Here is a 57,671-nt window from a genome sequence, read left to right as displayed (position 1 = left end):
CAGCGCCTTTAGCATCGCTAAAACGTTACGCCAATGGATTTACGATCATCTGCATTTTCAATATGACGCAAAGCGCGTAGGCTGCAAGTATCTACTGCGACATGCATTATGTCATATGCAGCTAAGCTATTGCCGCCACGAGCGTGGCAAGCAAAGATCCTTCATCACACAAAACACTCAAAGCCTTCCGCGCTAGCGGTTGTAAAAGACATTCATCGTGCCACAGCAGAATGCTTGGGATCCTCATCTGGGCAGCCCTTGCAACATACCGCTAGAATAACTGCGTGCCATGATCCCATTTTCCCACTTCAATGACATCTAAGTTCCCGTCAGCCTTATCTGTTGCATCTCGTTTTGAGGTTTGGTTTGCGTCGCGGTTTCGCACTCAAATGAGGCGCACGCAAGAAAAAGGCAGACCCTAGGCTGTTCCGCGCCTAAGTAACTTTACCGAAACAGGAGTGGTGTTGGGCCTTTCGCCGTTCAACACAGCGATCAACGCCTCCACGAGCATTTCGCCGGCTTGGACGTAATCTTGCTCGATTGTCGTAAGCGGCGGTTGCGCATAGGCGCCCGTTGCGATGCCATCAAAGCCGATAACGCGGACATTCTTGCCAATGACAATGCTGTGCTCGTCAAGCGCCCGCATGGCGCCCAGCGCGATAAAGTCGTTTGCACAAAACAAACTATCGAACGCGATTTTGTCCTGGATCAGGCCCTTGACCGCGGCATAGCCTTGGTCCTCCCGCACGGCATTTTCGGGCAGGGGCGGACAAATGGGCTGCATAGCCTTATTGGCCATTTCGTCCATATATGTCGTCAGCCGATCCTGAAACTGCGGCTGTTCGCTGTTGGTCGGGCCGATATATGCAATATGCTTACAACCGTTTTGCAGCAAATGGTCAATCGCCAGCCGCGCGCCTTGGACATTGTCGCTTTTAACAGAAATAAGGTCTTCTTTGCTCGCGCCCCAGCAGATCATTGGGGTCTCGCGCCGCGCATATTCGCCAAAAAACTGCCAGCCTTCGACATTCTGCCCGCTGCCGATGACGATGAGGCCATCGGCCTGCCGGCTGCCCGTGTAGTTGGCAAAGAAGTTGGCGGGGGAATCCTGAAAAGAGATAATCAGATTATAACCGCGTTCGGATGCCGATGCCGCGATGCAACCGAGCAGCGACAGATAAAACGGGTTGATATTCGCTTTGTTCTCGCCGCGCCTACACAAAATGACGAGCGCGATGGAATTGGTTTGCTGTGTGCGCAGGCGAAGGGCATTGTGGTCAACGGAATAATTGAGCTCATTGGCCAGTGCGACAATTCGCGCGCGCGTGGTTTCGGCGACTTGCTTATCACCACGCAAGGCGCGCGATACTGTCGGCTGTGACACCCCAAGCATCGCCGCAATCTGATGCGCAGTAATGCGTCCTTCTTTACCCATGCGGTGCCGTTAGCACCGGCGCGCGGTCAAGTCACGCAGCGAGCGCGGTTGCGGGTGCGACAAATTCGAGATTGAGGCTTTCTGCAACGGCTTGGCTGGTCACCTTGCCATCATGAACGTTCAAACCGGCAAGCAACCTTGCGTATGAGCTTGGTTACAACCTGATCCCCGCGATTTAGGCCCTTAATGTCGAAGGCGTTCCAGAAGCGACAATCAACCGCTTCCTATAGTCGATCAAAAAGGGGGCAGCCCTTGAAAATCGGTAAATGGTCAAGGCAGGCCAACGAAGGCCGATAAGTTGCACATTTAGCCGGGTCAGGATAAGCTGTGTGCAGACAATTAACGGCTACAAAAGGGCAACTGCCTGCGCCTCGGAACAGCCTGAAGGCAGAATAATTCCGGAAAGGGTCGAACGCCAGAGAGCGTGTGGAAAGGCGTCCCAGCACTTCTGAATTGCGTGCTACCTTATTACTTTTCCACCACAGTACCAAAATAATGCACTATGCCGTGCTATTGCTAGCGTGTTCTGTGTTGCCTTACGGCAATGTTTCCGGTCCACACACGATCAATAAATGTGGATCTACTTATGAGCGTTTCAGATCCATGGAGGGTGAATGGTATGTTTTCTGAATTGTTAGCAGGCGCAATAGATACGCTTTCCAAAGTGCTGGATCCTAATGGCCCTGCCCAGGCCGCGACTACTAGTAGCTTCACGCCAACAGATTTTAGCGTCCACTTCTTTCTGCAGTTAGCCATCATCATACTAACCTGCCGGATCGTCGGCAAACTGGGCCAAAAGTTTCTGGGGCAACCTCAGGTTGTTGGTGAAATGATCGCGGGCGTGATCCTCGGGCCATCATTATTTGGCTATTTTTTGGCTGATGCACAGGCAACGGTTTTCCCCGGACCAACTAAAAACGTACTTTATGCGGGCGCACAACTTGGCGTCGGTCTGTACATGTTTTTGGTAGGCACAACCTTGCAACTTGACCATTTCAAATCGAAAGCAAAGAGCGCGATAAGCGTATCGTTAGCTGGCATTGCGGCTCCGTTTTTGATTGCAGTATTGATAACCCCATGGCTGCTAACTGTTCCGGGTCTATTTACACCAGGAATTTCGCAATCAAGCGCGACTTTGTTCATGGGAGCCTGCATCGCGCTTACCGCATTTCCGATGTTAGCGCGCATTATCAATGAACGCGGATTGGCAAAAACTTCGCTCGGTACATTGTCGCTTGCGGCTGGTGCATTTGACGACGCTGTATCCTGGTGTGTGCTGGCAGTGGTGCTGGCAACCTTTGGCGCGGGTCCCGGAGTTGCCGTTCTCGCAATCGGTGGTGGGCTGCTCTACGCGACATTTATCATCCTGTTTGGTCGCAAAATTTTCGCGCCGCTGGGCCGGATGGTCGAGCGCGAGGGCGAAATGAGCATGACTATGCTTGGCATAACCATCGCTGCATTCTGTCTTTCAGCGTTCATCATGGACGCAGTTGGGATCCATGCAATTTTCGGCGGCTTCATTCTGGGAGTGGTTATGCCCCGCGGCCTTTTTGTTGAAGAGTTAAAGAAAAAGGTTGAACCGCTTGCAGTCGTTCTATTGCTGCCGATGTTCTTCACCTATTCTGGGCTCAACACTCGCATGGATATGGTCAACACGGTTCCGTTGCTGCTGATCGCACTGGTAATTCTGGCGGGATCAATCGTCGCAAAATTTGGTGCTTGCTACGTCGCGGCGCGGGTTGCAGGCGAAGACAATCGCACCGCTTTGGGTATCGGTGCTCTGATGAACTCGCGTGGTTTAATGGAACTCATCATTATCAACATCGGCCTGCAAAAAGGCATAATAGGACCGACATTGTTCTCAATGCTGGTGCTTATGGCGATTGTCACCACGATGATGGCAAGCCCATTGTTCGAGTTAGTATACGGCCGAAAAGCTCGTGAATCAGGCGAACTAGGGGCACTGGGTAAAAAGGATGTGGTTCTCGCCGATTGAACCGCCGCCTTTCTATGAACTGAATATTGAAGTCGCGTCTATATGGGTTCTAACGCTAATAAGGAGTGCTGCGTCGGAGCGGGCTTTCGATATCACACCGTTGTCAGGCCATTACTCGGCGCATTGATCCGCTGTTCGATTTTTTTGAGGCGAGCCGAAGTGGCGCTGCCATCCTTTTCGAAGTTCAGACAATTCATGCTTACCAAAATGGCAACGCTAGCGTCTGAATTCTAGTTACTGACCCGCAGCAGCTCGCCTGACGTCTGTGGCTCTGAATTGGTATGCACAGCCATTGATTAACAGACGGAAAAGCTTACCAACGTTAGGTCGGAAAGCAGTGTTGGGAAGTAGTGGCAACATGGAATTGAGCACGATAAGTGACCTACGCGCCCGGCTCCAGTATCTGCATCAGCAGACCGCAGAGACGCCGCTCTTCAACCCCGTATTCCAATTGGGCCATGACATTTCTCGGGAGCTTGAGAATGGCGCGCTGACATTGGGGGATATTGGGTCGCTAGTCAGCGATTTCTATCACGAAGCGCTGAACAGCCGGTCACGTCGGCTGCAGCAGCTGTTGAGCCCTGTGGAGGATGCAGATAATCTCCTCAGATGGCGAGCGATATGGAACCAGGCAGAGGGTGATTTTGATCGTTTTGCCGATCGTGTCGAGCGCCCACTGCTTCACATTGTCTTCACCGCGCATCCGACTTTTTTACTCTCTGGCGCACAGAGCGACGCCGTTGCTCAGGCGGCTAGCAACATGTCAGACGGCACAGTGGATATATGCGAGGAAACACCTCGGCGGGCCGTCACGCTCGACTGGGAGCATGAAGAAGCAATGGCCGCCATGCAACGCGCACAGGGCGCGCGCAACCGTCTCGTTAACACGACACTGGAGGCAGCGGCAAGTCGTTGGCCGGACTTGTGGAGGAACTTATTGCCTCAGCCGTATCGGCTCGCGACTTGGGTCGGCTATGATATGGATGGCCGCACCGATATTGGTTGGGCAACAAGTTTAAGATATCGGCTCGCTGAAAAAGCCCAGCGCTTAGGCCTCTATGCACATATGCTGGAGGCAGCCGCCCCGAAGCACCCCCTGATCGGTCAGCTCCGGGCGGCAGAAGAGCACAGCCAGCAGATGGCCTCGTTGTTCGCAGGAGATGTGTCAGAGCCTGAGGCTGTCTCTGCCGCGGCCAATCACTTGACAGCAGATCATCCCGCAAAGCTTTTGTCGCTTGCCCCTATTATTGATGCACTGAGAGCGGAGGCAAAAAACTGCGAGAGCCCGAATCAGGCAAAGGCTCTAATAACGCTCGCTTCTGCTATGCAGAGCGATGGGCTGGGTATGGGGTGGGTCCATTTTCGGGTCAACGCATCACAATTGCACAATGCCATTCGGCGCCGGATCGACCCGGACAACACCCTAGACCTTGGAAGTCGCACGGCACTCAAGCGGCTTCGAGAATTGCTTTCAGATGTGCGGCCATTGCGGTCCAACTTCGCCGCGCTGGCAAGCGAGAGCACAACGGCGGTTCGGCAGTTCATCGCGATGGCGCAAATTCTGCATCATGTGGATTCCGATACGCCCATCCGTATGCTCATTGCCGAATGTGAGCAGCCGCAGACGGTTCTTTCGGCACTGTATTTTGCAAAGCTCTTCGGCATTGACGGGAAAGTCGATGTCTCGCCCCTATTTGAAACAGAGACAGCGATGGAGCATGGGGCGCGGTTTCTTGAGGCCCTGCTTCGTGAGCCGATGTACCAAGCCTATGCTCGGGTGCGCGGACGCGTCTCAATACAGACTGGCTTTTCCGACGCGGGCCGGTTTGTGGGACAGCTTCCCGCCGCCCTTGCCATTGAGCGGCTGCACGGCAGCCTAGCGCGCATAATGGCGCGGCATGGCCTGACAGACGTCTCGGCGCTGATCTTTAATACGCATGGCGAGTCCATGGGCAGAGGGGCGCACCCGACCTCAATTGAAGATCGGTTGCATTATCCCATGAGCAGCTGGGCACGGGCCCAATTTTCCCAAAGCGGCATAAGGTTGGAACTCGAAGCTAGCTTTCAGGGCGGTGATGGCTATCTCTTCTTCCGCAACGACGCCCTGGCCTTGGCAACACTTGCCCGCATTGCCGAGGTTGAAATCGCCGCGCCCTGCTCCGAGAATGACCCGTTTTATACGCGCACTGACATTAGTCTCGATTTCTATCGCGGTATCCGACGTGTGCAGCGGGAGCATCTCGGTTCCAAAACCTATCCCAGAGCCGTTACGGCCTTTGGCCTTGGTCTGCTCAATGAAACGGGCTCTCGAAGGTCGCGTAGGCAGTCAGACCTAACGGCGGACTGGGATATGAACCTGCGGCAGATCCGCGCAATTCCCCACAACGCAATCCTTCAGCAGCTCGGCTATCCCGTGAATATCCTTGCAGGTGTCGGATCGGCGGCCAGTGAGGATTTGGAGAGCGTGGCAGAGGTCCTTACCGCCTCACGGCGCGGCCAGTCTCTTGTTCGTATGATCCGCGCGGCGGATCGGTTGGCCAGCATCAAATCGGTCGCCGCCTATGGAGAGTTGTTCAACTCTGCCTATTGGGCAAGCCGTCCCTATCGGGGAACGGAAAACCATCTCGCTAACGCCTGCCTTGCGCTGGCGGAGCACCTCACGAAGGATGACAGGGCGGGTGTGTTTCGAAGGCTCGCGTCCCGCCTTCGCGTGGATGGGCTACATCTCCATCGCCTGCTTGATCACATTCCGCAGGAAGCGACGCCGCCATCTGACAGGGAAGATCTGCGCCGCTCGCTTGGCGCACTCCACGCGTTGCGCCTGGCACTCCTCCAGCATATGTTTTTAAAGGCCGTGCAGCTTCCAGCCTTTGCACGCTCCAATGATATTAGTCGGGACGACGTGCTGGAAATGGTCTTCACGCTCAGAATTGAGGATGCCCTCACTCAACTGCGCCGAGCCTTTCCGGTTTCCTTGCCTGACGTTGCCGATTACCAAGTCTTAGCGCCCACTGATTATCCCGATGGCGAAACCCAAGCCTATGCGGAGATAGAAACGCTTTACATCGCTCCCATAGAACATGCCTATGCGCTAGTTTTGCGCATCGGGGCAGCTATCGCCAATCATTTTGGCGCACATGGGTAGCAGATCACGAATGAAGGCGTTGTCAGAGCAAAAACCGTTTGGGAGAATGAGCGCGCCGGGCTAGTTTGAGCAATGCGCCATTTCACAAAGACTTAAAACAGGTATCCCAGCTCACCGATCGACTAATCATCGAGATCCTACACTCAGTCGCGCCGAAAGAATGGCAATCGCTTGCTGCCCAAAGCAGCTCTAGTTTGTCAAAGCTCAGCCATTTGGAAGCAACTCAAGATTAGACTGATTGCATTTTAGCAAAGCGCAGAATGCGTCCGCTTTTGCTGAAACAGTCTCAGCGCTGCCCCCTGCTTTATATAACGCTGAAGAAATGCCGAAGCCTGCCGCTCCGGCGGACCGCCACTCACAAATGTTAGCGCCGGACATCTAACCCGCCTTTGTTGAAGGCGTCGATATCGACTTGCTGGAAAAGGCTCGCATCCCCCGGGAGCGAATGTTTGAGACAGGCGAGCGCGAGGCCCGTCTGCGCCATCGCCTTGGCATCGCCGCCTCCTAGATGCGCGTGAAGCACGCCCGCCGCAAAGGCATCGCCTGCGCCGATCCGGTCGACAATGCCGCTAACGTCGATCTCGTCAGTCTGATGCCCGCTATCACGCAGGTCAACTCGCGCCGCAATGCGGTGATAGTCTGCGCTCACAGTACGCCGCGCGGTGGAAGCGATGAGTTTCAAACCAGGGAAGGCCGCAAGGCCAGCCTCCGCCGCCTCGCGCCGCCGCTCTGCGCCTTCGCCCAAGAAATTCTTGCCCAGCACGAGCGACAAATCACTATGATTGCCGAAAAGTATGTCTGTCATGCCAATGAGTTTGGACAGCACCGCGCGTGGATCGCTATCCCATGCTTCCCACAGCATAGCACGGTAATTGCCATCAAAACTGATTGGCACGCCCAACCGCTTCGCCGCCTGCGCCGCCGCCAGAGCAGCCTCGGACGATTGCATCCCGAGTGCTGGCGTAATGCCCGACAAATGCAGCAACCCAGCACCGGCCAAATGTGTATCCCAATCAAAATCATCTGCACGTGCCTGCGCAAAGCTCGAGCCCGCGCGGTCATACACAATCTCAGACGCGCGCAACCCGGCACCAACTGCAAGGAAATAGAGCCCCATCCGCCCCGAAACCTTGGCAACGCCCGAACAGTCCACCCCATGCTTCAGCACCGCTGACACCGCTCCGCGACCCAGCGCATTGTCTGGAACGACACTCACCATCCGGCATTCATAGCCTAGATTGGCAAGCCCGATGGCGACATTGGCCTCCGCCCCACCGACATGCAGGTTCAGGCTGGACGACTGCATCAGCAATTCATTGCTGGGTGCAGACAGGCGGATCAGCAGTTCACCGAAAAAGACAATGGGCTTGGTCATCGGGCTAAGGCTAGCGCGCCAGCCAGCCGCCGTCGACTGCCAAGATTTGCCCTGTCACATAGTCTGATGCGGGCGCGGCAAGGAACACAGCCGCCCCAGCAATATCCTCTGGTTTGCCCCAGCGTCCGGACGGGATGCGTTCCAATATCTGCCGGTTGCGCGTTTCATCGCTTTGTAAAGCGGCGGTGTTGTTAGTGCTGATATAGCCCGGCGCAATCGCGTTGACCTGCACGCCTTTGGGCGCGAGTTCATTGGCCATCGCCTTGGTCACCCCACCCACGCCCGATTTCGCCGCCGCATAACTTGGCACGCGAATGCCGCCCTGAAACGTAAGCAAAGAGGCAATGTTGATGATCTTACCAGAGCCACGCTCTGCCATATGCCGCGCTGCTGCTTGGCTCAGGAAAAATAGCACCTTCAGATTGGTATCAATCACCGCATCCCAATCTGCCTCGCTGAAATCGAGCAAATCGTCGCGGCGGATGATCCCGGCATTATTGACGAGAATATCTATCCGCCGCAGTCCTGCGAGCGCCTCATCCACTAAACGTTGTACCGGCTCGGTCGAACCCAGATCAGCCTTGATGTTCAAAGCTTTACGCCCGGTCGCGGCGATGGCGGCAAGCGTCTCGCTTGGCTCGCTCCGTCCCGCAACCGCAACGTCCGCACCGGCTTCGGACAGCGCCAACGCTATCGCCTGCCCGATGCCGGTATTCGCGCCTGTAACGAGCGCCGCCTTACCTGTCAGATCAAAGGATATCGCCATATCAACCCGTGACGCCCCGCAGATAGGCTGCGATCTCATCGTCCTGACAATTTGCATAGAAATACTCGGCGAAATGTTCGCCCGCAACCGCGGCCTTCAGCAAATCCTGATCCACTGTCTTGATCACGGTCAGCATATCGCGGCACGACGCGGCCTTCACATCCTTCAGGATGCTGCGGTTGGCGGCCATAAAGTGCGCCCGTTCCTTGGGATAGCCCGCACCACCCTCATTTTCGAAAATTTTGCGGTAACAATCCTGCAGGTTGAGCTCTGCCGCCCAACCAAAGCCCTTGGCATAGGGCATCGACATTGCATTGCCGTCGTTGATTTGGTTAAAAAGAAATGCATCGATAGGGTCTACGACGAGGCCGCAAAATACGCCCGGCATCGCGTTGCAAGCGAGCATTGAACCCATACCGGTGCCACAACCCGTCACCACGAAATCCGCCGCCTTTGAATTGAGCAAGATGCCGGCCAGCAAACCGTTCATAACATAAGTAAGCGAAGCGACATCTTCCGTCGAATACATGCCATAGTTGGAAACTTGATGGCCGAGCGGCTCGGCAACCGCTTTCAATGCGTCATGGATGATGTCGTTTTTGGCAGCCTGGCTGTTTTCAATGATCAGTGCGACCTTCATAAATACCTCTCGATGAATGTTTGAAGCTCAAAAATCATTGATCTAGGTAACCGGTGTCATTACGCGATGCAAGGCTCATTGCTTGGGTGGGGCAACAGACCCGCGTCGAATGAGTGTGGAAAGGAATTCCGATGGCTCATTTTCGGTATCCACCTCTGCAATGGCACCGGCAATCAACTTGTGCGCGGCGGACCGGCCCATCGCGACGATCGGCCAGCGCACAGTGGTGAGCGGAGGCCAGACGCGCGAAGCAATCGGTGTATCGTCGAAGCCAATGATCGACAATTCTTCCGGCACCTTGAGGCCCCGCAGACGCGCAGCATAGAGCACCGCCGCCGCCATTTCATCGTTCGACGCAAAGATCGCGGTCGGGCGCGGCGACAGATCAAGCAGCTTCTCGGTTGCTGCCAGACCGGAATCGAACGTATATTCCCCCTGTGCGCGAAAGCTGCGTGGCAGTTTGATTTTAGCCTCAGCCAGCGCTTCCTCAAAACCCGCGAGCCTTTCCGCAGCTGAACGGAATCCTTGCGGCCCAGTTACAATCGCTATGCGACTATGCCCTTGCTCTATAAGATATTCCGTCGCGTCGCGCACGGCGTCTCGGTCGTTCGATGCCACCATATGCGCCCTATCATCAAGCACTGCCGATCCCATGCGGACATAGCGACATCCAGCCTCCTGGCACATTTTGGCAACCGCATCATTCTCAGAAATCGGCGGCAAAATGACTATGCCATAGAGCCGCTGCCGTACGATAAACTCCCGCATATCCTCGATCAGTGTCGGCGAGCTGCGGTTAACAGGTTGCACCACCATTGCGAATTCAGTGTCGCGCAATCCTTCCAATATGCCCTGCTGCATGTTGAGGATCATCTGCGCATTGGGGTTGTCGTGGAGCAACGCGATCAGGAAATTACGCCCCAGTGCCAACGCCCGTGCCTGCGGATTTGGGACATAGTCATGCTCAGCAATCACCAGCTTGACCTTATCCCGCGTCTCTTCAGTCAGCAGCGGCGAATCATTGATCACGCGGCTTACCGTCTTCTTCGAAACACCGGCCAAGCGGGCAATATCGTTGATTGTCGGCTTCATCGTGGCTCGCATTAACCCCCTATTTTCGGGGTGCATAGCGATAATTTTACGTCCAGCACCCTAGCATTCTTGCAAATGACACCGGTATCCCATACCAGAACCCCACCGCATGATGAAGGGGAGAATGTGTGTTAACGACTTTTGCCGATGCACAAAGTATTGCCGAGGTATTTGTTGCGGCTCGCCAAAAGGCGCGCGGATTTTCTTCCTATCCCGGTAAGCTGCCGAGCGATCTGGAACAGGCTTACGCCATTCAAGACGCCGCCATCGCATTGCGCGGTGGAGCGCCTGTTGGCTGGAAGGTCGGACGGATCAACACCCCTTGGCTCGAGCGGCTGAGCGTGAACCGCCTCGCAGGGCCGATCTTTGCCAGCCATGTGAAAAACGGCGTTGCTGACAGCCCGGTCACCGGCAATATCTTTCGCGATGGCTTTGGCGCGGTAGAGGCAGAGTTTCTATTCCGCATTGGCCGCACCCCAGAAGCCGGCAAAACCAGCTTCTCCTTGACCGAAGCGGCTGACCTGATCGATTCGGTGTTTATCGGCATTGAAGTCGCTAGCTCGCCATTTCCCGGGATCAACTCGCTCGGTCCACTCGTTACCATTTCAGATTTCGGCGACAATAATGGCCTGATCATTGGTGAAGAAATTCCCGATTGGCGCGAAAGTGGGTTAGAAAGCTGGTTGGTCGAAGCACAAATCGACGGGCAATCGGTCGGCCAGGGACAGGCCAGCGCCTTTCCCGATGGGCCGTTGGGCTCGGTGCAGTTTCTGCTCGAAAATTTGATCGCCCGGGGGATTACGATTACGCCGGGCATGCTGGTTTCAACGGGAGCGGTATCCGGCGTACATGAAATCACCGATGGCCAGCATTTTGAAGTGCACTTTGACAATTTTGGCCGGATAGAATGCACGATAAAATATGCGACGGCCTGAACGGTCGTGCTGAACGAGGAGGGCGAAAATGGCAGCGCGTGAAACGGCAAGCGCCGTCCCCAAAACAGGCCGCTATCGCTGGGCGATTGTCGCACTGCTGTTCGCAGCTACCACCGTCAACTATATTGATCGGACCATGCTCGGCCTGCTCGCGCCGGATTTGGGCAAGGAACTCAGCTGGAACGAAAATGACTATGGCAACATTGTCACCGCGTTTCAGGCGGCTTATGCGTGCGGTTTCCTTCTCATGGGCTGGCTGATTGACAAGTTTGGACCAAAAATCGGCTATACGATCGCGATCTGCATCTGGACCATCGGCCATGTCGCCCATGGTTTTGCAGGCTCGGTCGCCTCGTTCATGGCCGCACGGGTGATGCTTGGTGTAGGCGAAGCTGGGCATTTTCCTTCGGTCGTCCGCGCCAGCAGCGAATGGTTTCCGCAAAAGGAACGCGCCTATGCTATCGGCTGGGTCAACAGCGCCACAACAATCGGCGTGATCCTGACCGCACCGACGGTTGCGTTGTTCACGGTAACATTCGGCTTCAATTGGCGGGAGACATTTTTCGTCACCGGCCTGTTTGGCGCGCTGCTGCTCATACTGTGGCTTTGGCTCTACAGCAACCCGCGCGAAAGCGGCAAGGTCAGCGAAGCGGAACTGGCGTGGATCGAACATGATCCCCCCGAAGCAGTCGAAAAGATCGGATGGGTAAAAGTTGTTTCAACCCGCGAAGCCTGGGCATTTGCCACAGCCAAATTTTTGACTGATCCGGTCTGGTTCCTGATGCTATTCTGGCTGCCGAAGTATTTTGCATCGACCTATAATGTCGATCTGAAAGTCGTGCTACTGCCGATGATCATCATTTACCTTATTTCCGATGTCGGCAGCATTGCAGGAGGCTGGCTGTCCTCCAAGCTAATCCAGCGCGGTAAAAGCGTCAATTTCGCGCGCAAGACGACGGCGATCATCGCCGGACTGGGCGTACTGCCATTGCTGTTTGTGTCGGGGCTGGAGAATATGTGGCTGGCCGTTGCACTCATCGGCATTGCACTCGCCGGACATCAGGCCTTTTCATCCAACCTGCTTTCGATCCCACCCGATATGTTCCCAAAGCGGGCGGTTGCGTCTGTTATTGGCCTTGGTGGCTTTTGTGGTGGCGTTGGCGGGATGATCATGGCCAAGTCGACAGGGCTAGTGCTTGATGCGACCGGCGGCAATTATACGCTGATCTTTTCCGCCTGCACTGTGACCTATTTCATTGCTGTGCTCGCCATCCACCTGCTCTCGCCAAAGCTCGCGCGGGTCGAAACGATCTAATCCATGGCTGCGGCATCGCTCCTTGCCCATCCTAACGGCGCCGTTACCATCGCCTTGGTCGGCCTAGAGGCGGGGAGCAACATCGCTGAATGCGCTGCATATGAAGGCAGCGCATGAGCATAAAAATTCGTGACGTTTCTGAAGCAGCAGGCGTGTCGATCAAGACCGTTTCGCGAGTGCTTAACAAGGAAAAATATGTCGCGAAGGAGACACGCGCACGGGTTGAGGCGGCCGCAGCGAAGCTAGGCTATCATCCCAATTTCGCGGCGCGGGCACTGGCCGGGCGCCGTTCTTTTCAAATAGCGCTCATATATGATAATCCCAGTCCCTATAATGCACAAAACGTGCAGGCAGGCGTCAAGGGGCGATGCATAGAGGGGGGGTGCCGGATGATTTCCCAACCCTCGGATGCGGGGTCCGCGACGTTGCTCAAGGAGCTGTGCGGGCTGATTGATCAAACAATGCTGGATGGCATCATCCTGACACCACCCTTTACCGATAATCCGGCAATCCGTGCCGAACTCGCAAGGCGGGAAATTTCCTTTGTTACCTTGTCACCCGCAACGCTGGATGGTGCCGTGGCTGCGGCCTTTATCGATAATGTGCAAGCGGCGGAAGATATGACAACTTATCTGGTCAGCCTTGGCCATCGCCGGATCGGCTTTATCGAGGGAGATACTCGCTATGCCGCAAGCGGCCAGCGGAAGGCAGGATACCGCAAAGCGCTTTATAAAGCTGGGTTAGACTATGACGCAACTCTCGTTCGCCCGGGTCAATTCGATTTTGAATCGGGTTCTGCGGCCGCTACTGATTTGCTCGCCCTCGAAGATCCGCCGACTGCTATATTTGCCAGCAATGATGATATGGCCGCGGGCGTTTTGGCGGCGGCGCACCGGTTGAGTGTATCTATCCCTGCACAGCTTTCGGTTGCAGGCTTTGACGATACCGATCTTGCGCAGGTCGTCTGGCCACCGCTCACGACCATTCGCCAACCGGTGCAGGCATTAGGGTATGCCGCGGCGGACCTGTTATTCCAATTGCCCGACAAAATTGAACAAAGACTGTTGCCGCATGAGCTTATAGTGCGGGAGTCTACCGCCGCGCGCTGATCAGTCGGGCATCAATGGACCAGCATCTCGCGCGACACTGCCCGAGCTCTTGCCGTGCCGGATGACCCAGAGTTTTTCCAGCCAGTGATGGCTTATAATGGAGTTTGGTGTTGGTCAGAATGCACGCCAGGTAAAACGGGTATGGTGTTAGTTCCCATTGGGATTAGCGGCCATGAAGGCGTCCGCGCTTCGCCTCTACCCGAACCCGTGGGTTCTAAGTCTCACCGGCTTTGCCACAGGTCAGGGCACAAATCTAACGCGTCATCTCGATGAAGCCACGCTGTCTAGAAAGCCCGTTGCCGTCAGTTCCTAAATATCCCCGATTTCTGCCATGTCGGCGGAAAATTTCATGGACAGGTGACCATTCCCGCAGCCGACGTACCTAAGGCAATCCTAGAGATTGAAAGATCAAGATTGACGGATGTGTTTATGCTTACCGGCACCTGTGCCTTTGTCATGTCGAGACCAGCCTTGGCGAAACAGGACAGCGGAACCGACATCGTCTGCCAGCCTTTGCCTTTTGCAGCTTTAAACAGGGCCGTTACATCCAGCCCCGTGCCTGCAGGCTTCAGACCTTCGTTAAAAGCAAGCAGTTTTACAGCCCCCACCCCTAGCGCATCTAAGCGATAATCGATTTCGACCGCCACCGCGCCGTTGGTCTCGCGGCTCAAATCGAGCGGCACGTTTGCGGCCAAGGCGACGGTAGCATTGCCACCGCCGAGCCAAATGAATCGTCGCGCATCTTCCTGACGGTTACGATCGACTGAAAAGGCGCGCACCAAGTCACTGTTTGTGCCAATTCCAGTGCGGAGCTTTTCTAGACCGCCACTCGATGTCAGGTAGAAATCGAGCGACTGTCCGGTTTTGCCGCGGTCGAACCATGTTCCGACGGGGAGGTCGGATCCCGGTGGCAGTCCGCTTTCTTCGCTCAGCACGCCGACCTTGCCTGGTCGCGCATAACTCAGCCCATAGCCATAAGTGAAAAGCGGGTCGTAATCTGTATCGCCTATATTCAGCACATATTGCGTCGCTAGTTTCGGCCAACTGAAAGGCAACTTTCCTTTGAAATCAGCTTTACCGAACAAAAGATCGGCAACACCTCCGCCTTCGGAACCCGGCAGCCATGCCGCTACAAATGCGTCAGACGCATTTAGATGGCTATTGACCCACATCGGTCTGCCCGACAGAAATACCGACACGGTCTTTATCCCTTCTGCTTTATATTTTTTGAGTAAGGCGAGATTGTCAGATTTATCGCGGAAGATCAGGTCGGGGACATCACCCTGAAATTCGGCATAGGGATCTTCGCCAAACACTACCACCGCAACATCTGGCTTTTGGACGTATTTGCCGTCTCTGGTGATTACAGCATTCCCCCCAGCTGCTTCGAACAGCGCATTGCCAATCGTTGTCGCACCTGGAAATTCGGAATCAGCCAACCCCGTACCCTGCCACGACAGGGTCCAGCCGCCTGATTGTTTCATATAACTGGTTGCGCCATCGCCTGCGATTAGTAACCTTTGGCCAGCCTTCAAAGGCAGCACAGTTCCCTCGTTCTTCAATAATACAAGCGATTCTCTCACCGCCTGTCGGGCAATTGCTCGGTGCTCCGGCGACCCTATTTTACGAAAATCTCCAGCCAGCGGGCGTGAAGAGGGCCGACCGGATTCAAATAGACCGGCACGCAATTTTACCCGCAGGATACGCGCGACGGCTTCATCGAGACGGACTACCGAAATGGTGCCGTCCTTTACTTGCGCAAGGGTATTCTCATAGAGCCCTTTCCAGCTGTCGGGCGCCATGAAGAGGTCGAGCCCGGCATTGAAGGCAGCGGCACAGCTGGTGGCTTTGCAACCCGCAACTTGGCCGTGGCCGTTCCAGTCGCCGACAGTATAGCCGGTAAAGTTCATCCGTCCGCGCAATATATCTGTCAAGAGCGACTTGTTGCCGTGCATTTTCTCGCCATGCCAGCTGTTGTAGCTTGCCATGACCGATTGGATACCAGCCTCGATAGCGGGTCGATATCCCGCGGCCTGAATGTCGCGAAGATCCTCTTCGCTAGAAACATTGTCGCCCTGATCTTTGCCGCCGTCAGTTCCGCCGTCACCTACAAAATGCTTAGCGGTAGCGACAATATGCGTTCCTCTCAGCCAGTCTGTAGATCCAACTCTGCCTTGCAAACCTTCAACTAAGGGGCCTGCATATGCTGCAACGACTTCGGGATTCTCGGAATAGCTTTCGTAGGTCCGCCCCCACCGATCATCGCGCGCTACAGCTAGTGTAGGCGCGAAGGTCCAATCGAGGCCAGTCACCCGCATCTCGATTGCCGTTGCTGCACCGATTTTGCGCATCAATTCTGGATTACGCATCGCGCCAAGGCCAATGTTATGCGGAAACAGTGTGGCGCCGGTGACATTGTTGTGCCCGTGTACGGCATCGCTCCCCCACGTAATCGGGATGATCGGCAGATCGCCGTGCGGCCTGACAGAGGCATCGTAAAAGCGGTCGGCATCGGCAAGCCATTCAGCAGCGGGCGCCCATTGTTTACCACCCGGCGCACTATTGCCGCCATTCAATACCGAACCGAGATGGTATTTATAAACATCCTCCGGCGTAACGCTGCCAAGGTCGGCCTGAATCACTTGCCCTACTTTTTGCTCAAGCGACATTCGGCGCAAAAAGTCAGTGATTCGCGCTTCGATAACAGGGTCCACTGCAACCGGATTTTTTACCCCCGGCCAGATTGCGGGATTGGCCGCACCACTTCGTGAACGTTCACTTTTGCCGTTCGCAGCTACTGAAAATGCTGCCGTACACAGCAATGCTGCCACCACAAATTTACGCATTGAATCTCTCCTCGTTATTGTGGTAGCGCTATCATAATTGAGGGGCGCGTCAAGACGCTAGCGCATGTTGTAGGGTTCAAATTGATTCCGAAGGAGGGTTGGATGTCGCTGCTTGTCCGGACTGGCTTACATTTTTCCGCCTGCCTTTTGGTATCCGCCATTCCTTTGGGCGTAGTTCAGGCCAGCGATAAGAACACCGCTTTGGACTGCCGGACACCCGATGCCCCGCTGGGGAAGCCCTACGGCGCGCAACTCTATACTATCCGCGTTGCGATGGAGCAGGATTTCGAGGGCAGCTTATGCCGTATTGCGCAAATCGGATATCGCGAAGTTGAGTTTGCCGGACTTTATGGCCACGACCCGAGCGAGGTTCGCGCGTTGCTGGACCGATATCAATTGGACGCTGTCGCAACGCATGCTGATTGGCGACAGTTGCGTGATGACCCAGAAATGGCGATCCGAGATGCAAAGTCTTTGGGGGCAAAATATCTGGTGCTGGCATGGCTACCGCGCGAAGAACGTCAAACGATTGAGCAATGGCGCTGGTGGGTTGCGCAGCTAAACAAAGTTGGCGAGACTGCCGCGGCCGAAGACGTTGTATTACTCTTCCATGCACATGATTTCGAGTATCGAGCAATCGGCGGCGTACGACCAATCGATTTACTGCTTGAACAGCTCGACCCCAGATTCGTGAATTTCGAAATGGATATTTACTGGACAGTCAAAGGCGGCGGCGATCCTATCGCGTTGCTTCGCCAGCATCCCGGCCGCTTTCCTCTGGCGCATTTAAAAGACATGCAAAGAACGAGCACAGACATGGCGGATGTTGGCGATGGCCGGATCGATTTTCCTTCCATTTTTGCCTCGGCCGGAAAGCGAGATTTTCTCCACAAATTTGTCGAGCGCGACGAGGCGAGCGAGCCATTTGAGACGTTGCGCCTTGGTATAGAATACATTCAATCAATCGAAAGGAAGCCCTGACCATGAAGCCAAAATATATTCTCGCAGCCCTATTAATATCGGGCGTCGCGGCTCCAGCACTCGCCAAAACCGATAGCCTTCCCATTGGCCGCTGCGTAAATATGGGCAACAGCCTAGAAACACCGACCGAAGGAGCATGGGGCGGAAAGAAGATCGATGCAGCCGATTTCAAGCGGATAGCCGACGCCGGATTTAATACGATTAGGCTGCCAGTGCGCTGGTCAACACGGGCGAGCGATACTGCGCCGTATTCAATTGATCCAGCGTTCATGGCCCGGGTGAAGACAGTTGTCGATGACGCCCGTAAAGTTGGACTTAACGTCATTCTCAACAGCCATCATTTCGAAGAAATCCACAAAGACCCAAGCGACGCCAATATTGCAAAGCTTGCAGGCATGTGGACCCAAATAGCTACCGCGTTCGCCGACCAACCTGAGTCCAATTTGTGGTTCGAAATCGAAAACGAACCGCATGACAAGTTCAACGACAGCAACCTACTGAAAGTGCTCAACCCGGCGCTCGCCGAAATCCGCAAGAGCAATCCAACCCGGCCTGTTATCATCGGCGGCGAGTTCTGGAGCGGGGTCAATTCGCTCAAGACATTGAAGCTGCCCGATGATCCCAACATCGTGCCGACCTTCCATTACTATGACCCTTTCAATTTCACGCATCAGGGCGCAACCTGGGTCGACCCTTCGCCACCCCTGGGTCGCAAATATGGTGGGCCTGAAGACCAGAAACTGCTGCAAAATGATCTGCAGAAAGTCCGCGATTACGTAGCGCGCACTGGCAAGACGCCTTTCATGGGCGAATTCGGCGCCTACAGCACAGTGTCTATTGAAGATCGTGTGAATTATCAGAAAACGATACGCGTCGCGTTCGACCAGATAGGCATCGGAATGTGCGCATGGGCATATACCAACACCTTCCCGTTGTGGGATCAGGAAAAGAAGGCATGGGTGCCCGGAATGCGCGATGCGATGGGGTTGAAGGAGTAAAGGAAAGTGTTCGAGATGCATAAATTTGCACTTTGGGCCGTCGCGGCAGTCGTTTCGGTTTCTGCCCCGGTTTTGGCCGATCAACCAACGGCGGAATTGCAGGCACTAGATGACGCGCTTCCAGGAACACTCATCAACGACCCAACGCGGCTCGACTGGCAGATATTTGGCGCAGACCAAACCAGCAAGCCGGTAAAGGGTGAGAACATTCCGGGCGGCAAAGCCGCAACGCAGATCACGATTGCAAAGGCTGGAGCAACTTTGTTTGAAGCGGGCGCCAACGCACCAATAACTGCGGGAATAAAGTCCGGCACCGACGTCGTTGTCGCATTTTATGCTCGGACAGTTTCTGCCGAAACGAGCGACGGCAGAGGCCGGATAGGCGTGCGTTTCAATCAAAATGTCCCGCCTTATTCCGGCTTTGGCGACACCACGATATTGATCGAAAAAGACTGGAAGCTTTATCAGGTCGCAGCGAAGGCCAACATTAGCATTCCCAGGGGTCAGGCAGCTGTTGGTTTCCAATTGTCGGGAGCCAAACAGGTGATCGAAATTGGCCAGACGATTGTTGCATCCGGCACAACGTCCCTCACAACCAAGTCGGGCAAGACAGAACAATCGGCGACCACCGACATCTTGCCTCAACTGCAAGGCAAAGGTAAATTGATCAGCAACCCAGCGGACAAGGATTGGGCGGTCTACGGTCCGGGCGCAACGCATCAGACGGTTCCGTCACCTAACATTCCAGGAACCGGCGGCACTGCGTTGCTAGTTCGGACCGCCGCAGCTGCCGCAAATGCTTTTGAGATTGGCGCGATCGTTCCGATTACCGATTCAATTGCCGAAGGCGACGTCATACTGATCGGTATACTCGCCCGCACCGCGCCTGGTGGCTCACCCGATGGCACGAGCAAACTCGGCATCCGGGTGCAGGCGAATGATCCGCCCTACCCTGGTTTTGGCGAAAATGTCCTGACGCTGGGGCCTACTTGGCGACTGCTACAAGTCAAGACCCAGGCAAAAACGGCAATTGACGCGGGCAAGGGTGTACTAGCATTGTATTTCGGTGCAGCAGCGCAGGCGATCGAAGTCGGCCAAGTGTTTGTCATTAACACATCGAAGCTGACACCTAGCAGCAACCAATAATGGTTCTGCCTGAACTAGTCAGCATCGTCTGCGGCGACAATATCTCCGCCATTTGCCCTGCTCTCGGGGGGAGCATCATCGGCTGGTCAGTCGGTGAACAAGAAATGTTAAGGCGCGCAGATGCCGACGCCATCGCATCGGGCGATCCACTTGCAATGGCCTCGTTTCCGCTCGTGCCGTTCTCGAACCGGATCGGCAATGCGCAGTTTATTTGGAAAGGGCGCGAAATCCAAATAACCCCCAATTTCGCGCCTGAACCGCATGCGATCCATGGCACGGGGTGGAAACAAGCTTGGACGATAGCCGAGCGAAGCGATGCATATTGCGTGCTCGAGCTGCAACACGATGCGGACGCCCGCTGGCCTTGGCCTTTTGAAGCTACACAGAGATTCACGCTAAGTGCCGGTATGTTGGAATTGAAACTTATCGCAATCAATCTATCGGATGAACCTGCCCCGCTCGCATTTGGCCATCATCCCTATTTTGATATGGATGGCGCACACGTAACTTTCACCGCCGCACGCGTGCTTATGTCGGGCGAAGACGCCATGCCATACGAGGCCATAACACCCAATGGCGAGTTCGATTTCAGCACTGACAGCAAAGTTGCGGGGCGCAGTATCGACCATTGCTATGCCGGTTGGGATGGCAAAACCCGCATTCATTGGACGGGACGACAGCTCGCACTCGAGATCACAGCAGATATGGAAGCAGCAGTCGTCTATGTGCCAAAGGACGGTAGTGCCTTTTGTTTCGAGCCTGTGCCGCATGTCAACAACGCACTCAATCTACCCGGAGAACTACCCACAATGCCGATCGTGGCGCCTGGTGAATACTTCACAGCGACCATCCTCTTGAAGGCAGTCAACGCATGATTAAACGTTCGATAGTCGGCTTAGCGGCGCTGCTAGTTGCGTCCCGCGGACACGCGCAAGCCATGTTCGACTATGTGTCCTATCAGGGCCGAGATCCAGTCGAGGACGCCATTCCCGTCACATCCGGGGATTACCGCAATCCAATTATACCTGGATTCCATCCCGACCCCAGCCTCGTCCGCGTCGGCGAAGACTATTATCTGGTCAATTCAACGTTCGGCTGGTTTCCTGGTCTGCCAATCTACCATAGCCGCGATCTCGTCACTTGGCAGCAGATCGGCAATGCAATTAACCGGCCTGGCATGTTTGACATCGAAAGCGTTGGCATAAATCGGGGTTTGTTTGCGCCGACAATCCGCTGGCACATGGGGCTTTTCTATATCATCAACACCTGCATCGATTGCGGATCCAATTTCATCATCACCGCGCGAGATCCAAAAGGGCCCTGGTCCGACCCGGTCTGGCTCAAGGAGATTGATGGCATCGACCCGGACATCTTTTTTGACGGCGATGGCCGGGTATGGATTACTTACAACGGTCCGCCCGAGAGCGCCCCAGACTATGAAGGCCACCGGGCCTTATGGATCCAAGAATATGACCTCCTGGCGAAGCGGCTTATCGCGCCACGCCGCGTCATCGTCGATAAGGGTGTATCTCCCTGGGAAAAGCCGATTTGGACCGAAGGGCCCCACATCATCAAGAAAGGTGGCTGGTATTACCTGATCGCGGCGGAAGGCGGGACTTCGGGCGAACATTCACAGACGGTGTTCCGCAGCAAATCGGTAACCGGACCATATGTGGCGGGACCGAACAACCCAATCCTAACTCAGCGCGACCTTGACCCCAAACGACCATTCCCTGTTACAGCAACCGGCCACGCTGACTTTGTGCAACTGCCAAACGGTGAGTGGTGGTCTGTATTCCTCGGCAACCGGCCATATGAAGGTTGGCTTACCAATTTGGGGCGCGAAACCTTCCTGCTACCGGTCGATTGGAGCGGCGAGTGGCCGGTGATATTAGCCCAAGGCCAGGCGGTGCCCCACGTCACACGGCGACCTAAGTTAGGAGCGGCGCCCAAGAATTCAAATTGGTCGCAATGGCGCGACGAATTTACCGGTAAATCGCTTGGCCATGATTGGCTTATGCGGCGCGGTCCGACCGACGAATGGATCGACCTGAGTTCAACGCCAGGTGCCTTGACGATAGGCGCCGACGGCAAACCGTCTTTTGTCGGACGGCGCCAACGGCATGCTTATGCGACAATTGAAACGGGGTTACGTTCGAGATTGCTCAAGGATGGCGAGCGCGCAGGCTTGGCTGCCATTGCCGATGAACAGCACAAATATTTCTTTGGATTAGACGGCACGCGATTAATCATTGCAGTCCGCAGCGGCCATCACGATGCGGGAAAGGACCGCGTTCTTGCTGAGACATCGTTCGAGGGCGGGACAAGTCTTCGGCTGCGCATCACGGCCAAAGGCGCCGCTTATGACTTTACCTATTCCGTCAATGACGGCGAATGGCAGACTTTGCTTGCCGACGCCGATGGGCGTGTTCTTGCGACTGAGTTCAACGGATTGCTATTCACCGGAACAATTATCGGGCCTTATGCTGGCCCACCATCACTTTGAAGGTGGTGCACCATCCGATTCACGCCGAACGAACGTGAAATCGAGCAACCTCTGCTCGCGTTTTGGTGTCCGTCCTGACCGCTTTTCGCGAATACGTTCAACCAGTATTTCTACTGCTGCCCGCGACATCTCAGCAATCGGCTGATGTATCGTGGTGAGTTCCGGCCAAATCGACAATGCAAAGTCGGTGTCATCAAATCCACAAACCGTCAGGTCTCGTGGAACATCCAAATGCCGCCGATGAGCAACCGTTATGACGGCCGCTGCCATGTCGTCATTACTCGCAAAAATGGCTGACGGCGGATCAGGAAGATCTAGCAGTTGCTCAGCTGCTTGCAAACCGGACCGGTATGTAAACAGGCCATCGACCACCAATGCGGGGTCAACGGGCAATCCTGCCTCTGCCATCGCCACTTCGAAGCCTTTCAGGCGCTGCAGGCTGGCGTTATGTTCGGGGTTCCCTTTAACAAAGCCGATGCGTTTATGCCCCAGCGACGTAAGGTGCCGCGTCATCGTGGCAGCTGCTTCAACATCGTCGATATGGACCACCGACATTTTACCGAGCGGGGACCAGCTGTTGACCGCGACGCATGGAATGTCCGTTTTTTCCAGCAATTCCTGAACGGTCGCCGAGTCGGACAGCGGGGCGGACAAGATAATACCGTCAACGGCGCCTTCGACAAGGTCATTGAAAACGTCGCGGATGCCCTTCTCGCTATCGCATTGCTCAATGATCAACTGGACGTGGCTTTTTCTGGCTTGCTCCAAAGTGCCGACGAGCAAGCGGCTGAGATAGGCGACGCTTGGGTTTCCGTAGAGCATCACAATCCGGATGGGTTCAGCTCCAGCAAGCGATCTGGCTGCAAGGTTAGGAGAATATTGCAATTTTTTCAGGGCGGCAAGAACTGCTTCGCGGGTTGAATCCTTAACATTTTTCTCACCATTGATGACCCGCGATACAGTCATAGGCGAGAACCCGGATTCGCGAGCGACATCGGCTATCGTGGCACCCCCTTGATGCCCACGTTGTGATTTCTGATTTATGTCGTCGCCTATTTTCACTGTGAAAACTCTAACGCTATAAAGCCAAGCTCCGCAATACTTTTTAAGTGCGATGTGAACACAATGTCAGAGATTGACGACGCCTTCGACTTGTTTCATGGTAGCGTTATCATTTCAAGCGCCAGGGAAGACAGCGACGATGAAATCTGGTGCCGCCGCATTATTGCTATGTACCGCTGAGATCGCGGCAACCGCAATCTACCCCGAGCGTGCTTCTGCCACAGAGGCCGTTGAAGCGGAAGCGCTTTACAAAGACGCCAAAGCGCCGGTCGACGCGCGAGTAAATGACCTGCTGGCGAAAATGACATTGGAAGAAAAAGTCGCCCAAACCATGACTGTTTGGGATGCAAAGGCCGAAGTCTTCGATGCCAAAGGCGAGTTTGACGCTGTGAAAATGTCAGCCAAATTCCCCTATGGCATCGGCCAATTTGCTCGTCCGTCTGACGCATCAGGTCCAGTGTCACCCCGCAAGGTCAAGGGGCGTGATGTACGTGGCACCGTGCGCCTTGTGAATGCGCTGCAAAAGCATGCGATGACGCAAACCCGACTGGGCATTCCTATATTGATGCACGAAGAAGGCTTGCACGGATACGCAGCACTAGACGCTACGAGCTTCCCGCAGGCTATTGCCCTCGCTTCGTCGTGGGACCCCGGCTTGATACGAGAGATCAACGTCGTCATTGGCCGCGAAATCCGCGCTCGCGGCGTTAGCCTCGCATTGTCACCGGTGGTCGATATTGCCCGCGACCCACGCTGGGGCCGGATCGAGGAAACTTTTGGCGAAGACCCCTATCTCACAGCCGAATTGGGCGTAGCAGCCGTCGAAGGCTTGCAAGGCACTGGCAGGGTCACGACGCTTGCTCCAGGCAAAGTGTTTGCAACACTGAAGCACCTGACGGGCCACGGCCAGCCAGAAAGCGGAACCAATATCGGCCCTGCTTCCATCTCCGAACGCGTGCTGCGCGAGTATTTTTTCCCACCTTTTGAGCAGGTGGTCAAGCGTACTGGCATTCAAGCGGTTATGGCTTCCTATAACGAAATCGACGGCGTCCCAAGCCATGCCAGCAAATGGCTGCTGGGCGATGTACTGCGCGGGGAATGGGGTTTCAAAGGCGCCGTGGTCAGTGACTATTATGCGATTGATGAGTTGGCCGGTCGGCATAGCATTGCAAAGGACAAAACCGAGGCTGCGATACTCGCGCTTGCGGCCGGCGTGGATTCTGATTTGCCAACAGGAGCAGCCTACTCGACATTGATTACATCGGTGCGCGAAGGAAAGGTTTCCGAAGCGGCTATAAATCAGGCTGTAGGCCGGATACTGGCAATGAAGTTCCGCGCCGGGCTGTTTGAAAATCCCTATGCCGATGCCGATGCTGCGGTCAAGATTACCAACAACGCGGCGGCAAAGGTGCTGGCATTGAAAGCGGCGCAGCGTTCGATCACGCTCCTCAAGAATGATGGTATGCTGCCTTTGAGCCTAACATCAAAGGCTGCAACAATTGCAGTAATCGGCCCAAGTGCCGCCGTGGCGCGGCTTGGTGGCTATTACGGCCAGCCGGCGGTGACCGTCTCAATTCTAGACGGTATCAAGGCCAAGGCCGGCACACACGCCAATGTTGTTTTTGCGCAAGGCGTGAAGATCACCGAAGATGACGATTGGTGGGGTGATGAGGTCAAGCTTGCCGATCCGGCAGCTAACCGCAAGCTGATTGCCGAAGCAGTTAAGACCGCAAAGAATGCCGACCAGATCATTCTAACGCTGGGCGATACCGAACAGACCAGCCGCGAGGGGTGGGCAGAAAACCATTTAGGTGACCGCAGCAGCCTTGATCTAGTGGGCGAGCAACAGGAATTGTTCGATGCGCTGAAGGCGACTGGCAAACCAATTGCGGTAGTGCTTATAAATGGCCGGCCACCTTCGATCGTAAAGATTGCCACTGACGCCAATGCAATAATTGAAGGCTGGTATCTGGGCGAGCAGGGCGGCAATGCATTAGCCGATGTGCTGTTCGGCGACATCAATCCTGGGGGGAAACTGCCCGTCACGTTCCCGCGCAACGCTGGGCAATTGCCATTCTATTACAACCATAAACCAACCGCACGGCGCGGCTATCTGTTTGACGAAAAGGCTCCGCTTTACCCGTTCGGTTTTGGCATGAGCTATTCAACATTTGAGCTTAGCGCACCGACGCTTTCATCGGCGACAATTGCCACAAACGGCACCGTCGCCGTCACTGTTCCGGTTAAGAACACCAGCGACCGCGCAGGTGACGAAACCGTGCAAATCTATGTCCGCGACAAAGTTAGCTCGGTCACACGTTCGGTCAAAGACTTGAAGGCATTCAAACGGGTAACTTTGGCCGCTGGCGAGAGCAGAAATGTCATTTTCACGCTCACGCCCGAAACTTTCCAGATGTGGAATAACAAGATGGAGCGCGTCGTGGAGCCGGGCGAGTTCGACATTATGGCGGGTCCAGACTCTGCCAATTTAAAAACGGTGACGCTTACCGTCACGCCTTGATCGGGGAGAATCCAAATGGAAATGACACGGCGTGAGGGTCTGGCGGCGGTGCTGGCGCTGGCGACAACGGCTTGCTCAGGAAACTACAGCTCGCCTGTCAATTCTGTTGGCGCTGCGTCCACAATCGACAGTCTACATAAGCTTGCGAAGGCCAAAGGTATGCGGTTCGGCTCAGCGGTTGGAGCGGGGCATAGCGGTTCAGGCTCGTTCCGAAACACAGGCTATGCGTCGCTGCTGAAACGCGACTGCGGCATATTGGTCGCCGAGAATGAAATGAAGTGGCAGTCGTTACGCCCCGACCCATTGTCTTTCAACTTTGCGCCATTTGACGAGATACTGGCCTTTGCCGAGAAAAATAATATGGCAACGCGCGGTCACACATTAATGTGGCATCGTCCGCAATGGCAGCCGAGCTGGTTGGAGGCCTATGACTTTGGTACCAACCCGGCAACTGAAGCAGCACGCTTGCTGACCACGCACATTACGACAGTCACCGACCGTTATCGCGGCCGCATCTTGAGCTATGATGTTGTCAATGAGACAGTGATGGAAGACTCAACGCTGGCACAAACCGCAATTTCCCGGGCCATTGGCGGCACCGAGACGCTGGTCGATCTCGCCTTCCAAACCGCACGCGCACAACTGCCAGATGCCCAGCTCGTTTACAATGACTACATGAGTTGGGAACCAGGCAATGAAAAACACCGAGCGGGCGTGCTCAAGCTGCTCGAAGGGTTCAGGGCGCGCGGTGTGCCAGTCGATGCGCTAGGCATCCAATCGCATATCAGGATCGATACATATGATCCCTCCACAGGAACTGGGCCGAGGCAGGAACGGGAATGGCGTAAATTTCTCGATGAGGTGGTGGCTATGAATTACGATATATTGATCACCGAATTCGACGTAAACGATCAGGCTTTGCCCGGGGATTTTTCGGCGCGGGACCGGTCGGTTGCGGACTACGCTAAAGCCTATTTCGAAGTCATGTTGGACTATCCGCAACTCAAGGATGTGCTTGCATGGGGCATGTGTGATTCATATTCATGGTTGCAGGAGTTCAAACCGCTCCGCACTGATGGACTTGCTAAACGTGCCTGCCCTTATAGTGCCGATTTTGCACCCAAACCACTGCACTCGAAACTGGCCGCGGCACTTCAGACGGCATCGGCACGATAAATAAACTGGCGCGGCCGTTATCTAACGGCAGTATAGCGGAGTGACCTAAGTACGGCCATTGGGGAAGGATACTTTTATGAGTAACGGTGGCGCAAAACCCATCCATGTCATAGTACTTGGCGGCGGCACAGCGGGCTGGATGGCGGCAACCGGCGTTGCGGTCATGCTTGGGGAACAAGTTCGCGTGACCCTCGTTGAATCCGAAGATATCGGCATTGTCGGTGTTGGAGAGGCTACGTTGCCGCACCTACGCAGCTTTGTCGAAAGCCTTGGTATTAACGAATCCGACTTCATGCGGGAGACGCACGCTACCTACAAGCTGGGCATCGATTTCCGCGATTTCGGTAAGATTGGCGACAGCTATATCCACCCATTCGGTAGCTTCGGTGAAGAGCTGGCGGGGATATCATTCCACCATTATTGGCTCGCCGCGCAGCAAAGGGGTGATGCTGGTCCGATTAGCGACTATTCAATGGGCGTTGCAGCAGCGGTCGCAAACCGTTTTCGTCCACCCGCAAACGATCATACGCTTGGTTCAGCCTATGGCTACGCCTATCAGTTCGACGCGACTTTGTTTGGTCCGTATATGCGCACATTCGCCATCAGCAAAGGCGTTGAGCGAATCGAAGGCAAAGTTATCGAGGTCCAGAAAGACACTGAAACGGGCAATGTCACCACGCTACTCTTAGACAACGGACAGTGCATCAATGGCGACCTGTTTGTCGATTGTTCTGGTTTCCGCAGCATGCTGCTAGGAGAAGCTGTCGGCGCGGAGTGGGAGGACTGGTCGCACTGGCTACCGTGCGACCGCGCGGTAGCCATGCCCTGCGCTGCGGCTAGCGAGATAATAGAACCCTACACGCGCGCAATAGCCATGCCCGCTGGCTGGCGTTGGCGCATTCCATTGCAGCACCGTGTCGGTAACGGCTATGTCTACGCAAGCAGCTTCATCGACGACGAAAAAGCGGCGGATGCGATTGTCGCTGCGGTCGAAGGCACTTCGTTAGCAGACCCCCGGATCCTGAAATTCAGGGCCGGGCGTCGCAAGAACAGCTTCGTCAAAAACGTCATCGGCGTCGGGCTGGCAAGCGGATTCCTTGAGCCACTCGAATCGACCAGTATCTATCTCGCGCAAATGGCTATCACCTATTTGATCGAATTATTCCCCAAGGACGGCAAGATTGAGAACGCGGACCGCGCCGAGTTCAACCGACTCGTTGACATGGAATATGACCGCATCCGCGATTTCCTGATCCTGCATTACCACGCCACAACGCGTGACGATTCCCCATTTTGGGATCACGTTCGTACGATGCAGGTGCCAGACAGTCTGGCAGGCAAGATAGAACTTTGGAAACGGACCGGACGTATTGCCAAATATTCTGAAGGGTTGTTTTATGATGCCAGCTGGATAGCGGTCTTTCTAGGGCAGAACATCCTTCCCAACGGCATCGACCCGCGCGTTTCGGTTCCCGACCCGGGCGGTATGGCACGCGCTCTGTCTTCGCTGAAGCATGCAATTGACATGGAAGTCGCGACCATGCCGGACCATCGCGCCTATCTGCATTCGCGCAGCGAGCGACTGGCACCGCAGCTATGAATCATGCTGCTCAGCCCCGCGAACTGCCGCACGCCATTCTGGTGGTTGGCGACGGACAGGTAGGCATACTGACCGCCATCGCCCTGCGCCAGGCACTACCGACCACGACGGTAACTGTAATTCCCAGTCCGGCAGATCACGCTGCTTTTGCCGACCGTATTGGCACAGCAATGCCCTTTACGAACCGGCTGCATGACCGGCTCGGCATATCCGAAATGGATTTGGTGCAAAGGGCTGGAGCGAGCCACCGGTTAGTTACTCGCTATCGCGGCTGGGCAAGTGAGACCCATGAGGGCATTAGCGGTTATGGCAGTGGTAACCCGGCGCTTGGCAATGCGTTTACGGGACATTTTGAGGCCGTCCGCAGTCCCGGTCGGGCAGCCGAAGCAAGGATTTTAACACCCGCCGCGGCGCTTGCTGCTACGGGCCGTTTTTGCCCACCCGATGGCGACCCCAACTCACCGCTCGCCACTATTGATTACGCGCTCCGATGGAATGTCGAGGCCTATCGCAATCTGCTGATTGCAAAGGCGATGCAGCTTGGCATTCAATATGCACCAAAATTGCCCGCTGATGTGCAATATAGCGCACGGGGTGATATCGCTGCAGTCATTCTTGACGACCATGCTGGAGCGATTGCCGCCGACCTGTTTATCGATTGCAGCGGTCCTATGCGCTGGTTGATGAGCAGGATGGCAGGCGCGACGCTTGACAGCTGGAGAGAAAATCTGCCCTGCGATCGAGTGTTGATCGCCGCGCCGGGTGAACCAGTTTTGGCGCTCGAAGATCGGATGACCCTGACCCCGCATGGCTGGTTGAACGAGATTGGCGGGCGTGACGGGGTGCAGCGGATATTTGCATTCCCCGCATCGCTGGGCAGTGCCGACGCGGAAGCGCATCTAATAGGGGCAGGCGCTTCCGCTGCCATCGCCGCGGCAATTCATCCCGGCGCACTCGTCCGGCCCTTTGTCGGCAATGTCGTTGCCTTGGGCGACGCAGCGGCGAGTTTCGAGCCAATTGGCGGTACAAATCTGGATCTCGCCCACCGACAGTTGTCTTTGTTGCTCGAACTGCTCCCAGGGCGCAACGTCGAACCACGCGAACGCGAAGAGTATAACCGCCGCGCGGAGCTGATGGCTTCGTCGCTGCGTGATTGGTTGACTAGCCATTATGCCGCGCTCGGAATGCCCGGCACGCCGTTTACGGCGCGTGTGTCGCAACTCACATATTCGCCGTCGTTCAACCTGCTGATCGACATGCACCGGCGACATGGTCGGATGCCCTTTTTCGAAGAAGCGCCGGTGCTGCCATCGGAGTGGAGCGCTATGCTGCTGGCGCTGGGCATATCCTCGTCACCCTCAGCCCACGCGCTAGCCCAGTCGGCTGAACGGAACCGCTCGTTGACGCAGCAGGCGGAAAATGCGGCGCGCGCAGCGGTAGATGCAGCGCCGCCTTATGGCGAATGGCTGGAGTCTGTATTGCCGCAGCCTGGTGTTTAACGCTGCATCGAGGCTCTGATGTAGGCCATCATCTTGCTGATTAGGTTCGGCGAAAACGGCCCAAGCATGCCCTTCGATCCGTCTGGCAAATGCGCGCCTGGATCATGCTCGCCAAAGGCAAAATACTCGGCGATATTGCGCCAGACCTCTCGCTGTTCGGGGTTCAGATGCCGGAAGGCCGCAATCATGTGAAGTAGCGCATCATAAGGCGGAGCCATAACCTCATGCGGGTTGTTCCACCAGTAATTGACGAGGATGTTCAGTGTATCTAGGCTATCTACCGCATGCCACCAGCCATAGGGGATGTAGATCGCATCGCCGGGTTCGAGCGTTGCGGTTTGCGCATATTTCCATGCTTCTGCAAAACGCGGATAGATCTCCAAGTCAGGATTTATTGGGTCAACGAGGCTGGTCGGCGTTCCCGCAGGGGTAAGTTCGAGCGGCCCCAGATATAGGTTAGAAATCTGCTCGGGCGGAAACAATATGAAGCGGCGGCGGCCCGCTACATTGCAGGCGACATTTTCGCTCAGGTCGTAATGCGTTGCCGTCCGAACGCGATTGCCGAGCCAGATGCGGCCTTCAACATCGGGTAACAGATCAAGCCGGTTCGCTTGCGCAAAGCGCGGCGATACGATGCGCAGGACTTCCGACTGGACGGACATTGCGTGCGGCATGTCTTTGGCATTTTCATCCATCAGGTCGCCCAAGAATTTGGCCAGTTGGCCCTGCCCCTTGATGAAGTTAAATCCGGTCAATTGCGGGTTGTAGAAAAGCCGCCCCTGCTCGGACGGAGCCGCCGCGAGCGCGGTTACCGGGCGGGTCGTGCCACATTCGTTCAGATAGGCGACCATCGCTCTATCGCCTCGTTGTCCGGCAGCTACACATGACCAGTCGGCGACCAAACCGCGCATCACCAAAGGCTTTGCCGCAGGACGGATATGTTCGTGAAATTCAGTAAAACCAGCTTTACCGGTTTCGGCAATCGCTACTGGCTCGGACAGCCACGTCACCCCTTCACCATCACACTACCCTGTTGGATGAGAAATTCGGACTGCGTTGGCATCGCATCCGCCGTGCCTTGAACAACGCTACGGATATGCGCAAGACGGTTCATCGTTTCATTATCTGGCAGTAAATCGGCTGCGGGGTGATAGCCGTCTGACTCCATGCCTTGCCCCACCATCACCGACAGCCAACTCGTCTCAGTAAACAGCTCGTTATTCTCGCGGAACACCCTGCCCGACGAACGGAACATTGCTAGCTTGTCCGCCAGCCCAGGCGGCGGCTCCAGCGTACGGCAATAGTCCCAAAAGGCGGAATCGTTGCGTTCGGTTGCTTTGTAGTGCAGCACAAGGAAATCGCGAATTTCCGAATAATCTTCAATCGACTCGCGGTTAAAGCGGTCGATTTCCTCGCGGCGAAATTCGCGAGTTGGGAATAGCGTCATCAGTCGGGCAATGCCTGCCTGAACCAGATGGATCGCAGTCGATTCAAGTGGCTCCAAAAAGCCACCTGCCAAACCCAACGCAACCACATTCTTCTCCCACGCCTTGTGCCGATGTCCGGCAGTGAAACGGATATAGTTGGGGTCGGCCAGCGGTTCGCCGTCAAGATTGGCAAGTAATAAGGAAGTTGCCTCGTCAGAAGACATATGCATGCTTGAATAAACATGGCCATTGCCGATCCGGTGCTGCAACGGAATACGCCATTGCCAGCCAGCGGGCCGCGCAGTGCTGCGGGTAAGCGGTTCGCTCAATTCGCCTTCCGGATGCGTGCAGGGAATGGCGACCGCTCGGTCGCAGGGCAACCACGGCGTCCAGTCCTCGAACCCGACGCCGAGCGTTTCACCAATCAACAGGCTGCGAAAGCCCGAGCAGTCTATGAACAGGTCGCCCGTGACATGCGTGCCGTTTTCAAGAACGACGGCAGTGACAAAACCGCTCTCATTATCCTGCTCGACCTTTGTGATTTTGCCTTCTGTCCGCTTGACGCCCTGCGCCTCTGCGCGAGCGCGCAGATATTTCGCATAACGGCCCGCATCGAACTGAAAGGCATAGCTGAATTTGGAGAGCGGCGAATTGGGCTGGTCCGACTGCGGTCGCATGAACCGGCCTGCTTTACCCGCCACCGCCGCCATCGAATAGGCGTCGAGCAGGCTGTTGTCGCCAAGCCCTTTGCCCTTAAGCCAGAAATGTTGGAATTCGATACCCATCATATCGATGCCATAATGGCCAAAGGGGTGAACGTAACGATGCCCCAACCGCGTCCAGTCGACAAACTCAATGCCGAGCTTATAGGTCGCCCCGGTTTGGCGCACGAACTCATTTTCATCGATGCCGAGCAAGTTGTTGAACAGGCAGATATCAGGGATGCTTGCTTCGCCAACACCGACAGTGCCAATGGCGTCGGATTCGACAAGCTCAATATGCAGCCCCGGCAGCGCGCCGAACACTCGAGAAAATGCCGCAGCCGTCATCCATCCGGCGGTACCACCGCCGACGATCACCATTTTGCGGATGGCATAGTCATTCATGGCACGATCCGGACGTCCGATGCAGCCCATGCCCCGGCCTTTCGCAAAAATTCCTCGTGCGTGGGCAGCGCATCGGCGGTCGCAGTATAGCCTCGACGCATCTGCGCCATCGCTTCGCTTACGCGCTTTTCATCGAGCGCATCGGTCAGCGTGTCCCAGTGTTCGGGCCAGATGTTCTGGCCCAACATCACCGCAACCCAACTCGGCATGCTAAACAGCTCTGCATTCTCGCGGAACACTCGCCCCCGTGTTTTGAACAATTCCATTTTGCGCGCTAGCGGCTCGGGTATGTCCATATCGCGGACATAGCACCAGAACGGAGTGTCATCGCGCTGCGTCGCCTTGTAATGCAGGATGATGAAATCCCGGATATCCTCATAAAGATCGCGCATCCCGCGATTATATTCGTCGCGTTCGAGCGGATTGAAGTTTTTGTCTGGAAACAGAGCAAACAGCCGCGCAATGCCGTTCTGGATCAGGTGGATGCTGGTTGATTCCAGCGGTTCGAGAAAGCCACCAGAAAGCCCAAGCGCCACGACATTATGGCTCCAGCTGAGTTCACGCCTTCCGGTGGTAAAACGCAGCCGGCGCGGATCCGCCAAAGCTTCGCCCTCGAGATTGGCCATCAGCACCGCCTCGGCCGCGTCATCGTCGAGATATTGGCTCGAATAAACATGCCCGTTGCCGCTGCGGTGCTGCAGCGGAATACGCCATTGCCAACCTGCAGTCCGCGCGGTTGACCGGGTGAACGGGTCAGGAGGGCCGATATTGGCGGTCGGAACGGCAATCGCGCGATCCATCGGCAGCCAGTGGCTCCAGTCCTCATAACCTACACCCAGCGTGTCGCCGATCAACAGACCGCGAAAGCCAGAGCAGTCGATGAACAACTCACCTGCGATTTTCGTTCCGTCGGCCAACTCTACGGATTCGACAAAACCGTCGCTGTCGCGGCGATGAACGCGGACAATCTTGCCCTCCTGCCGAACAACCCGATTGGCCTCAGCGTGACGGCGCAAAAACTTCGCATAAAGGGATGCGTCAAAATGAAAGGCGTAGAATAACTCGGAAACCGGCGAACGTGCGGTCGCATTGGCCCGTCCGAACTTCCCCAGCTTTGCCGCCATGGCCGACATGCAGTATTCGGAAATCGACCGGTGGTCGCCGCGGGCATATTCGCGCAGATATAGCTGATGGAAATTGATGCCATGTAGGTCCTGACCGTAATGCCCAAACGGGTGGAAATAGCTTTCGCCCAGCCTACCCCAATTTACAAACTCGATGCCCAGTTTGAATGTACCCTGCGTTTCCCGTAAAAATTCATTTTCATCGATATCGAGCATGCGGTTGAAATTCAGGATCGCCGGAATGGTCGCCTCACCCACGCCAACAGTGCCAATTTCATCTGATTCGATAACAGTTATTTTGCGTTGGCCATTATCCAAAAAACGACCAAAAGCCGCCGCGGCCATCCAGCCAGCGGTGCCGCCGCCAACGATTACAATATCGCGGATTGCATGATTTTCATTGCTCATGTGACTTTTTTGCACCCACTTCCAAACAATCCTCTCGGTCGCTTTTGTATGTTAATTCAGGTCTTGCCAACTGCCAAATGGCAATATAGGTAGCGCTACCATAAGCGCAATATTTAAAAACGATAGCGCTCTCAATTGGGAAGGATACGCCATGGAACAGCCATCATTGAATTTGTTTGAGTCGATTCGCGCACTGGGATGTGGGCAGGTGCCGATATCGCCTTTGAAGGCAAGTGTATCAATGCTTGCGGTTTGTGTGCTGCTGACCAGCGCTCCGTCCTATGCGCAAGATGCGGCAGCGGTTGAGACGGAAGACAATGGAGACGCCATTGTTGTCACAGGTATCCGCGCCAGCCTTGCAAACGCGCAGAGCATCAAAAAGAATTCAGACACAATTGTGGATGCCATTACCGCGGAAGACATCGGCGCTCTGCCCGACCGTTCCGTAACTGAGGCACTCCAACGGCTTCCTGGTGTAGCGATTAACCGCTTTGCTGGTTCGAATGATCCAGACCACTTCTCGGTAGAGGGATCGGGTGTCGTCATTCGCGGCCTGAACTTTGTGCGCTCGGAATTCAACGGGCGTGATTCGTTTGCAGCAGGTGTTGGCGGACAGGCCTTGAACTTTGCGGATGTTCCATCCGAGTTGTTAGGCTCAGTCATTGTCAGCAAAAATGCGACGGCTGACATGATTGAAGGCGGGCTTGCTGGAACGGTCAACCTTAACACCCGTAAGCCATTTGATAACAAGGGCTTTCATATCGGTTTGAACCTTGAGGCCAATTATGGCGATTTCCGCAAAAAATGGACGCCCACAGGTTCACTTCTACTAAGCAACACCTGGGAAACCGGCATTGGTACCTTTGGCCTCTTGGGCAATCTTTCCTACTCGCGCATCAAAAGCCGTGCTGATGGCCTGCAGATTTCGAATTTCCAGACAAGAGACGGCGCCTATGTCTTAAAGGCAAATGCCGGCGGCACACAAATATGCCGCAATCGTCTTCCTAGCAGCGACAACACAACACTTTTACCCGCCCAGTCCAACAACTGTAATGCGGCACAAACAACCGGCGCAGATGGTTTCGCAGATCTGCGTTCGCTGGCTTATGCGCCGCTTGGAGGTCAATTCCGCACACAAGAATTCGACCGTACACGTGACGGTCAGGCGCTTGCCTTCCAGTTCGAATCAACAGATCGCAATACTTTAGTCACCGCGCAATTCCTTCGGTCGCACACGACCAACAAATGGGGTGAGCGTACATTCGAAACAGGCTCGGATCTCTCGGAATATGGCACTCAGCCAATCGGCTGCTTGCAAAACAACCGGGGGCCAGCTGAACTGAGGGCCGATGGTACATTTGGCGACGGCACGACCCGGGCAGAATGCCCGATTGGCTCCAGTTTCCAGAACTACACCTATGATGAGAATAATCTGTTCCAAAAGGGATATATAACTAATCCAAGTGACGGCTGGCGCGGCAATCCAAATACGTTCGTCCCAATTGGTGGATTGCAGCAGGTTGCTGCACGTCGCGAAGTTGACGAAGAAAGTACCAACACCGATTATGCGCTTAACATGCAGACGAAGCTGACGGACAGACTGAGCCTTAGCCTCGACGCGGACTACACAAAGTCGGAAAAGAAAAACCTCGATGTCAGCATAATGGGTTCAACCTGGGCGGATCAAGAGCTGGACCTGACCGGCGATCTCCCAGTGGTGATCCCGCACAAACCGAACTATCTTGGGTACAGCTGGGCGGGACCAAACCCGACGCTTGGGGCAATGTCAGATGCGCAATATTTTGCTGACAAGCGCGTTCAATTCTGGCGCTCGGCAATGGACCATATCGAAAATAGTACCGGTTCGGAATTTCAGTTCCGTGGTGATCTGGCCTATGACTTTGACGAGACTTCTTTCCTACGTCAGCTCAAGTTCGGTGCTCGATATGCGGACCGCGATCAGACTGTTCGCTACACCACATATAACTGGGGCGTGCTGAGCGAAGTGTGGGCGGGCAGTCCGGTTTCGGTAAGTCAGGTCGGCAGCGGCAATGCTGACTTCTACGCCTTTCCGGACTTCTTTCGCGGACAGTCACCTGGGCCGGCTGGCGCGTACTACTATAATGGCGATCTGATTGGCGATTATGCCGGATCTTCGACCTTTGCTAAATCGGTCAATGCTGCTTGGGTTGCCAATGGCGGCAATGCCGGTTGGGTTCCGCTTGCGGAGCGCGATGGTGTGGTAGCTGGCACAGCATTCCTGCCCTCAGAAATCCAACCGGTCAGCCAGCAGGACACGGCTTTGTACCTGCAGGCGAAATTCGGTTCCGAGGACTTTGGCGGGATGCGGCTATCTGGGAATATCGGCGTGCGGTATGTTTCATCGGACATTAGGTCTGATGGCAACATCAGCGTCGGCAGCAAGGCGCAACTGGGTATTGCGCAGCCTTATAGCGTTCGCTGCGCTCCCGTACCTGGTCCAGGAGGAGTAGGTACTGTTCCTGCGGGCGGTTTGTGCAGTACGTTGAACTCGACACAGTATGAGGCGCTTCAGACATTTGCAGATGGATCAAACGCATTTGATTCGGCCAAAAACGACTATAATTATCTGTTGCCTAGCTTTAACGCAAAACTGGCCGTGTCGGACGACGTTAATTTTCGCTTTGCCGCATCGAAAGTTCTTACCCGGCCCGACAATGCCTATCTGCGGAACTTCCTGAACACCGGCTTGGATGGTGCGGGCAATTTGACGGCCGAAACTGGCAATCCTTTCCTGAAGCCCGCAACTGCTTGGCAATTCGACCTCACTGCAGAATGGTATTTCGCACGGGTTGGATCGCTTACCTTGGATGTCTTCTACAAGGATATCCGAAACTTCTTTTATCAGGCAGTAACCGACCGTTCGATTACCAACAACGGCGTTACGCAGAATGTCCTAGTGCGCGGCCCGGCCAACTTTGACGGGAAGGGTAAAGTAAAAGGTTTCGAAATTGCCCATCAGCAGACCTATGATTTCCTCCCCGGATTTCTGGACGGTCTTGGTACTTCGGCCAACTATACTTACATCAAGAGCAAGGGGCTTCCGAATACGTTCCTAAACGGCGGCAATCTGGCCGCTAACTCCACAGTACCTCTCGGCAATCTGCCGCTTGAGCAGCTATCGAAGCATAATGTGAACGCCGCTGTCTTCTATGAAAAGGGGCCAGTCTCGCTCCGTGCGGCTTATAACTGGCGCTCACGCTTCTTACTGACTGCATCGGATGTGATTTTCCCATATTATTCGATCTTCAACGAAGCGACTGGACAGTTGGATGCGTCGGCATTCTTTAGCGTGACTGATAACATTAAGATCGGGGTCCAAGGCGTTAACCTGCTTAATGAGGTGACCAAGACTTCGCAGGCCTATACCGGTAACCCCAGTCTACTGGCACCGCGTTCCTACTTCATGAACGACCGCCGCTTCTCGTTCATCGCGCGGGCGAATTTCTAAGCCGGATTGGTGACGATATCGCAATATAATGGCGCCGTCTGACCCGCTCAGGCGGCGCCGTTTTAATCAACTGCTCTCCTCCAAGCACGATTAGCGTCTAGCTTAAGGGAGTTGCAGATGATGAAACGAACAAGGTTTTAAGAGAAGGGTCAACAATAGTTCGTTCCCGGGGGTCTGCACCGCAACCTCAAGGCCATAAGCTATCGCCAATCACACCAATTCGGAGGCCTCGCAGGAACTGCTGAGGGCCAGTGTACGCGGCAACATCGCTAAGGAAAAATTCGCGGTAGATGGCGACAGGAACTTTATCAAGTACGTGCCGTGTCAATGGCTGCCCTTAAGTCTTGTTCTGTTAAAGGAAGTTGACGCAGGCGCACGCCACATGCAGCGAAGATCGCGTTGGCAACGGCTGGAATGACAGGCGGCAGGGCAGGTTCACCTAGGCCCGTTGGCGGAAATTCACTAAGCACAAACTGCACGTCAACCTCAGGCGCTTGAGGCATACGCATCATCGGAATATCTTGAAAGTTCGTCTGAACCGCTCGCCCCTTTGAGAACGTAATTTCTGCCGACATAGAACCAATACCATCCATCACGGCACCCTCAACTTGGTTTTTGGCTGCGCTTGGATTGACGATCTGGTTTCCGACATCCCCTACCGCCCAGACCTTGAGAACGCGCCATTTGCCATCGTCCGTCACTCTGACCTTCGCAACTTCAGCGAAATATCCATGGTGGCTAAAATAGGTTGCCACGCCCATGCCCTCGCCTTTGCCGGAGGCCCTACTTCTCCAGCCCGAACGCTCCTCGACAGTCTTCAAGACAGCGCGCATTCGCGACGGATTGTATCCCCCGAACCGATCTCCGTTGTAATCATCAATGTGAGCATTGAGATGGGCCAGACGGAAGGCAATCGGATCCTGGCCCGCACCATGAGCGATCTCGTCGCAAAAAGTCTCGTGCACAAAAGCAAGCGCGTTAGAAACAGGTGCACGCAGGTAACCTGTTGGTATGGTAGTTTCAATCTTGGAGAACTCAATACGCGTGTGTGGGGCGACGGTCAAAGCGAATGCGTTACCTGCGACCTCATCGCCTTGTACAATCTTGCCTTCACGGGTGAAGTTCACACTGTGGCTAATATAAGCTGCCAACTTGCCTGATGCATCAACGCCGGCACGGACACGGTAGTAACCTCCGGGGCGAAAGAAATCGTGAGCGACATCATCCTCGCGCGCCCAGACCAGTTTGACTGGTGCGCCTGCCTTTTGCGCAATAGCAGCGGCTTCTGCCATGTAGTCGTTCTCGAGCCGACGACCAAAGCCTCCCCCACATCGTCGCATATGGACGGTGACGATGGCCGGATCGATGGAAAGCGTCTTTGCAATGAGCGCCTTGCCGTCATTAGGTTGCTGCGTCGGCGCCCAAATTTCCACGCCCTCAGCTTTTACCACGGCTGTACAGTTTTGCGGTTCCATCGGGACGTGGGCCAAAAATGGCACGTTGTATTCGGCGTCAAAAGTGTGGGTAGCCGATCTCAAAGCAGCGTCAGCATTGCCGCGTTTTTCTTTGACCTCGCCCTCGCCTAGCAACAGCGTCTTGGCGGTTTGGGAATAGATTTCACTGTCGTGCAATTTACCGACGGCTTCATCCCATACCGGTGAAAGCAGGGCGCGCGCAGCCTGCGCGTACCACCAACTAGTGGCGACAATTGCAATACCATCCTTCAGCCCATGCATATCCGTGCCCTTAAGCACAAATACGTCTTTGACGCCGTTGGCGGCCTTCGCAGCGGAAAGATCGCACGAGATGAGCCGCGCGCCATAAACTGGTGACTTCAAATAAACCGCGTACAACATACCGGGCAAGCTCACGTCGATGCCAAAAATCGGTTCGCCCCTAACGATTTTTGGATTGTCATATCCTTTCTGCGTCTTGCCAATTAGCAAAAAGTTTTTAGGGTCCTTTAGCGTAAGCTTAGTAGGATCGGGTGGAGCCAGAAGCGCGGCTTCGGCGGCCAATTCACCATAGTCAAACGTTGTGCCGTCCTTGTGCCTTACTTTGCCAGCCTTTGTTGTGAAGGCGTCATGCGTGGCTTTCATACGTCTTGCAGCCGCCTCGATCAGAAGCCAACGCGCTGCAGCCCCGACCTGGCGCATCGGCATGTATTCCAGAGCGGTCGCCATACTGCCGCCAGCAAACTGAGCGCCGAAGCGCTTGTCATCGGAGGCGGCGGTTTCTATCCTCACATTGGCCCAAAGGACATCTAGTTCTTCGGCAATAAGCATGGGAAGGCTGGTCATGACCCCTTGGCCAATTTCAGGATTTTTGGCTATGAGGGTCACTATGCCGTCAGACGAGATAGCGACATAATCGGTTACTGCTGTCACTGGACCTGGATCGTCCTTTTCTGTGCAGGCCGACAAGCCGAAACCGAGCAAAAGCCCTCCTCCGGCCAAGACGCCAGATTTCAGAAAAAGCCGACGTGTTGTTTCCATTTCAGGCCTCCGTGCCGCGGTTGCGAGTGTCGTCTACGGGCTGTCCAGATGCTGATTTGATCGCTGCCCTTATGCGCTTGTACGTAGCGCACCGACACAGATTGCCTTCCATCGCCACGTCAATGGCTGCGTCGTCAGGTGTGGGGTTCTGGGTCAACAGAGCCGTCGCGGTCATAATCTGACCGGCCTGGCAATAGCCGCACTGAATAACGTCGAGTTCAAGCCAAGCTTCCTGAATGGCGCGTCCCTGGCGGTTTCCAGCTATGCCTTCTATAGTCACGACTTTGCCGTCACCGATGCCGCCGACCGGGGTGATGCACGCTCGCACGGGTTCTCCGTCGATATGCACCGTACAGGCACCGCACTGAGCAACACCGCAACCGAATTTGGTCCCCTTTAAATCCAGCTCGTCCCGCAACACCCAAAGGAGGGGCATTTCGTCTGGTACTTTAAGTTGTCGAGGTTGGCCATTAACCGAAAGTGTGATCATCCTACTCTTCCTTAATCCTTGTCGTGTTTCGAGAGTAACTTTACGACAACCGGATGATTTAGCCCGTCGACCGTTGAGTCAAGCCAGGCGTTGAATCCGTTCAGATCGCGCACGCCGCTCAAGTCCTGCACCCAAGTCGCGCCAAAAGCATAGCGCACATGACCTGGATCCTTAAATGTCACGAAATAGGTTCGCCCATCGTCTCGCACGTCTCCCGTTGTGTCCTTTGGCTTGAAGAAAATGGCTAGGCCCAGATTATCATTCGTAAGAGCCTGCTGGCCCCATGAAGCAAAATAGCTCCATGCTTCTGACTTCCCACCCTTCAGTAGCAGAACCCCTGGATGATGGCGGAAGCCTGCGGCAAAGGGAGAAACTGATCCGGTTGCTGCAGCATCGACAAAGGTAAGAGCCTGCCCGTATGAAATCTTGTAGTGGGCACGCAACGAACCTCCGCCGGAATCGAAGTCGGAATGCGTTACGATTGCATGACCTGTAATTGCGGTATTGGCAACTTCGGCCGCAATAGTCGATGGACCGATTTGTTCGGCCTTGCCGTTTTTCACGATGCCGATGCCACCACTCCCCAGGCTCTTGTCGACCTGAAAAATGTCCTGCCCCCAATCATTCATTACATGATAGTCGCCTTCGTTTTGTCCTATGGACGGCAGGATGGGTCTAGGTAATTTCTTGCCGTAAATGTCGGTGACGCTACGTTCATCCAAGTAAAGCCTGTAGGCAACCTTGTCCGACTCCCAACCTATGCCTTCAAAGGCGATCAGGCCATCATGGATAAAATGTTCAGCGGGGACTTGGTAGGACTTGCGCAGGTGGAAAGTCCCGCCCTTAAGCAATCCGGCTTCCATTTTCCCGCCGTCTTGTACATTCAATATTGCGTGGACAAGTTCGGGCAAAGGCGCGGGTTGCGGCCGAACGCTGACCTGCAACGTTTGATGCTGCTTGATCGGCATGACAAAGCTTAGGATCCCGCGTTCGTACTGCGCCGGATAGACAATACCGCCTGCCTCAATGGACCATCCGCCAGCATCGCTTTCGGGCAGTGCAATGGCGATCTGGGCAAGGGCCGCTCCCTGATCAAAGCGAGAAGGGTTATGGACTTCAAGGCTTGCAGCGACAGGCGGTGCCGGAAGGTCAAGGTCGGCCACCTCACCAGCAGCGAGCAAAAATGCACCGACACCGTATAGCTGGGTATCATCATAAACTACAGCTTCGGGCCGGTCGCTTACCGACTGGACGTAGCCGAGTCTACCATCCTGTTGAACGGAGCGAACAAGAGCTGCCCATCCTTTGCGGACATGGGGCTCGTACGTGGATCGATCCAGCAACCCAGTTTTTACACCCCACGCAAGTCCGTACGTGAAGAAGCCTGTACCACTTGACTCGGGCGGACTGACCGCAGCATCGCCGAGCAAGGACGGAGACCAGAAACCATCAGGCTTTTGAAGTGCAATGAGCGCGACTGCCATCTCTTTGAAGATGCGTTCCATATAGGTGCGGTCCGCATCGCCTTCAGGAAGCAGCGAAATCATCCGCGCCAGACCAGCGAAAACCCAGCCGTTGCCTAGGCTCCAGAATATCTTTTTTCCATTGATGCCGCGCCGCTCGAAAAAGCGGCTGTCCCGGAAATAGAGGTGCGATGCCGGGTCATAGAGCTTGCCAGTTGTCGCGCGAAATTCTCTCTTTGCATAGTTGGCGTAACGCAGATCGCCGGTGACCTTGCTCATTTCCAGCCAAACAGGGGGTGCCATGAATAGCGCATCACTCCAGCACCAGCGATCTCGGCAGGTCAAACCGTTGCCAACAAAGTTTAGATCATTGACCGGAGGCTTCGCCAGGATTTCGTCGAGGCGCGCGCGCATCGGCACAATCGCGGCGTCACCGGCACCGTGCCGCGATGCCCAGAAATAGCTCGATCCGATGATGTGGTCGTCGGCGTCATTGATCATGTCACCAAGTCGCCAGCCGTTGGCTTGTCCTCGGGCGCGAATAACTGCGGCGAATTCCGGCCGGGACGAATGATCCGCCAAAGACATGAGGCCGACAAACAGTGCACCCTGCTCCCAGCCTCTTGGGTCGGGGTAGGCGGCAGAGGGGTTCGGCTTTAAGCCTGCTGCCATGGTAGCCAATTGATAGTTCCCGACCTTTTCAGCCAGTGCAACAACTTCTTGTCGATTCCAAGGAATTGCTGAAGGCGCTGAAATCACAGATGCGCTTGCGGGCCTAAGTTCCCGCGAATGGACCTCAGAGGTCATCACGCAGACTGCCAATACGCAGCATGCCAGTGAAACGGCTTTACGAAAGATGGCCATTCATTTCTCCCAGAAAGGACCGTCAAGCGCGCCGGGTGGACAGGCAAACTTGCTCGGCCCGGCAATCTTTCCAATGTGGCGGATCATGTGAATGATCCGTGCAAATATAAAAACGAATATGTCGACGCCTTTCATGCGCAGTTGTTGATTACGTGGATGGGCGATTGTCGAACGAGATGTCGTCGATGAAAAAGCTGTTCTGCGTGTCAGCACCAACAGTCAAATCAAGTTGGATCTGACTTACGTTGTGTGGGTTGAAGCCTTTGGACTCAACTAAATCTCGAAGTGGAACTCGCACTTCATGCCAATTGTCGTCAAAAATGTCAGGCGCGTAAGTTAGGACGTCGATTCGCGTGGAATGTTGTTCGGGCGTATCAAGCACCGCCCCGTTGCATTGCAGATTGAGCCGGAACTGAACGGGCTTGCCCCGAACCTTTATCCAGAAGCTAAAGGTTTCTAGCCCCGAAACATCGGTACCTATGTCGTCACCGGTCTTGAAGTTGAACCAGTTCCAGCCTGCGCCAATCCACTCGTTGTCGCCCGAGAATTTGAATTCGAGCGCCGAAGATCCGCTATGCGCTTCTATTGTTTGTGGACCAAAGGTCGATCGCGTCGGGTTCACCCAACCGCCACCCACATTTGCGGTTTCGCCATTCCAGACCACGACGCGGTGTTGGCCAGAGGAATTCTTTGACGCCTGCGGGTCTTTGGCGGCGGCCGGGTTTGCGGCGATCGCATGACCAACAAGCAGAGCCAGGGCAAGCATCGGTGGGGCCGCGCGGCCTGCGATTTTCACTCCGTGGGGCATGCGGCACCCGCCTTGGTTTCAGTTAGCCTGACGTCAGCAAGAGAAAGGTCAAGCGAACCGCCTGTTTCCAGGTGCAAGATTGTTGGAGTGGCCGCCAAATCCTGCCCCTTGAAGCATGACAATGGAACCGCGATGGTCGCGTAAGCACCAGGAGCAAGGCTTTTCAGAACTCTAGTAATTGGTACCGATGCGCTTCCCACACCGAGCCTGACATCGCTCGTCGGCGGCACGTTGATGCGTAGGTTGAGAGAAAGCAGCATGGCGCCGTTGGCCTCTCTTGCAATGTCTGATGGTTTATTGGCGCCCATCTCTGCCCAAGCCTTGGACTTGCCGTTCCAAGCCAAGTGCACAGCCCCGTCGCTTTGAGGCTCCGCCATTAACCCTGCCGAACCGTACAATGTCGTCTTGGTTCCAACATAGTCCATGCGAGGCGCATTGCTGTCGCCGAGCCACAGCCTATAGCCGTTCCAGACTTCTCCTTTGGTATAATAGACGTTCCTTTCGCCGTACCGCGTCGTGTCGGCGACCTCGGGCAAGATGGGCGTTACTACCCGCGTTGCGTAAGAAAGTCCAAAGCCATAAGCGAATTGAGGATCATAGGCTGCGTCACCGATGTTCAGAGGCGTTTGATCAGGGCGCTTGGGCCACGAAAAGCTTAACCGCCCTTGAAAATCATATTGGGGAGTTCCGTCAGGGCGTGACAAGAGAACATCTGCAACGCCAGCACCCTCCGAGCCCGGCAGCCACGCTTCCACAAACGCATCGGCTGCATTTATTTGGGGGTTCACGTACAGAGGTCGCCCCGACATCATGACGGCGACGACTGGTATACCCTGCTTCTTGAGATTGCGGATAAGTTCCAGACTTTCGACGTTATTGTGATGCAAAGCCACGTCGCTCTGATCGCCCATGAACTCCGCGTAAGGCTTTTCACCGAAAACGACGATGGCAACATCTGGCTTTTGAGGCGATGTGCCATCCGGACTTAGTAGCGCTTGACCGCCGGAAGCTTCGATCTGCGCCTTCAAGCCTTCATATATCGATGTTGCACCTGGAAAATCATTCGGACCGTTGTCTGCACCCTGCCAGCTCAACGTCCAGCCTCCGGATTGCATGGCGATGCTGTTGGCACCGTCGCCAGCGACAAGAACGGTTGCGTTCGGACGTATCGGAAGGACACCATTGTTTTTGAGCAAGACCAAGGATTTCCGAACCGCTTCACGAGCAACAGCGCGATGCGCCGGCGTCCCAATGGGCTGGAGGCTCGTCGCACGATTGGCCGGTGACGGCGCATCAAACACGCCCATGCGAAACTTAACGCGCAGAATTCGCCGGACCGCATCATCTAGACGGCTCTTCGGTATTTCACCGGACTTCACCTGGCGTACTAAGTTGTCGTAAAGAGCCTTCCAGTCTTGTGGTTGGTTAAATATGTCCAGCCCAGCATTGAAAGCTACCGAACAATCAGAATTGCTGCACCCGGGTATCTGGCCGTGAGCCAACCAGTCGCCCATGATAAAACCGTCGAACCCCATCCTGCCCTTCAATACGTCAGTCAGGAGTGCCTTGTTGGCGTGCAACTTGACCCCGTGCCACGAATTGAACGAGGCCATGACAGATTGCGTGCCGGTATTGATGGCCTGAACATAAGGCGCCCCATGCAGACGGGAGAGGTCCGCTTCCGAAACTGTGGAGTCGCCTTGGTCCCTGCCCCCATCCGTAGAGCCGTCGCCGAGGAAGTGCTTGGCCGTTGCAATAACGTGATCAGGCCCCAGGAAGTCAGACCCCGTGCCCTGTATGCCCGCAACCATAGCGGCCGCATACTGCGAAACGATATTCGGGTCTTCCGAATAGCTCTCGTAGCTGCGCCCCCAGCGGTCATCACGCGCGACAGCAATGGTGGGAGCGAACGTCCAATCCATGCCCGTTGATCGAACTTCGGCAGCCGTTACTTCGCCTATGCGGCGCAAGAGTTCAGGGTCATGGGCAGCGCCGAGACCGATATTGTGCGGAAAGAGAGTGGCGCCGTAAACATTATTATGACCGTGCACTGCATCGGATGCCCAGATCAGGGGTATAGTGACCTTCTTACCTGGCACAACCGACGCCTGATAATAGGGCTCTATCAAGTCAAGCCAATCTTTGACCGTTGAATGCTTGTTACCGCCCGGCACAGCGCCGCCGCCGTTCTCAATCGAGCCTATGTGATATTTGGTCACTTCCTCGGGCTTAATAGTCTTCCACTCTGGTTGAATGACCTGACCGACCTTTTCCTCAATGCTCATCTGGGCGAGCATGCGCCCGATCCTGGCCTCTTTCGATGCGCTGAGCCCAATGGGCGACTTCGCTTCTGGCCAAAGCTTTGGATGGACTGTCGCGCCGGTTGCCGTGGACCGAGGACGGGACTCTGCGGCAGAGGTGCTCGCGACTAGGGCAAGAGATGACACGATAATCCACAAGCGGATTTTCAAACTTTTAGTACGCATGTTTGCCCTCTCGCACAGCACCTATTGATATTTATATGGTAACGTTTCCATCCTACATATCCCCACATTGAAAGCGAGTGCAAGCGATTATCAATGGATTTGGTATAAAGAAGCTCGGCAGTATTGACATCGTTTTCATGTTTTGGTTAGTCAAACTAATGATAGCGCAACCAGGGACATTATTGATGAATTCCTATTTCCAGTTAGGCGACGACGAAGCGCGAATTGCTATTGACCGGTGTATAGCCGAATTGAAGACGCGCAAGAAAACGGGAAGCGTTGCTGTTGCAGACAGTCACGGTGAGCTGGTTGGTCTATTACGAATGAATGGCGCGGGTTTCGCTACGGCAACCATCGCGACCAACAAGGTATTCACATCGTCGCGCTTGCGCCAACCCAGTGGTGATCTCGGCAAGGCCGCGGCGGAAGGCGGTTGGGACGTTCATTATCATGGCGATTCCCGATATCTCGGGTGGGAGGGCGGGGCACCGGTCTTTTTCCAAGGGACATGCATTGGGTCTGTCGGTGTCAGTGGCCTGACCGGTGAAGAAGACTTCGAAATCGCTCAAATCGGCGTAGCTGCAATTCTTGCTTCTTTGGATTGATTGAAATGGCCTTTCCCGTTCCTTATTCCGCTGCCTCCACTAGATACGATACCATGCCTTATCGTCGTTGCGGCCGCAGTGGACTGAAGCTGCCTGCCATCTCGCTGGGCCTTTGGCAGAATTTTGGCGGCGATGATGTTTTTGAAACAGGCAGGTCGATCTTGCGTTATGCATTCGATAACGGGATCACTCATTTCGACCTCGCAAACAACTATGGCCCGCCATACGGCTCAGCCGAGGATAATTTTGGCCGCGTTCTGGCTACTGATTTCAAATCGCACCGCGACGAACTGATCATCTCGACAAAGGCTGGCTGGGACATGTGGCCTGGGCCATATGGTGATGTTGGCGGGTCGCGCAAATACTTGATTGCTTCTTGCGATCAGAGTTTGAGACGCATGGGCGTTGACTATGTCGACGTCTTCTATTCCCATCGCGTTGATGTCGACACTCCACTGGAGGAAACCATGGGGGCGCTTGCTACATTGCATCAACAAGGCAAGGCTTTGTACGTTGGCATTTCTTCTTACTCTCCGGAGCTTACAGCTCGTGCTGCAGAAATTCTAGCATGTCATAATGTTCCCCTCCTAATCCACCAGCCCTCCTATTCGATGCTAAATCGTTGGGTCGAGGACAAACTCCTTGAAACTCTGGATGACTTGGGAACTGGATGCATTGCTTTTTCGCCGTTAGCGCAAGGATTTCTAACTAAGAAGTATCTGAATGGCGTACCTACCGATGCTCGTGCAGGCAAGGCTGGGTCATTTAGCCCCGACTTGGTGACCGAAGACAATTTGCAGCGGATACACGGTTTGAATAGGATTGCGGAGCAGCGAGGGCAGACCTTGGCGCAAATGGCTATAGCGTGGGTTCTTCGCGACCCGCGTGTGACCTCAGCATTGGTTGGAGCCCGCACCGTCGCCCAACTTGCCGACACATTAAAAGCACTGCGCAACCTAGCATTTAGCAAAGATGAGCTCGCCGACATTGATACTTACGCCGGCGATGGCGGTCTCAACATCTGGAGCGTTTCGTCCGAGCTAAAGGATTGCGTCGTATTATAGTCACCTTGCTTAGAGAACACTTCAAAGCACATTATCAGGGAATGAGACGAAGGAACGCATCATGGAATCAAATCTCGTCCGGCTTTTGCTCGCAAGTATCGTTTCATTCGCAAGCCTCGGCTTCACAAACAATGGCCTGCCCGAAGCGCCGGTCGGAACTGATCCTGTATCAAAGTCAAATCCAGGAATGGCGCGTTCCGGCTTGCCGCACTCAGTAAAAAGACAAAGCGTCCTAACCATAGCGGAAAGGGTCGCAGATCATCAGATTGCAATGCTTGCAGCTGGTCAGGTGCATCCAAGGAACGCTGCCGATTCTACCGACCCAAAAGGCTGGGTTCAGGGAGCTTTCTTCATCGGCCTGACCCATCTCGCCGATCGCAGTCTCAAACCGCAGTATCGGGAATTCCTCATGGCGCGGGGCGAGAGCAATCGCTGGGAATTGGGACGTCGTCTGTATCATGCCGATGACCATGCAGTTGGGCAAGCTTATCTATGGGCTGCACGTAATGGAGCAGGACAAGAAGCTATCGCGCCTATGCGGAAGGCTTTTGATCTGATCTTAGCTTATCCGTCACAAACAGACCTCGCCTTTGTCGAGCGCCCCGCCGGTGCGGGGGATCCGCTATGCTTTGATCGGTGGTGCTGGTGCGATGCCCTGTTCATGTCGCCCCCAGCCTTGGTTGAACTTAGCAAGGCAACCGGCGACCCGCGTTATGCTGCGTTTGCCAAATCTGAGTTCTGGGCCGCGACGGACTATCTCCAGGACGCACAAAGCAGCCTGTATTTTCGCGATAGCCGGTTTTTCGAACGGCGGGGCAAGGACGGCGAGAAGATATTCTGGAGCCGCGGCAACGGCTGGGTATTCGCTGGCCTAGCAAATCTTTTGACGCATCTGCCGAAATCCGATCCAGATCGGGCGAGGTTCGAGGGGCTTTTCCAGACCATGGCGGCCAAGCTTGCCTCCATACAAAAGACCGATGGCTATTGGAACGCATCGCTTCTTGGTGCTCCAAAAGACACCTTACCTGAGTCAAGTGGCACAGCGTTTTACGTTTACGGTCTGGCTTGGGGCATAAATTCCGGTCTGCTCGATCCGTTGGTCTACCAACCAAATGTTGAGCGTGGCTGGCAAGCCTTAACGCGTGCAGTCCATAAAAATGGCAAACTGGGATGGGTTCAACCCATCAGTGATCGGCCGGAAATGAACACTTTTGACGACACACAAATCTATGGCGTTGGCGCCTTCCTACTCGCTGCCTCGGCGGTTGCAGACTTGTCGGAAGCCAAGAATGATCGACAGAAGTCTCGGTAAAAGGCATAATCATTGCCGAATTTAGAACCAACGACATCCCTCTAAGTCTATCATTACTAGCATCCATATCTTCTATGACTTTAGGTTCAGCACAAATTTTTACACAATTGCACGCCGGCATATGGTTGACTGTAATGAGCCTTCTGGCTTTGGGCCTCGCCTCACCGATTTCCGCGGACGTCGGTTCAGCATTTCGCCACCCCGGGGCAATGAATACAGCCGCCAGTCTTGACTGGGTCAAGGCAAAGATCGACGAAGGCAAGGAGCCTTGGACCAGCACCCTACAAGAAGTTGAACAAAAAGCACTGCCGGCCAGCGCAGCGCTTGCGGTGATCGATGCCGGCGACCAAGCTCAGGCAGCCGCCTCCAAATCAGACGCTGTTAAAGCCTATGCAAACGCTCTGGCATGGCGCCTCACCGGCAAAAGGAGATATTCGCGCCAATCTAGCGCCATACTGAGAATGTGGGCGGACTTTCGAGGTTTCGTGGGGACGACCGACCAAGACAAGCTGCACGCTGGCTGGCTTGGTGTGTTATTCGGCGAGGCCGCCGAGATTATGCGAACATCACCAGATTGGAAGGCTGACGACATAGCCGCTTTCCAAACTATGTTTCGGCGCGCTTTCTACCCTAAGCTTTCAACCCCCAGTCGCTGGAATGGGAATGTCGACCTAACTCAGATTGACGCGCTGATGACGATCGCGGTATTCAACGATGACAAGGACGAATTCAAACGCGGCCTTCAAAGGCTAGAAGTCCGAAGTAAGGCCTACATTTTTCTAGAGTCGGATTTAACCCCTGCTGCTATCGAAGGTGATGGCGGCAATAGTCCCGCGTTTTGGTTCCACCCAACTAAATGGGCCGATGGGCTTACTCAGGAAACCTGCCGCGACAATGGTCATCATGCCCAGTTTGGGTTAGCGTCGGCCCTACACGCGGCCGAAATAGCGTGGAACCAAGGTGTCGATGTATACACGCCTCATATGAGGCGGTACACAGCGGCAATGGAGCTTATGGCTCGTCAGCTTTTGACAGGCAACATGCAAGGGACCTGTAGGAGTGCGATGGCGACCGCCAATATATTTGACACTTTTGAAGTAGGATTCAACCACTACAACCATCGCATGGGACTGCCCTTGCCATTTACCGAAAGACTCATTTCCGAGCGTGTGAGACCTGATGGGATGTCGGAATTGAACATATTCCATGAAACCCTGACCCATTCAAAGGCGCCGATGATCACGTCGAGCCACGAACGGTGACTATCGACATTTTTCTTAGAAATATGAGCCGCTTGGGCAGCGGAAGAAAGCCCAAAAAGGGCAATGGTCTAAACAATTCGATCAAAAGAGTCGTTTTTCAACAACTTCCCAAACAATACTGCTCAAGACCAGCCCGGACGTCGTCAAATTACATCTTGTACCAGCGAGCTTTATGGAGCCATGGAGGTCAACCCCTCGGCCCCGTCGAACTTCGAATAACCAGACGGTGAGGCAGTATTTCCGCCTTTACAGCACTATCCTCAGGAGAATCGATCGCTCGCAGAAGTCGTTTCGCGGCGCCTATACCAATGTCCCTAGCGGGCTGAAGGACCGTCGAGAGCGGCGGGTTAGCTATGGCTGCGTATCGGGTGTCGTCAAAGCCCATGATCGACAAGTCTTCTGGAACCCTGACGCCGCGCCTTGAGGCAAGACCCAAAACACCAAGGGCCATGTCATCGTTGGCGCAAAAAATAGCCGTCGGCATGACTGATCGCGCGAAAATCTCTATGGCGGCATTGACGCCTCCATTGGACGTCAGGTCGGAATGAACAATGTTAGCTTCATCGAGGGGTAGTTTAGATGATTGAATTGCGGCACAAAATCCCAACTCTCGATCTTTCGTGACAAAGGATTGCTTTGGCCCTGAAACAAATACAATATCCTTATGACCGGAGGTGATAAGGTACTGCGTTGCATCATATGCAGCCTGATAATTGTCGATATGCACACTCGGAAACTGACCAAGGTCAGCGCTGATAGGCTCCAGACCGATAACTATCGGGAGCGATTTGGATTTGTTTTTTTCAATCAATTTCTTGCTGAAAGGCAAGGTGGAGCACAAGAGGATCACGCCCTCAACCTGTTTGGCAACCAACATTTCAATAAAGTTGTTGTCGTTTACCTCAGGTCGCGACTCTGTCAGGATGATTGAATAACGAGTGCCGAGAACTGCCCGAATGCCCTCTAAAATTTCAGCGAACAGCCAGCTACCAATTTCATGAACAACAACCAGGATAATGTTGGTCTTACCGCGGCGAAAGTTTTGCGCCAGCACGTTAGGGCTGAAGTTAATCTCTTCAATTACTCGACGGACCCTTGCAAGCGTCTTTTTGCCCACCTTTTCTGGTGAATTCAGGCACCTTGAGACAGTAGTAACCGAAACCCCAGCAAGCTTGGCTACTTCCACGATTGTAGAGTTTGACAAAAGTCTCTCCTAAATTTTACGACAGACAACCTAAGCCACGTCAACTATCAATAACCCAATAAGCTGTTCCGCGTTACAGTACCAGCGTCAAGCTTTGATCAGGATCTGAGCCTCGGTTTGCGTATAAATATCTTGCCATTCAGCAGTTCGTCGTACCTTGACCCATTCAAATCACCATAAAAGCGGCTTTTCCATAAGCAGCCGCGATTGATGGGGACCGCCTTCACGCCGATGTCCGCTAGCCGCTGCTGCACGTCATTGGCGATAGATTTCGGGCATTTTTCCGAGCGTCTACTAGACCGCAGAGCAAGGCAGTCCGTTCTAGTGCCATCTTCGATCGAAACCAAAAGGAACTTGCAGCTATCATGCGTACCTTGAAAAAGTGATAGGATCACATGTGCCCGAGGCGCTTCGGCCGCAACCGAATGCGAATAACGCCGCAATTTCATAAACGGGCACTGTGCCGCAAAAAAAAGAGGCCGTAAAACGGCCTCTTTCAAAGTTAGTTTGATGGCAGTTCAGCCGACCATATCTTCCAGCTCGGTGCCTTTGGTTTCATGAACATATTTCAGTACGAACATTATCGAGATGAAAGCGAACGCCGCATAAAAGCCATAAGTGATCGGCAGTCCGATATTCGCCGCGAGCCACGGGAAGCTCATGGAAATCGCAAAGTTCGCTGTCCATTGCGCAGCCCCTGCTACCGCTAAGCCTGAACCACGGATCTGGTTGGGGAACATTTCGCCCAGCATCACCCACATCACTGGCCCCCAACTGAAGTTGAAGAAGCTCACATAGACATTGGCAGCGATCAAAGCGACCGTTCCCACACCGCCGGGCAAAACCAACTGGCCATCGACAAATGTTCCGCTTGCGAAGCAGATGGTCAATATCCCGAGTGTCACCGCCATGCCGATCGAACCGATCAGCAACAGAGGTTTACGTCCGATCTTGTCGATAAGGCCAATCGACACCAAGCACGCAGCAATTGATAACATTCCGCTGAGGATATTGATTTTGAGCGAGTCTGCTTCACTGAAGCCAACCGCCTGCCAGAGCACGGCGCCGTAATAGAACACGACGTTGATGCCGACGAGTTGCTGGAACACGGCAAGGCCGATGCCAACCCAAACGATTTTCCGCCATTTGCCAGTTTTAGGATCGTTGAGATCGGACAATTTGGGTTCATGATCGCCCGCAAGCGACGCTTTGATTTCCTGCACCTTAGTCTTGGCAACTGCAGATCCGAACAGCCGCGTCATCACGTGTTCGGCCTCTGTAAGACGGCCCTTCGCGACTAGAAAGCGAGGGCTTTCGGGGATGACAAGCAGGGTGACAAGAAACAATAAAGCCGGAACCGCCTGCACCCAGAACATCCAGCGCCATGCTGGATAGCCAAGCCAGAACTCACCAAGCGATGACCCTGCTGATTGTGCGAGAAAATAATTGGCTAGGAAGGCCCCTGTCAGACCGGCAATGATCATCACCTGTTGTACACTCGACAGTCGCCCACGAATATTTGCTGGCGTTACTTCGCTGATATAGGCTGGGGACAATACGCTGGCCGCGCCCACGGCAGCCCCGGCAAAGAAACGCGCAACCGCAAGAAGTAGCGCTGAGCTGGCAGCGCCCGACGCAAAAGCACTGATGATGAATAAAATTGCAGCGATCAACATTACCTTTTTGCGGCCCATGCTATCGGCAAGGCGCCCCGCCATGAACGCGCCGACAGCACAGCCCGGCAACAACGCACTAACCGTTAGGCCAAGCGCACCTTCGCTCAAACCAAAGGTCGTTTTTAGCCCTTCCTGCGTTCCATTAATTGCGCCGGAATCATACCCGAACATAAAACCGCCAATCGTGGCAACACACACGATGGCGGCAATGAGCGGCATATTGAGCTGCTCTCCCGATTTCTCAGTCATGAAATTCCTCTCCTCATACGCCGGTATCGATGTCCGGCGAGCCATTTTTGATTCACTTATGGTAGCGTTACCGCACAAGATGTGCAGTTAAAGCATTCATCTGTCAATGCTGTGAGGTTAGGCCACGGTTGCTGGCTAGGCTATTTCGACGCCAAAGACTAAGAAGCGAACAAGGTTCGAAACAATAACTACATTAATCCAATATTTTAACTCAATATCCATGAAAATGTTAGCGCTACCTTTTGTCTCCTGATAACGGCTGGGGTCAAGAGAAAGAGGTTTGAGTCTATGTATCTGGGAATCGACATCGGTACGTCCGGCATCAAAGCCATATTGATGGACGAGGCAGGCACAGTCTTAGAAATCACTAGTGCTCCATTGTCAGTATCGCGCCCGCACGAACTTTGGTCGGAGCAAGACCCGGCCGATTGGTGGGCCGCGACCAACAGCGCGGTCAGTGATCTCGATTTACAAAAAAGGCATGCAGTTAAGGCTATCGGCCTGTCAGGGCAGATGCATGGTGCGACGTTGCTTGGGTCGGACAATCGAGCGCTACGGCCTGCGATCTTATGGAACGACGGACGAAGCGCAGACCAATGCGCGGCGCTAGAGGCAGACGTCACCGACCTTGGTGAGATCACTGGCAATCGGGCGATGCCAGGTTTTACAGCGCCCAAATTGCAGTGGATACGTGAAAACGAACCCGGGATTTTTTCGCAAATCAAAACCGTATTGTTGCCGAAAGATTATGTCCGCCTTCGGATGACCGGCGAGCTTGCATCCGATATGTCGGACAGCTCTGGCACTTTATGGATGGATGTCGGCAAGCGCGACTGGTCAGACGCGATGCTCGAAGCAACGGGGCTCGAGCGTAGCCACATGCCAAAACTGTTTGAGGGTAATCAGGTTACTGGCCAACTTCGCGCAGAACTCGCCGAAGCTTGGGGCATGGCGCGGGTTCCAGTTGCAGCGGGCGGCGGTGACAATGCCGCTGGCGCCGTCGGGGTGGGCGTCGTGCGCCCTGGTGATGCCTTTCTATCGCTCGGCACCTCGGGCGTAATATTCCTCGCCAATGGCGGCTATACACCCAATCCGGGTGGCGGCGTTCACAGCTTCTGCCATGCGCTACCGGGGCGCTGGCACCAGATGTCTGTCATCCTGAGCGCCGCAAGTTGCGTCGATTGGGCAGTCAAATTGTGCGGGATGGCCGATGCAGCGGCGATGTTTGCGGCCATCGAGACACGTGGGGCGCCTGCCTCAACCGAAATGTTCCTGCCCTATCTATCGGGCGAGCGCACGCCGCATAACGACCCCAATGCCAAGGGCGTATTGTTTGGCCTCACCCATGAAAGCGATGCTGCGGCGATCGGGCAGGCCGTACTCGAAGGCGTCGCGTTTGCCTTCAACGACGGAATGGACGCATTGACCGACAGCGGTGCGCATATCGATGGCATCACAGTCATCGGCGGCGGCGCGAAATCGCATTATTGGGGTAAGATATTGGCGTCGGTTTTGAACCGCCCACTGATTTATCGTGACGGCGGAGAAGTCGGCCCTGCTTATGGTGCAGCGCGATTGGCGCAACTAGCCGACACCAGCGCATCGATCGAGGCGGTCTGCGCCGCCCCTACCATTCTTCACGTTGAGGAGCCAGACGACCGGCTTGTCGATCTATACGCGGCGCGGGTGTTGAAATTCCGTTCGCTATACCAAAATCTCAAAACATCATATTAGGAGAACAAATCATGTCAGCTAGCTATTTCGCCGACATCGAACCCATCAAATTCGAGGGCATCGAATCCAAAAACCCTCTTGCCTACCGCTATTATGACAAGGACCGCGTTGTCATGGGCAAAACCATGGCCGAGCATTTGCGCATGGCGGTTTGCTATTGGCATACATTCTGCTGGGACGGTTTCGACGTCTTTGGCGCTGGCACTTTCAACCGCCCATGGCATGGCGGGCCTATAGATCAAACGCGCGCCGACCATAAGCTTGACGAAGCGTTTGAATTTTTTAGCCGGCTTGGCTTGCCCTATTTCTGTTTCCACGATGTTGACGTGATGGCCCATGCCGAAACGATCGACGAACATGTGCGTAATTTCGCGGTCATCATCGACAAGATCGAAGCCAAGATGGCTGCGACCGGCGTCAAGCTGCTTTGGGGTACCGCCAATATGTTCAGCCACCCGCGTTATATGGGCGGTGCATCGACCAATCCCGATCCCGACGTATTCCGATTTGCCGCAACGCAGGTGCGCCACTGTATCGAGGCAACCAATCGTTTGGGCGGCCAGAACTATGTGTTGTGGGGCGGCCGTGAAGGCTATGACTGCCTGCTCAACACCGACCTCAAACAGGAAAAGGCGCAGTTTGGTCGCTTCCTGCAGATGGTCGTCGAGCATAAACATAAAATCGGTTTCAAGGGCGACATCCTTATCGAACCAAAACCGCATGAGCCGACCAAGCATCAATATGATTTCGATGTCGAAACCATCTATGGTTTCCTTCTTGCCAATGGGCTGGAAAAAGAAGTCAAAATGAATATCGAAGCCAATCATGCGACCCTTTCAGGGCATAGCTTTGAGCATGAAATCGCCAGCGCGATCAATATGGGTATTTTTGGATCGATCGACATGAACCGCGGTGATCCGCAAAATGGTTGGGACACTGACCAATTTCCGAATGACATTCGGGAAATTACGACTGCAATGTATTACATCCTGAAGAACGGCGGCTTCCAGAATGGTGGCAACAATTTCGACGCCAAGGTGCGCCGCCAGAGCATCGACGCTGCCGACCTATTCCACGGCCATATCGGCGGCGTCGACATACTCGCCCGCAGCCTATTGAATGCTGCTGCGATGATCGAAGGCGGTGATCTGGCTGCGCTGGTCACCGACCGTTACGCCGGATGGAACAGCCATGCCGGCAAGGCTCTGCTCTCGGCAAGCTCGAACCTTGAAGCCATTTCTGATGCGGCGGTTGCCGCGAAGATCGACCCGCAGCCACGCTCGGGCCGTCAGGAATATGTCGAGAATATCGTCAGCCGTTACATCTGAAGGAAAATGGAGACCGGTCAACGTGGCGCAAACCGGACCGGTCCCAACTTCAGCGTTGGCAAGTCGGTACGCATTACAGTTATGCGCTGGATACCGACACGGGGATCAATTCCCCAAAGTGGAATACTGGTTGGTCTGGCGTTGGTTGTCCAATATTTCATCATGGAGACTTGTAGGGCAAATGCCTTTCATTTTCTGCTCACTCTCGAACTGTCCAACTACGTGGGGCTTGCCGAAACCCCTAGAATGTCCTCGTTTAAATTGGAGGTAGCTTGCTTTCCCCGGGAATCCTTGATCTCTTGAGCTAAGTCATCTTCTTGAAGAGGGGAAAACCCGTCATCCAAGCGTTTCGACAAAACTTCAACTTACTGCAACGGCTTCGCATGAACGGCCCCGGATAACAGCAAAAGGGAAACCGCCAGCCATCGGATTATCGCACACTGATCTCAAAAGGCCCTGCGGGTAAGCCCGCGCTGTCATAGAGATTACACAAAGGTGCATCCCCCCAGCAATAACGTATCCGCTGCACATTGTTGACGCCATGTGCAGCGATTACCACGCCGTCACCTTGCACAGACACGCTCGCAAAGCGGCATGTGTCGGATGCTTCCTGACAAATTTCAAAAGCTATGGGCTCCAACGCACTCCGCGTTACAAGCTGGCCGTCAATTCCTTCAAACTGCACAAAGATATCCCCGCCACGTCGAACGGCCGATGTCGGGAAAGGACCATTCGCAGTCACGGCTTGCTTGTAGATTTGGTGCCGGGCCAGACGGGCAAGACGTGACAGGCCCCCCATTGAGTGGTCCGGTTTGATTGTTAGTGCATGATTGCCTCCTTGGCCAGTGTTGACCGTAGGTGGAGCGAAGCGGAACCGGAGGACGGCACTGGCCAAGGGACGGTCTGTGGTGCGGGTGGGCGATAACCAAGCGA

At 54.7% G+C, this 57,671-nt stretch carries 40 protein-coding genes; 21 read left to right on the top strand and 19 right to left on the bottom strand.

The features are described 5' to 3' along the window. Positions 1-418: 418 nt before the first annotated feature. Entirely contained in the window at positions 419-1,435 is a 1,017-nt protein-coding gene (locus tag Q0N43_RS08380; RefSeq protein WP_295445250.1) for a LacI family DNA-binding transcriptional regulator, read from the bottom strand. A gap of 619 nt (positions 1,436-2,054) precedes the next feature. Between Q0N43_RS08380 and Q0N43_RS08375 the strand changes: the two genes are divergently transcribed. Further along, on the top strand, positions 2,055-3,431 hold the full coding sequence (locus Q0N43_RS08375) for a cation:proton antiporter (protein ID WP_295445293.1): 1,377 nt from the start codon (positions 2,055-2,057) through the stop codon (positions 3,429-3,431). Between the two features lie 358 nt (positions 3,432-3,789). After that, entirely contained in the window at positions 3,790-6,576 is a 2,787-nt protein-coding gene (locus Q0N43_RS08370; RefSeq protein WP_295445247.1) for a phosphoenolpyruvate carboxylase, read from the top strand. Positions 6,577-6,940: 364 nt separating this feature from the next. Here the strand turns inward: Q0N43_RS08370 and Q0N43_RS08365 are convergent, their stop codons facing one another. From Q0N43_RS08365 to Q0N43_RS08350, 4 genes are all read right to left on the bottom strand, one after another. Beyond that, positions 6,941-7,951: a sugar kinase gene (locus Q0N43_RS08365; protein ID WP_295445244.1), complete on the bottom strand. Its 1,011-nt coding sequence runs from the start codon at positions 7,949-7,951 to the stop codon at positions 6,941-6,943. A 10-nt stretch (positions 7,952-7,961) separates the two neighbouring features. Then, a complete protein-coding gene (gene kduD / locus Q0N43_RS08360) occupies positions 7,962-8,717 on the bottom strand; it encodes a 2-dehydro-3-deoxy-D-gluconate 5-dehydrogenase KduD (RefSeq protein ID WP_295445289.1) in 756 nt (251 codons plus the stop codon). Position 8,718: 1 nt separating this feature from the next. Further along, positions 8,719-9,357 (bottom strand): RpiB/LacA/LacB family sugar-phosphate isomerase, encoded by a 639-nt coding sequence (locus tag Q0N43_RS08355; RefSeq protein WP_295445241.1) that lies wholly within the window; start codon positions 9,355-9,357, stop codon positions 8,719-8,721. Positions 9,358-9,432: 75 nt separating this feature from the next. Next, a complete protein-coding gene (locus tag Q0N43_RS08350) occupies positions 9,433-10,461 on the bottom strand; it encodes a LacI family DNA-binding transcriptional regulator (RefSeq protein WP_295445238.1) in 1,029 nt (342 codons plus the stop codon). Between the two features lie 116 nt (positions 10,462-10,577). Between Q0N43_RS08350 and Q0N43_RS08345 the strand changes: the two genes are divergently transcribed. The 3 genes from Q0N43_RS08345 (at position 10,578) to Q0N43_RS08335 (ending at position 13,808) form a co-directional block, all read left to right on the top strand. Further along, positions 10,578-11,384, top strand: a complete 807-nt coding sequence (locus tag Q0N43_RS08345) for a fumarylacetoacetate hydrolase family protein (RefSeq protein ID WP_295445235.1) — start codon at positions 10,578-10,580, stop codon at positions 11,382-11,384. 28 nt (positions 11,385-11,412) lie between these two features. Beyond that, positions 11,413-12,699, top strand: a complete 1,287-nt coding sequence (locus tag Q0N43_RS08340) for an MFS transporter (RefSeq protein ID WP_295445232.1) — start codon at positions 11,413-11,415, stop codon at positions 12,697-12,699. Positions 12,700-12,812: 113 nt separating this feature from the next. Beyond that, positions 12,813-13,808, top strand: a complete 996-nt coding sequence (locus Q0N43_RS08335) for a LacI family DNA-binding transcriptional regulator (RefSeq protein ID WP_295445228.1) — start codon at positions 12,813-12,815, stop codon at positions 13,806-13,808. 347 nt (positions 13,809-14,155) lie between these two features. Here Q0N43_RS08335 and Q0N43_RS08330 read toward each other — a convergent pair whose 3' ends face one another. Then, a complete protein-coding gene (locus Q0N43_RS08330; RefSeq protein ID WP_295445224.1) occupies positions 14,156-16,654 on the bottom strand; it encodes an exo 1,3/1,4-beta-D-glucan glucohydrolase in 2,499 nt (832 codons plus the stop codon). Between the two features lie 102 nt (positions 16,655-16,756). Between Q0N43_RS08330 and Q0N43_RS08325 the strand changes: the two genes are divergently transcribed. The 5 genes from Q0N43_RS08325 to Q0N43_RS08305 are packed head-to-tail and all read left to right on the top strand — an operon-like array spanning position 16,757 to position 22,285. Continuing rightward, entirely contained in the window at positions 16,757-17,635 is an 879-nt protein-coding gene (locus tag Q0N43_RS08325) for a TIM barrel protein (protein ID WP_295445222.1), read from the top strand. Positions 17,636-17,637: 2 nt separating this feature from the next. Next, positions 17,638-18,633: a glycoside hydrolase family 5 protein gene (locus Q0N43_RS08320; RefSeq protein WP_295445220.1), complete on the top strand. Its 996-nt coding sequence runs from the start codon at positions 17,638-17,640 to the stop codon at positions 18,631-18,633. Between the two features lie 15 nt (positions 18,634-18,648). After that, positions 18,649-19,779, top strand: a complete 1,131-nt coding sequence (locus Q0N43_RS08315; protein WP_295445215.1) for a hypothetical protein — start codon at positions 18,649-18,651, stop codon at positions 19,777-19,779. Beyond that, entirely contained in the window at positions 19,779-20,654 is an 876-nt protein-coding gene (locus Q0N43_RS08310; protein ID WP_295445212.1) for an aldose 1-epimerase, read from the top strand. The genes Q0N43_RS08315 and Q0N43_RS08310 overlap by 1 nt, the downstream gene beginning before the upstream one ends. Beyond that, positions 20,651-22,285, top strand: a complete 1,635-nt coding sequence (locus Q0N43_RS08305; RefSeq protein ID WP_295445209.1) for a glycoside hydrolase family 43 protein — start codon at positions 20,651-20,653, stop codon at positions 22,283-22,285. The genes Q0N43_RS08310 and Q0N43_RS08305 overlap by 4 nt, the downstream gene beginning before the upstream one ends. Here Q0N43_RS08305 and Q0N43_RS08300 read toward each other — a convergent pair. Further along, entirely contained in the window at positions 22,277-23,347 is a 1,071-nt protein-coding gene (locus tag Q0N43_RS08300; protein ID WP_366845956.1) for a LacI family DNA-binding transcriptional regulator, read from the bottom strand. The genes Q0N43_RS08305 and Q0N43_RS08300 overlap by 9 nt on opposite strands. 139 nt (positions 23,348-23,486) lie before the next feature. On the opposite strand from Q0N43_RS08300, the gene Q0N43_RS08295 reads away from it, so the two are divergent. The 4 genes from Q0N43_RS08295 to Q0N43_RS08280 all read left to right on the top strand — a co-directional run bounded on the left by Q0N43_RS08295 (position 23,487) and on the right by Q0N43_RS08280 (position 30,143). Continuing rightward, positions 23,487-25,868 carry a glycoside hydrolase family 3 N-terminal domain-containing protein gene (locus Q0N43_RS08295; RefSeq protein WP_295445206.1) on the top strand — a complete coding sequence of 794 codons (2,382 nt, stop codon included), beginning with the start codon at positions 23,487-23,489 and terminating at the stop codon, positions 25,866-25,868. Between the two features lie 15 nt (positions 25,869-25,883). After that, a complete protein-coding gene (locus Q0N43_RS08290) occupies positions 25,884-27,044 on the top strand; it encodes an endo-1,4-beta-xylanase (RefSeq protein ID WP_295445203.1) in 1,161 nt (386 codons plus the stop codon). 76 nt (positions 27,045-27,120) lie between these two features. After that, positions 27,121-28,644 carry a tryptophan halogenase family protein gene (locus Q0N43_RS08285; protein ID WP_295445200.1) on the top strand — a complete coding sequence of 508 codons (1,524 nt, stop codon included), beginning with the start codon at positions 27,121-27,123 and terminating at the stop codon, positions 28,642-28,644. Further along, complete coding sequence (locus Q0N43_RS08280) at positions 28,641-30,143, top strand: tryptophan 7-halogenase (protein ID WP_295445199.1); 1,503 nt, start codon at positions 28,641-28,643, stop codon at positions 30,141-30,143. The genes Q0N43_RS08285 and Q0N43_RS08280 overlap by 4 nt, the downstream gene beginning before the upstream one ends. Here Q0N43_RS08280 and Q0N43_RS08275 read toward each other — a convergent pair. Genes Q0N43_RS08275 through Q0N43_RS08265 form a run of 3 tightly spaced genes read right to left on the bottom strand, consistent with a single transcriptional unit; the run spans position 30,140 to position 34,208 of the window. After that, positions 30,140-31,153: a cupin-like domain-containing protein gene (locus tag Q0N43_RS08275; protein WP_295445196.1), complete on the bottom strand. Its 1,014-nt coding sequence runs from the start codon at positions 31,151-31,153 to the stop codon at positions 30,140-30,142. The two genes, Q0N43_RS08280 and Q0N43_RS08275, sit on opposite strands and share 4 nt — an antisense overlap. After that, a complete protein-coding gene (locus Q0N43_RS08270; RefSeq protein WP_295445193.1) occupies positions 31,150-32,706 on the bottom strand; it encodes a tryptophan halogenase family protein in 1,557 nt (518 codons plus the stop codon). The genes Q0N43_RS08275 and Q0N43_RS08270 overlap by 4 nt, the downstream gene beginning before the upstream one ends. After that, a complete protein-coding gene (locus Q0N43_RS08265) occupies positions 32,673-34,208 on the bottom strand; it encodes a tryptophan halogenase family protein (protein WP_295445191.1) in 1,536 nt (511 codons plus the stop codon). The genes Q0N43_RS08270 and Q0N43_RS08265 overlap by 34 nt, the downstream gene beginning before the upstream one ends. 151 nt (positions 34,209-34,359) lie before the next feature. On the opposite strand from Q0N43_RS08265, the gene Q0N43_RS08260 reads away from it, so the two are divergent. Continuing rightward, on the top strand, positions 34,360-37,698 hold the full coding sequence (locus Q0N43_RS08260) for a TonB-dependent receptor (RefSeq protein WP_295445188.1): 3,339 nt from the start codon (positions 34,360-34,362) through the stop codon (positions 37,696-37,698). A 308-nt stretch (positions 37,699-38,006) separates the two neighbouring features. Here the strand turns inward: Q0N43_RS08260 and Q0N43_RS08255 are convergent, their stop codons facing one another. The 5 genes from Q0N43_RS08255 to Q0N43_RS08235 all read right to left on the bottom strand — a co-directional run bounded on the left by Q0N43_RS08255 (position 38,007) and on the right by Q0N43_RS08235 (position 46,115). Further along, positions 38,007-40,193 (bottom strand): molybdopterin cofactor-binding domain-containing protein, encoded by a 2,187-nt coding sequence (locus tag Q0N43_RS08255; protein ID WP_295445185.1) that lies wholly within the window; start codon positions 40,191-40,193, stop codon positions 38,007-38,009. A gap of 1 nt (position 40,194) precedes the next feature. Further along, complete coding sequence (locus Q0N43_RS08250) at positions 40,195-40,683, bottom strand: (2Fe-2S)-binding protein (protein ID WP_295445183.1); 489 nt, start codon at positions 40,681-40,683, stop codon at positions 40,195-40,197. An 11-nt stretch (positions 40,684-40,694) separates the two neighbouring features. Beyond that, positions 40,695-43,010 carry a glycoside hydrolase family 88 protein gene (locus Q0N43_RS08245; protein ID WP_295445180.1) on the bottom strand — a complete coding sequence of 772 codons (2,316 nt, stop codon included), beginning with the start codon at positions 43,008-43,010 and terminating at the stop codon, positions 40,695-40,697. A 148-nt stretch (positions 43,011-43,158) separates the two neighbouring features. Further along, on the bottom strand, positions 43,159-43,818 hold the full coding sequence (locus Q0N43_RS08240) for a hypothetical protein (RefSeq protein ID WP_295445177.1): 660 nt from the start codon (positions 43,816-43,818) through the stop codon (positions 43,159-43,161). Next, positions 43,803-46,115 carry a glycoside hydrolase family 3 protein gene (locus Q0N43_RS08235; RefSeq protein ID WP_295445175.1) on the bottom strand — a complete coding sequence of 771 codons (2,313 nt, stop codon included), beginning with the start codon at positions 46,113-46,115 and terminating at the stop codon, positions 43,803-43,805. The genes Q0N43_RS08240 and Q0N43_RS08235 overlap by 16 nt, the downstream gene beginning before the upstream one ends. A 266-nt stretch (positions 46,116-46,381) precedes the next feature. Between Q0N43_RS08235 and Q0N43_RS08230 the strand changes: the two genes are divergently transcribed. The 4 genes from Q0N43_RS08230 (at position 46,382) to Q0N43_RS08215 (ending at position 50,547) form a co-directional block, all read left to right on the top strand. Then, positions 46,382-46,909: a heme-binding protein gene (locus Q0N43_RS08230; protein WP_295445172.1), complete on the top strand. Its 528-nt coding sequence runs from the start codon at positions 46,382-46,384 to the stop codon at positions 46,907-46,909. A gap of 5 nt (positions 46,910-46,914) precedes the next feature. Continuing rightward, positions 46,915-47,973 (top strand): L-glyceraldehyde 3-phosphate reductase, encoded by a 1,059-nt coding sequence (gene mgrA, locus Q0N43_RS08225; protein ID WP_295445283.1) that lies wholly within the window; start codon positions 46,915-46,917, stop codon positions 47,971-47,973. Between the two features lie 61 nt (positions 47,974-48,034). After that, entirely contained in the window at positions 48,035-49,285 is a 1,251-nt protein-coding gene (locus Q0N43_RS08220; RefSeq protein WP_295445170.1) for a glycoside hydrolase family 88 protein, read from the top strand. A 134-nt stretch (positions 49,286-49,419) separates the two neighbouring features. Further along, entirely contained in the window at positions 49,420-50,547 is a 1,128-nt protein-coding gene (locus Q0N43_RS08215) for an alginate lyase family protein (RefSeq protein WP_295445167.1), read from the top strand. Between the two features lie 187 nt (positions 50,548-50,734). Here Q0N43_RS08215 and Q0N43_RS08210 read toward each other — a convergent pair whose 3' ends face one another. Further along, on the bottom strand, positions 50,735-51,751 hold the full coding sequence (locus Q0N43_RS08210) for a LacI family DNA-binding transcriptional regulator (RefSeq protein WP_295445164.1): 1,017 nt from the start codon (positions 51,749-51,751) through the stop codon (positions 50,735-50,737). Positions 51,752-52,269: 518 nt separating this feature from the next. Continuing rightward, on the bottom strand, positions 52,270-53,676 hold the full coding sequence (locus Q0N43_RS08205) for a sugar porter family MFS transporter (protein ID WP_295445161.1): 1,407 nt from the start codon (positions 53,674-53,676) through the stop codon (positions 52,270-52,272). A 288-nt stretch (positions 53,677-53,964) separates the two neighbouring features. On the opposite strand from Q0N43_RS08205, the gene xylB reads away from it, so the two are divergent. Beyond that, positions 53,965-55,410: a xylulokinase gene (gene xylB, locus Q0N43_RS08200; protein ID WP_295445158.1), complete on the top strand. Its 1,446-nt coding sequence runs from the start codon at positions 53,965-53,967 to the stop codon at positions 55,408-55,410. A gap of 11 nt (positions 55,411-55,421) precedes the next feature. Next, positions 55,422-56,738 (top strand): xylose isomerase, encoded by a 1,317-nt coding sequence (xylA, locus tag Q0N43_RS08195; RefSeq protein ID WP_295445157.1) that lies wholly within the window; start codon positions 55,422-55,424, stop codon positions 56,736-56,738. Positions 56,739-57,168: 430 nt separating this feature from the next. On the opposite strand, the gene Q0N43_RS08190 is transcribed toward xylA, so the two are convergent. Further along, positions 57,169-57,480 carry a hypothetical protein gene (locus Q0N43_RS08190; RefSeq protein ID WP_295445154.1) on the bottom strand — a complete coding sequence of 104 codons (312 nt, stop codon included), beginning with the start codon at positions 57,478-57,480 and terminating at the stop codon, positions 57,169-57,171. Positions 57,481-57,557: 77 nt separating this feature from the next. Beyond that, a partial coding sequence (locus Q0N43_RS08185; RefSeq protein WP_295445280.1) for an integrase catalytic subunit occupies positions 57,558-57,671 on the bottom strand: 114 nt, incomplete at its 5' end.

The sequence above is a fragment of the Sphingorhabdus sp. EL138 genome (assembly GCF_945882965.1).
GTDB lineage: Bacteria > Pseudomonadota > Alphaproteobacteria > Sphingomonadales > Sphingomonadaceae > Sphingorhabdus_B.
Note: the sequence above shows the minus strand (reverse complement) of the source record. Positions and strands in the feature narration are given on the sequence as shown.

Excerpts from the sequence above, each read along its gene's own strand:
- Q0N43_RS08245 (WP_295445180.1), bottom strand. The coding sequence starts at position 43,010 with ATGGCCATCTTTCGTAAAGCCGTTTCACTGGCATGCTGCGTATTGGCA.
- Q0N43_RS08365 (WP_295445244.1), bottom strand. The coding sequence starts at position 7,951 with ATGACCAAGCCCATTGTCTTTTTCGGTGAACTGCTGATCCGCCTGTCT.
- Q0N43_RS08270 (WP_295445193.1), bottom strand. The coding sequence starts at position 32,706 with ATGGGCTGCATCGGACGTCCGGATCGTGCCATGAATGACTATGCCATC.
- Q0N43_RS08295 (WP_295445206.1), top strand. The coding sequence starts at position 23,487 with ATGAAATCTGGTGCCGCCGCATTATTGCTATGTACCGCTGAGATCGCG.
- kduD (WP_295445289.1), bottom strand. The coding sequence starts at position 8,717 with ATGGCGATATCCTTTGATCTGACAGGTAAGGCGGCGCTCGTTACAGGC.
- Q0N43_RS08315 (WP_295445215.1), top strand. The coding sequence starts at position 18,649 with ATGCATAAATTTGCACTTTGGGCCGTCGCGGCAGTCGTTTCGGTTTCT.
- xylA (WP_295445157.1), top strand. The coding sequence starts at position 55,422 with ATGTCAGCTAGCTATTTCGCCGACATCGAACCCATCAAATTCGAGGGC.
- Q0N43_RS08205 (WP_295445161.1), bottom strand. The coding sequence starts at position 53,676 with ATGACTGAGAAATCGGGAGAGCAGCTCAATATGCCGCTCATTGCCGCC.
- Q0N43_RS08305 (WP_295445209.1), top strand. The coding sequence starts at position 20,651 with ATGATTAAACGTTCGATAGTCGGCTTAGCGGCGCTGCTAGTTGCGTCC.
- Q0N43_RS08280 (WP_295445199.1), top strand. The coding sequence starts at position 28,641 with ATGAATCATGCTGCTCAGCCCCGCGAACTGCCGCACGCCATTCTGGTG.
- Q0N43_RS08335 (WP_295445228.1), top strand. The coding sequence starts at position 12,813 with ATGAGCATAAAAATTCGTGACGTTTCTGAAGCAGCAGGCGTGTCGATC.
- Q0N43_RS08370 (WP_295445247.1), top strand. The coding sequence starts at position 3,790 with ATGGAATTGAGCACGATAAGTGACCTACGCGCCCGGCTCCAGTATCTG.
- Q0N43_RS08285 (WP_295445200.1), top strand. The coding sequence starts at position 27,121 with ATGAGTAACGGTGGCGCAAAACCCATCCATGTCATAGTACTTGGCGGC.
- Q0N43_RS08375 (WP_295445293.1), top strand. The coding sequence starts at position 2,055 with ATGTTTTCTGAATTGTTAGCAGGCGCAATAGATACGCTTTCCAAAGTG.
- xylB (WP_295445158.1), top strand. The coding sequence starts at position 53,965 with ATGTATCTGGGAATCGACATCGGTACGTCCGGCATCAAAGCCATATTG.
- Q0N43_RS08260 (WP_295445188.1), top strand. The coding sequence starts at position 34,360 with ATGGAACAGCCATCATTGAATTTGTTTGAGTCGATTCGCGCACTGGGA.
- Q0N43_RS08220 (WP_295445170.1), top strand. The coding sequence starts at position 48,035 with ATGGAATCAAATCTCGTCCGGCTTTTGCTCGCAAGTATCGTTTCATTC.
- Q0N43_RS08255 (WP_295445185.1), bottom strand. The coding sequence starts at position 40,193 with ATGGAAACAACACGTCGGCTTTTTCTGAAATCTGGCGTCTTGGCCGGA.
- Q0N43_RS08320 (WP_295445220.1), top strand. The coding sequence starts at position 17,638 with ATGAAGCCAAAATATATTCTCGCAGCCCTATTAATATCGGGCGTCGCG.
- Q0N43_RS08310 (WP_295445212.1), top strand. The coding sequence starts at position 19,779 with ATGGTTCTGCCTGAACTAGTCAGCATCGTCTGCGGCGACAATATCTCC.
- Q0N43_RS08350 (WP_295445238.1), bottom strand. The coding sequence starts at position 10,461 with ATGCGAGCCACGATGAAGCCGACAATCAACGATATTGCCCGCTTGGCC.
- mgrA (WP_295445283.1), top strand. The coding sequence starts at position 46,915 with ATGGCCTTTCCCGTTCCTTATTCCGCTGCCTCCACTAGATACGATACC.
- Q0N43_RS08235 (WP_295445175.1), bottom strand. The coding sequence starts at position 46,115 with ATGCTCGCCCAGATGAGCATTGAGGAAAAGGTCGGTCAGGTCATTCAA.
- Q0N43_RS08325 (WP_295445222.1), top strand. The coding sequence starts at position 16,757 with ATGTCGCTGCTTGTCCGGACTGGCTTACATTTTTCCGCCTGCCTTTTG.
- Q0N43_RS08340 (WP_295445232.1), top strand. The coding sequence starts at position 11,413 with ATGGCAGCGCGTGAAACGGCAAGCGCCGTCCCCAAAACAGGCCGCTAT.
- Q0N43_RS08355 (WP_295445241.1), bottom strand. The coding sequence starts at position 9,357 with ATGAAGGTCGCACTGATCATTGAAAACAGCCAGGCTGCCAAAAACGAC.
- Q0N43_RS08265 (WP_295445191.1), bottom strand. The coding sequence starts at position 34,208 with ATGAGCAATGAAAATCATGCAATCCGCGATATTGTAATCGTTGGCGGC.
- Q0N43_RS08250 (WP_295445183.1), bottom strand. The coding sequence starts at position 40,683 with ATGATCACACTTTCGGTTAATGGCCAACCTCGACAACTTAAAGTACCA.
- Q0N43_RS08240 (WP_295445177.1), bottom strand. The coding sequence starts at position 43,818 with ATGCCCCACGGAGTGAAAATCGCAGGCCGCGCGGCCCCACCGATGCTT.
- Q0N43_RS08290 (WP_295445203.1), top strand. The coding sequence starts at position 25,884 with ATGGAAATGACACGGCGTGAGGGTCTGGCGGCGGTGCTGGCGCTGGCG.
- Q0N43_RS08330 (WP_295445224.1), bottom strand. The coding sequence starts at position 16,654 with ATGCGTAAATTTGTGGTGGCAGCATTGCTGTGTACGGCAGCATTTTCA.
- Q0N43_RS08380 (WP_295445250.1), bottom strand. The coding sequence starts at position 1,435 with ATGGGTAAAGAAGGACGCATTACTGCGCATCAGATTGCGGCGATGCTT.
- Q0N43_RS08215 (WP_295445167.1), top strand. The coding sequence starts at position 49,420 with ATGAGCCTTCTGGCTTTGGGCCTCGCCTCACCGATTTCCGCGGACGTC.